Source organism: Scytonema hankhaensis NUACC26, from assembly GCF_045865695.1.
Taxonomy (GTDB): Bacteria; Cyanobacteriota; Cyanobacteriia; order Cyanobacteriales; family Nostocaceae; genus Scytonema.
Map to the genome: position 1 here is coordinate 1 of NZ_BAACAP010000169.1, position 45,854 is coordinate 45,854.

At 42.2% G+C, this 45,854-nt stretch carries 35 protein-coding genes and 2 pseudogenes; 21 read left to right on the forward strand and 16 right to left on the reverse strand.

Annotated elements, in window-relative coordinates:
• The 3 genes from ACKTT2_RS14335 to ACKTT2_RS14345 all read right to left on the reverse strand — a co-directional run.
• On the reverse strand, window positions 1-1,296 hold a 1,296-nt coding region (locus ACKTT2_RS14335), incomplete at its 3' end, for an ATP-binding protein (protein ID WP_407887918.1).
• A 70-nt stretch (window positions 1,297-1,366) separates the two neighbouring features.
• Window positions 1,367-2,356, reverse strand: coding sequence for a CHAT domain-containing protein (locus ACKTT2_RS14340; RefSeq protein ID WP_407887920.1), 990 nt, complete (start codon window positions 2,354-2,356; stop codon window positions 1,367-1,369).
• Between the two features lie 285 nt (window positions 2,357-2,641).
• On the reverse strand, window positions 2,642-3,559 hold the full coding sequence (locus ACKTT2_RS14345; RefSeq protein ID WP_407887922.1) for an AraC family transcriptional regulator: 918 nt from the start codon (window positions 3,557-3,559) through the stop codon (window positions 2,642-2,644).
• A gap of 285 nt (window positions 3,560-3,844) precedes the next feature.
• On the opposite strand from ACKTT2_RS14345, the pseudogene ACKTT2_RS14350 reads away from it, so the two are divergent.
• The 3 genes and pseudogenes from ACKTT2_RS14350 to ACKTT2_RS14360 all read left to right on the forward strand — a co-directional run.
• Window positions 3,845-5,317 (forward strand): annotated as a pseudogene (locus ACKTT2_RS14350) (efflux RND transporter permease subunit); the annotation flags it as partial.
• Window positions 5,297-7,255, forward strand: a complete 1,959-nt coding sequence (locus tag ACKTT2_RS14355) for an efflux RND transporter permease subunit (RefSeq protein WP_407887982.1) — start codon at window positions 5,297-5,299, stop codon at window positions 7,253-7,255. The pseudogene ACKTT2_RS14350 and the gene ACKTT2_RS14355, both read left to right, overlap by 21 nt.
• A 123-nt stretch (window positions 7,256-7,378) precedes the next feature.
• Window positions 7,379-8,734: an efflux RND transporter periplasmic adaptor subunit gene (locus ACKTT2_RS14360; protein ID WP_407887924.1), complete on the forward strand. Its 1,356-nt coding sequence runs from the start codon at window positions 7,379-7,381 to the stop codon at window positions 8,732-8,734.
• Window positions 8,735-8,909: 175 nt separating this feature from the next.
• Here ACKTT2_RS14360 and ACKTT2_RS14365 read toward each other — a convergent pair whose 3' ends face one another.
• The 3 genes from ACKTT2_RS14365 to petJ all read right to left on the reverse strand — a co-directional run bounded on the left by ACKTT2_RS14365 (window position 8,910) and on the right by petJ (window position 10,792).
• Window positions 8,910-9,332, reverse strand: coding sequence for a BlaI/MecI/CopY family transcriptional regulator (locus ACKTT2_RS14365; protein ID WP_407887926.1), 423 nt, complete (start codon window positions 9,330-9,332; stop codon window positions 8,910-8,912).
• Window positions 9,333-9,384: 52 nt separating this feature from the next.
• Entirely contained in the window at window positions 9,385-10,314 is a 930-nt protein-coding gene (locus ACKTT2_RS14370; protein ID WP_407887928.1) for a tetratricopeptide repeat protein, read from the reverse strand.
• A gap of 139 nt (window positions 10,315-10,453) precedes the next feature.
• Window positions 10,454-10,792 (reverse strand): cytochrome c6 PetJ, encoded by a 339-nt coding sequence (gene petJ / locus ACKTT2_RS14375; RefSeq protein WP_407887930.1) that lies wholly within the window; start codon window positions 10,790-10,792, stop codon window positions 10,454-10,456.
• Window positions 10,793-11,022: 230 nt separating this feature from the next.
• Between petJ and ACKTT2_RS14380 the strand changes: the two genes are divergently transcribed.
• Window positions 11,023-11,430 (forward strand): hypothetical protein, encoded by a 408-nt coding sequence (locus ACKTT2_RS14380; protein ID WP_407887932.1) that lies wholly within the window; start codon window positions 11,023-11,025, stop codon window positions 11,428-11,430.
• Between the two features lie 49 nt (window positions 11,431-11,479).
• On the opposite strand, the gene ACKTT2_RS14385 is transcribed toward ACKTT2_RS14380, so the two are convergent.
• Both ACKTT2_RS14385 and ACKTT2_RS14390 read right to left on the reverse strand, forming a co-directional pair.
• Complete coding sequence (locus tag ACKTT2_RS14385) at window positions 11,480-11,692, reverse strand: type II toxin-antitoxin system HicA family toxin (RefSeq protein ID WP_407887934.1); 213 nt, start codon at window positions 11,690-11,692, stop codon at window positions 11,480-11,482.
• On the reverse strand, window positions 11,685-11,891 hold the full coding sequence (locus tag ACKTT2_RS14390) for a type II toxin-antitoxin system HicB family antitoxin (protein ID WP_407887984.1): 207 nt from the start codon (window positions 11,889-11,891) through the stop codon (window positions 11,685-11,687). The genes ACKTT2_RS14385 and ACKTT2_RS14390 overlap by 8 nt, the downstream gene beginning before the upstream one ends.
• A gap of 525 nt (window positions 11,892-12,416) precedes the next feature.
• On the opposite strand from ACKTT2_RS14390, the gene ACKTT2_RS14395 reads away from it, so the two are divergent.
• Window positions 12,417-13,409 (forward strand): RNA ligase family protein, encoded by a 993-nt coding sequence (locus ACKTT2_RS14395; RefSeq protein WP_407887936.1) that lies wholly within the window; start codon window positions 12,417-12,419, stop codon window positions 13,407-13,409.
• A 377-nt stretch (window positions 13,410-13,786) separates the two neighbouring features.
• The gene (locus ACKTT2_RS14400) at window positions 13,787-14,989 is read left to right on the forward strand and encodes an AAA family ATPase (protein ID WP_407887938.1); all 1,203 of its coding nucleotides are present in this window, start codon (window positions 13,787-13,789) and stop codon (window positions 14,987-14,989) included.
• On the opposite strand, the gene ACKTT2_RS14405 is transcribed toward ACKTT2_RS14400, so the two are convergent.
• Both ACKTT2_RS14405 and ACKTT2_RS14410 read right to left on the reverse strand, forming a co-directional pair.
• Window positions 14,970-17,690: a CHASE2 domain-containing protein gene (locus ACKTT2_RS14405; protein WP_407887940.1), complete on the reverse strand. Its 2,721-nt coding sequence runs from the start codon at window positions 17,688-17,690 to the stop codon at window positions 14,970-14,972. The two genes, ACKTT2_RS14400 and ACKTT2_RS14405, sit on opposite strands and share 20 nt — an antisense overlap.
• Before the next feature lie 239 nt (window positions 17,691-17,929).
• Complete coding sequence (locus ACKTT2_RS14410; protein WP_407887942.1) at window positions 17,930-18,154, reverse strand: hypothetical protein; 225 nt, start codon at window positions 18,152-18,154, stop codon at window positions 17,930-17,932.
• Between ACKTT2_RS14410 and ACKTT2_RS14415 the strand changes: the two genes are divergently transcribed.
• From ACKTT2_RS14415 to ACKTT2_RS14425, 3 genes are all read left to right on the forward strand, one after another.
• Complete coding sequence (locus ACKTT2_RS14415) at window positions 18,139-19,032, forward strand: proline iminopeptidase-family hydrolase (protein ID WP_407887944.1); 894 nt, start codon at window positions 18,139-18,141, stop codon at window positions 19,030-19,032. The two genes, ACKTT2_RS14410 and ACKTT2_RS14415, sit on opposite strands and share 16 nt — an antisense overlap.
• Before the next feature lie 357 nt (window positions 19,033-19,389).
• Window positions 19,390-19,473 (forward strand): NAD(P)-binding protein, encoded by an 84-nt coding sequence (locus tag ACKTT2_RS14420; RefSeq protein ID WP_407887986.1) that lies wholly within the window; start codon window positions 19,390-19,392, stop codon window positions 19,471-19,473.
• A gap of 455 nt (window positions 19,474-19,928) precedes the next feature.
• Window positions 19,929-22,013 carry a transferrin receptor-like dimerization domain-containing protein gene (locus ACKTT2_RS14425; RefSeq protein ID WP_407887946.1) on the forward strand — a complete coding sequence of 695 codons (2,085 nt, stop codon included), beginning with the start codon at window positions 19,929-19,931 and terminating at the stop codon, window positions 22,011-22,013.
• A 162-nt stretch (window positions 22,014-22,175) separates the two neighbouring features.
• Here the strand turns inward: ACKTT2_RS14425 and ACKTT2_RS14430 are convergent, their stop codons facing one another.
• The 3 genes from ACKTT2_RS14430 to ACKTT2_RS14440 all read right to left on the reverse strand — a co-directional run bounded on the left by ACKTT2_RS14430 (window position 22,176) and on the right by ACKTT2_RS14440 (window position 26,403).
• Window positions 22,176-22,718, reverse strand: a complete 543-nt coding sequence (locus ACKTT2_RS14430; protein ID WP_407887948.1) for a GAF domain-containing protein — start codon at window positions 22,716-22,718, stop codon at window positions 22,176-22,178.
• Between the two features lie 95 nt (window positions 22,719-22,813).
• Window positions 22,814-24,325 carry a NarK family nitrate/nitrite MFS transporter gene (locus ACKTT2_RS14435; RefSeq protein WP_407887951.1) on the reverse strand — a complete coding sequence of 504 codons (1,512 nt, stop codon included), beginning with the start codon at window positions 24,323-24,325 and terminating at the stop codon, window positions 22,814-22,816.
• Window positions 24,326-24,414: 89 nt separating this feature from the next.
• On the reverse strand, window positions 24,415-26,403 hold the full coding sequence (locus ACKTT2_RS14440; protein WP_407887953.1) for a cytochrome-c peroxidase: 1,989 nt from the start codon (window positions 26,401-26,403) through the stop codon (window positions 24,415-24,417).
• Window positions 26,404-27,138: 735 nt separating this feature from the next.
• Here ACKTT2_RS14440 and ACKTT2_RS14445 point away from each other — a divergent pair.
• The 9 genes and pseudogenes from ACKTT2_RS14445 (at window position 27,139) to ACKTT2_RS14485 (ending at window position 38,315) form a co-directional block, all read left to right on the forward strand.
• Window positions 27,139-28,359 carry a glutathione S-transferase family protein gene (locus ACKTT2_RS14445; RefSeq protein ID WP_407887988.1) on the forward strand — a complete coding sequence of 407 codons (1,221 nt, stop codon included), beginning with the start codon at window positions 27,139-27,141 and terminating at the stop codon, window positions 28,357-28,359.
• Window positions 28,360-28,379: 20 nt separating this feature from the next.
• Window positions 28,380-29,231, forward strand: coding sequence for a TOMM precursor leader peptide-binding protein (locus ACKTT2_RS14450; protein WP_407887955.1), 852 nt, complete (start codon window positions 28,380-28,382; stop codon window positions 29,229-29,231).
• 171 nt (window positions 29,232-29,402) lie between these two features.
• On the forward strand, window positions 29,403-30,770 hold the full coding sequence (locus tag ACKTT2_RS14455; protein ID WP_407887957.1) for an AAA-like domain-containing protein: 1,368 nt from the start codon (window positions 29,403-29,405) through the stop codon (window positions 30,768-30,770).
• Window positions 30,771-30,785: 15 nt separating this feature from the next.
• Window positions 30,786-30,947, forward strand: coding sequence for an element excision factor XisI family protein (locus tag ACKTT2_RS14460; protein WP_407887959.1), 162 nt, complete (start codon window positions 30,786-30,788; stop codon window positions 30,945-30,947).
• A pseudogene (locus ACKTT2_RS14465) lies at window positions 30,905-31,036 on the forward strand (DUF4351 domain-containing protein); the annotation flags it as partial. The gene ACKTT2_RS14460 and the pseudogene ACKTT2_RS14465, both read left to right, overlap by 43 nt.
• 458 nt (window positions 31,037-31,494) lie before the next feature.
• Window positions 31,495-31,671 carry a hypothetical protein gene (locus ACKTT2_RS14470; RefSeq protein ID WP_407887961.1) on the forward strand — a complete coding sequence of 59 codons (177 nt, stop codon included), beginning with the start codon at window positions 31,495-31,497 and terminating at the stop codon, window positions 31,669-31,671.
• A gap of 852 nt (window positions 31,672-32,523) precedes the next feature.
• Window positions 32,524-35,934: a glycerophosphodiester phosphodiesterase family protein gene (locus ACKTT2_RS14475; RefSeq protein WP_407887963.1), complete on the forward strand. Its 3,411-nt coding sequence runs from the start codon at window positions 32,524-32,526 to the stop codon at window positions 35,932-35,934.
• A gap of 403 nt (window positions 35,935-36,337) precedes the next feature.
• Window positions 36,338-37,156 carry a foldase protein PrsA gene (locus ACKTT2_RS14480; protein WP_407887965.1) on the forward strand — a complete coding sequence of 273 codons (819 nt, stop codon included), beginning with the start codon at window positions 36,338-36,340 and terminating at the stop codon, window positions 37,154-37,156.
• A gap of 244 nt (window positions 37,157-37,400) precedes the next feature.
• A complete protein-coding gene (locus ACKTT2_RS14485) occupies window positions 37,401-38,315 on the forward strand; it encodes an SMP-30/gluconolactonase/LRE family protein (RefSeq protein ID WP_407887967.1) in 915 nt (304 codons plus the stop codon).
• Window positions 38,316-38,713: 398 nt separating this feature from the next.
• Here ACKTT2_RS14485 and ACKTT2_RS14490 read toward each other — a convergent pair whose 3' ends face one another.
• Window positions 38,714-39,310, reverse strand: coding sequence for a TetR/AcrR family transcriptional regulator (locus ACKTT2_RS14490; RefSeq protein ID WP_407887969.1), 597 nt, complete (start codon window positions 39,308-39,310; stop codon window positions 38,714-38,716).
• 119 nt (window positions 39,311-39,429) lie between these two features.
• Window positions 39,430-40,560 (reverse strand): GmrSD restriction endonuclease domain-containing protein, encoded by a 1,131-nt coding sequence (locus ACKTT2_RS14495; protein ID WP_407887971.1) that lies wholly within the window; start codon window positions 40,558-40,560, stop codon window positions 39,430-39,432.
• Window positions 40,561-40,967: 407 nt separating this feature from the next.
• Between ACKTT2_RS14495 and cysH the strand changes: the two genes are divergently transcribed.
• From cysH to bchD, 3 genes are all read left to right on the forward strand, one after another.
• Entirely contained in the window at window positions 40,968-41,687 is a 720-nt protein-coding gene (cysH, locus tag ACKTT2_RS14500) for a phosphoadenosine phosphosulfate reductase (protein ID WP_407887973.1), read from the forward strand.
• Between the two features lie 330 nt (window positions 41,688-42,017).
• A complete protein-coding gene (locus tag ACKTT2_RS14505) occupies window positions 42,018-42,833 on the forward strand; it encodes an EndoU domain-containing protein (protein WP_407887975.1) in 816 nt (271 codons plus the stop codon).
• A 204-nt stretch (window positions 42,834-43,037) separates the two neighbouring features.
• Window positions 43,038-45,104: a magnesium chelatase ATPase subunit D gene (gene bchD / locus ACKTT2_RS14510; RefSeq protein ID WP_407887977.1), complete on the forward strand. Its 2,067-nt coding sequence runs from the start codon at window positions 43,038-43,040 to the stop codon at window positions 45,102-45,104.
• A gap of 90 nt (window positions 45,105-45,194) precedes the next feature.
• On the opposite strand, the gene ACKTT2_RS14515 is transcribed toward bchD, so the two are convergent.
• Window positions 45,195-45,854: sigma-70 family RNA polymerase sigma factor (locus ACKTT2_RS14515; RefSeq protein WP_407887980.1), on the reverse strand; the 660-nt coding region annotated here is incomplete at its 5' end.

Below are 45,854 nucleotides of genomic sequence, written 5' to 3' on the forward strand. Positions count from 1 at the left end.
CCCCTTTTTTGAAGAATTCTCCGACAAATTAGCATTACTCACCAACAAATTCTCATTCACCAATTTTAACAACACAGCACGCTCATCTTCCCCAAACTCAGATAAAAGCGCCCTTCTGCGTACAGGTTTCCACTCTATACCAGATTCAGGATTGTCACCAATACCAACCAACTTGAGAAATATCCTCTGTACTGCTTGCTTTTCCGATTCTGACAACTCTTTATAAATATTATCTACGTATTTTTGCAGCGCACCCCTAACACCGCCGATATTTTCGTATGTACTAATATTCAAAGTTCGGTCATTGATACTACCAGCTTTAACTTCCTCTAACCATAACAAATTTAAAGTATACTGCAACAAAGGTAAATAACCCGCTTGTCCCTGAATCGAAGCAATAATTGTATCCACCAATCCTGCTTCAAAAACTACCCCATGATGCGCCGCTGGTTGTTCAATTGCTAAACGCAACTCAGAAGGCTGCATTTCTACAATCATCGGGCGATGCTTTTGTGTTACTTCCACAAGTTGAGGAAATTCCCTTAATCTTTCAAAAAAATCAGCACGCATCGTCGCTATAATTTTCACCTTCGGCAACTTAGCTTGACTCAATCTTATCAAACCATTGACAAATTCCCCACGCTTGTTCTCATCACTGATAGTAAACAATTCTTCAAACTGATCGATAAAAATAAACCAAAATTTATCAGATTTCTTGAGTTTTTCCGCTACCTGAATTAAAGTTTCTGGCTGCACCTTGCGAGCCATATTCGCTTCTTTTTGTGAATACTTATTCCCCAACAAACTAGCATAAAAAGAATCAAACGGATCGGCATCTGGGGTAAATGTAAAATTAATAAATGCGGTTCCATACTTTCTTTCTAACCAGGGAATCAAACCCGCCCTTACCACAGAAGATTTTCCGCTACCGCTTGCACCCAAAAGTAAAATTAAATTAGTATATTCTAATTCATCTATCAAAGTTTTAATAAAATTATCGCGTCCAAAAAATAACTCTTTATCTCTTGACTCAAATTGTTTTAAACCTTTATAAGGAGAAGTTGTAATTAATTCGCGAGCAGTAATCTCCTTCTCAGAAATTTGCAAAATCTCAGTTTGATTAAAAGTAAGTACATTCCCCTCACCATGCACACTGTATAATATGCCCTCTACATAATCACCGGAGTTATTATAATTTCCTGAAATATTCCCACCTATATATCCACCTTGAATGCGCTTGTTGTCATTACTGTTTCCCACAGAGCTTTGATTTTCTGGGTTTTTATTTTCTGTCATAGTCTTATTTAAGTGAAGTTATTTAACAGAAAAAAAGTAAATAATTGTATTCAACAAAATGTACTTTAGCTTAATCACCTTTAGTTTTTTGCCAATCATCCAGCGCACCCATAACAAAGCTAGCTGTAGGATGATTCAGAAATTGCTCAAAAGCTGCAACGCCACCCGTTTTTAAAGCGCTAAGTATCCTTGCTGCTAAAGTCGGATTATTTTCAACCGCGATTATAGTTTCGTTTGCGATTTGCACCTTTCCAGCAAACGTGTCTGTAGAATAACTCTTGGACAACTGTTCTAGTAATTTCTGAATTTCCGCAGCAGATTCTGCGAGTTTTTTTTCTTCTCTTGAAGGATTGTAATTCCCCTCAATATAATTACCAGAATTGTTATAACTCCCAGAAAAATTCCCTTGTATATAACCGCCTTGAATGCGTCTGTTATCGTTGTTACCACCTGTCATATTTGCTCTTGGCTCCCTTGATTTAAGTGGAAATAAAGTTTTCAACTCTTTTCTGATTTGAATTTTAGGTATAAAAAACTCTGATATACTATTGAGGTCAATATTATTACAACCAAACTCAAAAGCCTCTTTATATTTTCTCCCAGCGCCTAGAGCATCATAAAATGCTTTAGAAAAATGAATAGCAGCTTCATCTGTAATAGCACGCTCTATACCAATAACACAGTTGATATGCTGGTAAATCGCGTCTGCTTCAGTTTTTGAATAACAAGCATTGAGCAACACACACTCAACTGTTTCTTGGGATAACTTGAAAAAATTACTTAACGAATCCGTACTTACCAATTGCGTGTGTCCATTGTTATCCTCCAAAGCAATACCATTAGTTCCATCCCCATGACCAGAAAAATGTACAATTTGTGGAGAGTAATCCAACAGCGCACGGCGTAAATCGTCAATCCTCACAGCCAATCTGGGAATCAGTTCAAATTCTTCCCTATTTCTAGAGCGCTCCAACGCTGATTGGATTTCCCGAACCTCCACATCTAGACGAAGCTGAGTTGTATTAATAGGATTAGCGGATAAAATCAGAATTTTCTTCATACTTCTAACCCCAAAAGAACAAGCGTTTGTAGTGTCACAGAGAATGGTGACTGTGTACAAATAGTAGCTATACAAAACTACATATGCAGAAAATTAAATTCCAGAGAAGTTTTACTCCCTATGGCATTCGTTGTGATGCCACTACCACCGCTGTGCATTCGTCAAAAGTCAAAAGTCTTATATTTTTTAGCTTTTACGCCATTTTGAATGGTAGCTTTATTTCCACCGACCTGTACTAGTTACTGATAGCTTTCTAATTATGTCCAATTACTTAGAGTCGGGCTTTTAAGCTACCCGTAACCGTTCAATATCCCTGATGGGGGGTGCTCCAAACATACGAGCGTATTCGCGACTGAACTGCGAAGCGCTCTCATACCCAACCCGATAAGCAGCTTGAGCCGCATCAGCGTTTTCGGCAAGCATCATCTGACGCGCTGCTAACAATCTCAACTGTTTTTGATATTGCAGTGGACTTATAGAAGTGACTGCCTTAAAGTGGCGGTGAAACGATGAAGGAGACATATTCGTTTGCTCAGCCAAATCCTCAACCCGCAACGGCTTCGTAAAATCTGCCTTGATCCGTTCGATCGCTTCAGCAATCCGCTGCATTGTGCTGCCAGAGGTAGCAATCTGACGAACCGCTTCGCCTTGCTCACCCATGAGCAAACGGTAATAAATTTCGCGGACGATCGTCGGTGCCAGAAACGGGATATCCTGCGGGGTCTCTAAAAGCTTCGTCAGTCGGATGGCGCAATCAATCAAGGGTGGGTCGGCATCGCTGATGAACCAACCTCTTACTGATTCGTTCTTACCGATACCTCGGTTCGTTTGAGCAATGATCTCACAGAGTTGTGCTGGGTCTAACTTCAGCTTAAATCCTAGATAGGGCAGATCGGGTGTCGCCTCTACCACACATCCACTCAACGGTAAATCCACTGAAACAACTATATACTGAGCGACTCCATACCGATAGGTTTCTTCATTCAGCAACACTTCTTTTTTACCCTGCACCACAATGCCAAGAAGAGGTTCGCTGACCCCCTGTGTTGCTGTGGAAGTATTACACTCTCGCCTGAAGGTCAAGGGAGCGATCGCGGTTGCATGGGTGCCATTTCCCTTTCCGGCAGTGTGTCGAGCGACTAATGCTGCTAGTTCTTCACACTTGTTGGTTGCCACTTTGTCGTTCAGTGTTTCAATCGACATACTGAGTTCTTGCCTTAACCTTTCCCATACGCTCATTATAAGAAATATTTTTCCGTTGCCAACACCGTGCTTGAGAGGATTAGGCAATCATCTGGGAGGTTTGTGTATTTATATGAAAACAGATCGAGTCTATGATGGTAAATCCATACTGCTAGATCGTTTCTTACCACATATAACACGAATAGATTGAAAGTACAGTAATGATACCAGCCACTTTTAAGAAGGATTCTAAATTGTTTTCTTGCAATAGTGATGATACGCTAAACCCATTTAAAAGGAAATTGTATGTGGATCGTTAAAATTGCTTTACGTCTTCCGTATACATTCGCGATCGCTGCTTTGATGATTGTGATTTTGGGTATAGTCACAATATTTGGTACACCAGTTGACATTTTTCCATCAATCAACATTCCAGTTGTCAGCGTAGTTTGGACTTACACTGGTACCACACCTGAGGAAATGGAACAGCGCATCGTCACAATTAGCGAACGCGCTATGACAACAACCGTTGCTGACATCGAACACATTGAGTCCCAATCTTTGAGTGGTGTTAGTGTCATCAAGGTTTTCTTCCAACCCAACGCCAATATAGCCTCAGCAGTCGCTCAAATTACCTCTGTCAGCCAAACAATTCTGCGCCCTTTGCCACCTGGTATCACACCGCCATTCATCATTCAATACAACGCTTCTAGCGTGCCGATTATCCAGATGAGTGTCAGTAGCACAACCTTGCCGGAACAAGCGCTTAATGACTATGCTACCAACTTCGTCCGCACCCAATTAGCAACAGTACAAGGGGCGAGTGTACCTTTGCCTTATGGTGGTAAACCCCGGCAAATTATGGTTGATATCGATCCCCAAGCGATGTTGGCTAAAGGCGTTTCTGCCCAAGACGTAACTAATGCTGTCAGCGCCCAAAACTTGGTCTTGCCTGCAGGCAGTATGAAGATAGGCGCTCGCGACTTCGCCGTACAAATTAATAATAGTCCAGATGTGGTGGCAGCCCTCAACGACTTGCCAATTAAGCAAGTTAACGGTATTGTGACTTACATTCGTGATGTCGCGCAGGTAAGGGATGGCTTTGCCGTACAGACAAACGCTGTTCGTCAGAATGGAAGGCGATCGAGCTTACTCAGCATCCTTAAGAGTGGCAGTGCTTCGACTATTGATGTCATCGCTCGGGTAAAAAAAGCTTTGCCTCGCATCCAGTCTACCTTACCCCCAGGACTGAATTTATCGTTTTTGTTCGATCAATCTGTATTTGTGAAAGCTTCTATCGAAGGCGTTCTCAAAGAAGGATTGATTGCAGCTTGTCTCACCGCGCTGATGATTTTAATTTTCCTGGGAAGTTGGCGCAGTACCGTAATTGTAGCCGTATCGATTCCCCTCTCAATGCTGGTTTCGATTATTGTAATGAGTCGTTTGGGACAAACTTTCAACATCATGACTTTGGGTGGTTTGTCCTTAGCTGTCGGTATTCTCGTAGATGATGCCACAGTAGAAATTGAAAATATCCACCGAAATCTCGGACAAGGGAAACCAATTAAGCGAGCAATCTTAGATGGAGCGCAGCAAATAGCAACTCCAGCACTTGTGGCAACATTATGTATTTGTATTGTCTTTGTGCCAGTTGTATTTCTCAATGGAGTCGCAAAGTACCTGTTTGTGCCTTTAGCAATGGCGGTAGTATTTGCTATGCTTGCTTCCTATCTGCTGTCTAGGACAGTAGTCCCAACGATGGCAAATTATTTCTTACCACAGGAAGCGGACTGGCATAGAGAAAGCGAGGAGCTAAACGATCGTGGCGATCGCCGTAATATAGATTCACCAGTCCATAATAATCATCGTGATGACAACCACCATACCCGTTCGCTAGTAGAAATTCACGATAGTCGTGACAATAACTATACCCATTCGCCAATCGAAAACAATAACGGTCACGACAACCACCAAACCAAAGACACACAAAAACCGCAATCTGTCAAGAAAGATTGGATATGGCGATTACACGAAAAATTTAATCGACAATTTGAGAAATTTCGCAACTGGTACTATGGTGTTTTGACCTCTGCATTGAATCACCGACGCACGGTATTCGTACTGTTTGGCGCTTTTATAGTCAGTGCAGGAGTTTTGTTGCCGTTCGTCGGTCAAGACTTTTTCCCTGAAGTCGATGGCGGTCAGTTTAGCCTCCACGTTCGAGCTTTACCCGGTACCCGCTTGGAAGAGACAGAAAGAATTGTCAGTCAAGTCGAAGGCGTTATTCGCCAGACCGTACCGAAGGACAATCTCGCGATGATTCTGGATAACATCGGCTTACCCAACAGTGGTATTAACCTGACCTATGGCTACAACGGTGCGACAATTGGACCAGCAGATGCTGATATTCTTGTGTCGCTAAAAGAATCTGGTTCAACTTTTTCTTATATCAAGCAACTCCGCCAGAAATTGAAAGCGACATTTCCCAGCTATACCTTCTTTTTTGAGCCAGCTGATATTGTTACTCAAATTTTGAATTTCGGTTTGCCTGCTGCTGTTGACGTACAAATATCTGGACCTCTGAAAAACTCAAAAGCCAACTTTGAAATTGCCAAACAAATTGAAGCACGCATGATGCGCGTTCCTGGTGCGGTAGATGTACATATGCAGCAAATTGTCGATGCTCCAAAGTTACGTCTAAATGTAGACCGTACTGAGGCTCAACAACTGGGTATGACCCAGCGTGATGTTGCCAATAGCGTTCTTACTTCCTTAAGTTCAAGCGGTCAAGCCGCAATCAATCAATGGCTCGATCCTAAAAAAGGTGTAAGTTACACCCTTGCCGTACAAGTACCACAGTACAAAATTGACTCTATTGACAGTCTCAAGAATATGCCTGTTGGCAACGGTCAAACCACACCCCAACTTTTGGGTAATTTGGCTACTGTTAAACGCGATAAGGGGATGCAAGTTGTCAATCACTACAACATTCAACGAGTTTACGATATCTACGCCAACTCCTCCGGTCGCGACCTTGGGGGAGTTGCCCGTGATGTTAATCGCATCATAGCTGATTATCAGAAAAAATTGCCTCAAGGTAGTCTTATTAATGTACGCGGGCAAGTGCAAACGATGAACTCTTCCTTCCTGGGACTTGGTTTAGGACTTGTGTTTGCCATCGTGCTGGTTTACTGTTTAATGGTAGTGAACTTTCAATCTTGGCTCGATCCCCTAATTATTATGATGGCACTGCCAAGTGCTTTAGCTGGTATTGTCTGGATACTGTTTGTCACCAACACAACTCTCAGCGTTCCTTCATTAATGGGTGCAATTATGAGTATAGGTGTAGCGACATCAAACAGTATTCTGCTAATTACTTTTGCTAACGACCAGCGTCAAGAAGGGCAAAATGCTTATCAAGCAGCGCAAGCCGCAGGTCACACCCGATTGCGTCCCGTGTTGATGACTGCTTTAGCCATGCTCATCGGTATGATACCAATGTCTCTCGGTCTTGGTGAAGGTGGCGAGCAGAATGCTCCCTTGGGTCGCGCTGTCATTGGCGGCTTATCGGCTGCAACAATTGCTACTCTCATCTTTGTACCTGTTGTATACAGCATATTACGGCGCAAACCACCTCGTCCTATTGATGATGACGATTTAACTTTCTTGGATTTGCATACAGAATACTCTTTGTCATCATCCCAAAGAGAGTCATAAGCGTTTTCACTCAAGTGAAGAACAGATTTATCCGCGTTCGTCTGCTACAGGCTGCGGTTCCATAACTTTTTTATGTACAGTTGCCCAATTGATGTAAATTAGATATTGTGAAACAGTTTACCTATGGATTCTCAGCGTCCTCCGTCTCCTAACTCCGAACAACAAACGACTTCTAGAAAACAAAGACGCGGCATCGGTCAACTTGGTTGGGCTGTACTTGGTGCTGTTTTTTTTGGTAGCTTGCTGGCTATAGGAATTATACCCAGGTTAAGCCAAAAGTCAGAATTACAAGCAGCCGTAAAGGAAGCAAGCGCCCTTCCCTCAGTCAACGTTATTACTCCCCGTCGCGCTGCTGCTACTACCCATTTGGAGCTACCAGGTACTGTTGTACCCCTCAACCAAACAACCATTTACGCTCGCAGCACTGGGTATTTGCAGCGGTGGTACGTAGATATTGGCGATCGCGTCCGATCTGGTCAGTTATTAGCAGAGATTGATTCACCAGACATCGATCGACAAGTTTTGCAAGCGAAGGCAGAGTTAGCGCAAGCACAAGCAAACGTGCTTCAACGTCGTGCTAGTTTAGCTAAAAGTATTTCTGATTTAAAGCAAGCCCGCGCTAATCTATTAATAGCACGTCAAACTTGGCAGCGCTGGAGTACGCTTGTCAAACAAGGTGCAGTGGCTCAACAAGATGCAGATACGAAATATGCCACATATCAGGCTAATCTTGCCAACGTTGAGGCAGCACAAAATACTGTTACTTCTGACTCTGCCAACATCAAAGCAGCACAAGCTAGTGCCTACGCCAGTCAAGCCAACTTGGAGCGTAATACTGTATTACAATCCTATAAGAAAGTCACTGCTCCCTTTGCAGGAATCATCACAGCACGTAACGTCAATACAGGTGTTCTGATTACAGCAGGTAGTGGCAATAGCAATAATACCAATACTAGCAACAACAATACTAGTAATACCAGCCTTTATACCATTGCTGCTTACGATCCCCTCAATGTGAATGTGAATGTTCCACAAAGTTCATCAGGTTTAGTCCAGACTGGTCAAACAGCACAGATTACAGTCAGAGAGTTACCACAACGAGTGTTTAGGGGTAAAGTAGTGCGTACTAGCAACGCCATAGATCCAAATACTCGCACTTTGCTAACACAATTAGAAATACAGAATTTGGATGGTACGTTGCGACCTGGGATGTATGCCAGTGTCAAATTTACCATTAACCGTATTAATGCTCCCTTTGTTATACCTGATAGTGCCTTGGTCGTTAATGCTGGAGGCACTCAGGTAGCAACTGTAACTAAAGACCAAACCGTGCATTATCAAAAAGTTGCCGTTGGGAGAGATTATGGCACTGAAGTAGAAATCACATCAGGTCTGACAGGAAATGAATCGCTGATTGCCACTCCTACAGTTGATGAGACAGAGGGTTTGCGCATACAGCCAGTTGCACAAACAAAGTAGACTACCGCAGAAATTCACCGCGATTTCAGAGCGAGAATTTCTACAAGAATCTGCAACTGGTAGAACAGGTGAAAGCGATCGCTTCAGAAAAAGGCGTGACACCCAGTCAACTTGCCTTATGAAGAGTAAAACGAATCAAAAATTTCCTACATTTTCATTCATTTTACTCCGTTTTTCAGTTATCTGGTGTTACGTCTGTGCGAAGTCCTTGTATTTTTTGAGCGATTGCCTCAAATTGCTCTGCACTGGCTGGTTCTAAACTATCCGCAAAAGCTGCGACTGCATCTAGATGTCCCACTGCTAAAAATTGATGCAATTGCTCGTAAGCTTGGAGTATTTGCGCTTCCTCCTTGGATATTAAAGCTAGCCATCTGTAACTCCGACTCTCCTTGTAGCGGTCGATCCACCCTTTTTTAGCTAAACGTTTGAGAATAGTTGTTACCGAGGCGTAAGCTAGTTTTCGCTTTGAATCGACAGAGACAATGCGATCGCGTACATCTTTGACTGTTGGAGTACCAAGTTCCCAAATGACACATAAAACTTCATTTTCCAAAGGACTGAGTGAGAGTTGCTTGGGATGATAGTTAGGTAGAGACATAGCATTACTTCCAAATCGCATGGAGAGTGCGTAGCATCAAGATGCTTTTCCTTCACAAAAGAGCAATTTCTGATAAAAACGGAAGTTGTCGCTTTATATTCTCAAGAACATCAAGGGTTTTTTCGCGTGCTACAGTTTCTTTATTGAAAGCAAAGTTATCCGCCGCCTTTCGCAAGTCTGTAATTGCTGCTTGTTTGTAACCAAGTAGGTGATAAGCAACACCTCGGTTAAAATAAGCATGGGCATCGTTTGGGTGTAGCTTGATTGATGCAGTGAAGTTAGCGATCGCGCTCTTATTATCCCCACTTCGCCCACAAACACAACCTCGATTGTAGTAAGCTCTGTAGCTACTAGGATTTATACGGAGTGCTGTTGAAAAGTCGAGCAGAGCCGTTTGTAAGTTTAACAACTGAAAATGAGCTAGTCCGCGATCGTTATAGATTTCCGCTAAAAGTAAATTGGATGTCTGAGGAATTTGAGTTAACGCCAAATTGTAATCGGATATTGCCTGTTGGTAATTTCCTAACATGGCATTGGCTACCCCTCGATTGTAGTAGCCTTTAAAGTTATGGGGTTTAAGTGCGATCGCTCGATTGTCATCAGCAATTGCTGCTCGATCGTTTCCTTGTCTATGATGCGCTAATCCTCGATTGAGATAAACTTCAACATTGTCAGGTGCAAAGTTGATGGCTCGATTACAGTCAGCGATCGCATTCTGATAATCCTCTAACTGAAGATACGCAAGACAGCGATTGCTATAGGCAGCAGTAAAATTACTTTTCAGTTGAATAGCCTCTGTAAAATCCTTAACAGCTAGGAGGTAATTGCTGTTGAGCATCTTTTCTACACCTAACTTGAAGAAGTCTCCTGCTGTCATTTGGGTATTAGGAGCGGATGACGAGTGTGCAGGCAAAGTAAAACAAAGACAGGCGAGTGCAACAGCAATACTAAAATTGAACATGAACCGAAAGCAGCGATTCATAAGCAATATCTGGGGTTAGGGGTTAGAGGTTAGAGGTTAGGGGTTAGGGGTTAGAGGTTAGGGAGAAACCTAATGCCCATTGCCCCTCGCCCATTTTTATACGTTATAGTGCAAGCAGTTCATGATGTCTACTTAGACCTTATTTCCATTCCTTATTATTCGCTTCATCTAGTACATATGCTGCAACATCTTCAATTTGCTCTGGTTTTAGGCGACCTTTGAAGGCAGGCATTGCATTTTTTCCATTTGTGACTTGGGCAATGATGGCTTCAGGTGAGTTCATCGCGTATTTGTCTAGAGCTTCTTTCTTCAAGTTCTTCTGAGCTTGAACTAAGTTCTTTCCACCCGCATGACAAGAAGCACAATTGGCGTTAAAAATTTTGGCTCCCTTCACGGTATCAGATGCCAAAGCAGGACGGTTAAAAGCAAAAGTAAATATTGCTATACCTAGCAACAGCACTGAAACGATTCTTTTCATCCTTTGTCTCCTCTACAAAAAAGCGCATTCTAGAAAATCCTTCATAATTCTCTAGCTCCTGGTTTACGTCGTCAAAAGACAATCTGTCAAAGTTTGCTTGTTATTTCATAATTATTGCAATAAGTTATGGAAAAGTGACTTGCTCGCAATGCATTGAAAACATCTGTTTCGGTTTAAAATTTGTTATGAGAAAACTTGAGCTTCTATTCTTTAACAAGACTTAGCGATCGATGGGACAGTATGAACGCCTAATTCTCATGGCTGAGGATGAACTGACACAGTACAGTACTGATGCTCGTAAAATTGAAAAGCTTCGGCAGAAGATTGGTCTTTCTGTTTCTGCAAAAGAACAACAAGAGGTCAAAACAGCACTGCTTGCTGAAATGCCCTCCGATCCCATCTCTCAACTCGTGGAAACGCAGCGTCAAGCTGTGGCGCTACCTTTCTGGGGTATTGCTGGTCTAGGACTGCTGTTGGGAATTTCTTTTATGCAACCTTTAGACTTGATTGCTACTGTAATTGGTACGGCGATCGCTATCCGCGTGCAAAAGTGGGGCTGGAGGCTGCAAGCCAAACGGTTGGTGTTACAAACACTGGAAGATATTGAAGAGCGAATTCGGAAAGACCGCTCTGTATGATATGCGCTCCTTCAAGGAACCTCAACGCCTGTACCACCGGATAGTCAAGTTACAGTAACTGGACAAATTGTTCAATTGTCAGACCCGCATCTCGAATAATAATGCCCATTGTATAAGCATTAATGGGGTCATGTCCGGGAATAACAATTACCGTTTCACCATTATTCATGATTATATGCTTACTTTGTCTCACAATTTGGAAGCCAGCCTTCTCAAAAGCCTTAACTGCTCTTTGATGTGCAATCCCAGGTAGTTTAGGCAACGCCAACCTCCAGATCCACGTAATATGATTCCCCTTCCTGGTTCAGTTCCTCAACAACTTCCAAATACTCTTGAATTGCAGTCTTAATATTTTCTAAAGCCTCTGCCTCTGTTTCACCTTGAGAACAACATCCGCGCAAGGCAGGACACCAAACAGCGTATCCTTCTTCAGTTTTAAGCAATTTAACCAGATAGCGCATAGGGCGTTCGACTACTTTCATAACTAGAACTATTTTACTTATCTTACTAAGATGCGATCGCTCCACTCAATGAAGAAGATACTTTTGTCTTGTGAAAAAAGTACCGCTTGACATTTTGTAGTATATGTATTATAAAAGTATTGTACTGCATCATACAAACAAGCTAGGCGAACGAGGGCTTGTACTACTTTACGCTCGCTCAACTAAAGTATAGGATTCCTATTTGATTTTTGAAATATTACGTAGATAGGGCTATGCCGCACAAAAGCCTGATTTGGTGGGCTGTCTTCCCTACCTACAGTCATTAAAATTTTTCATGAATGATTTAGCATTGCTATATGAAGTATCAAGTATGAAGTAAACATATCAATAAATTGAGTGGCTTTTATCCATCTCTCAACGATTTTTTATCCTTAATCCTTTATCATTCATCCTTATTTAAAGCTGTGGATAATTCACAGCGATATTTCGTTTGCCCTATAAAAAACTATTTCAAAATATGATGCTTATGTAGAGAGGTAAGTTATGAGCATATTTAAAGTTGAAGTTGTTGAAATCAAGAGTGTGACTTCTCACCCCAATGCTGATAGACTTGAGATTGTAACTTTGGAAGGAATGGCGTATCAAGTTATCAGCGCCAAAGGAAATTTTCAACCTAGAGATTTAGCCTTTTACTTTCCTATTGATAGTGTTATTCCAGAAGACTATCTTGATAAATTTGGGATTCGTCCTTATTACTCCAAAAAACTTCGTGCTGCTAAACTACGGGGCATTTTTTCTGAAGGCTTGCTCATTCCTGTAGGGGAGAATTTTACAGGAAATCCTGGAGATGACTATACCGAACATTTCGGTGTGACTAAATATGAATATCCAATTCCTCAAGGAATGCGTGGGGAAATGGAAAGCCACGTTGGGCATTATAAATTTCCCAGTCCAGAACATCTCAAGCGTTACAAAGACGTATTGATAGAAGGCGAAGAAGTCGTAGTCACAGAAAAACTACACGGAACTAACTTCACGGTATTAGTAGATGCTGATGGCAATACTCGTATTGGTAGCCATAACTACTTTTGGAAAAATAATGAGGTCAATAAAAATCTAGTTTATGTTCGTGCTTACCACGAGAATCCCGTTTTACACAAACTTCCACCTCTAACTCAAGTTTTTGGAGAAATCTATGGTGTCCAAGATATTAAATATGGTTTACCAAATGGCACAATAGGGCTAGCTTTATTTGCTGTCCGTCAGGATAAGCAGTTTCTCAATTACAGCGATTTTGTTGCTTTTTGTGAAGAATTTTCTTTACCAAGAGTACCTGTACTTTACGCGGGCGCTTACAGTTGGGAGGCGGTGTCACAATTTAACAATGCCAATAGTACACTCGACCCAGAGTGTATAATGGAAGGTGTTGTTGTGCAACCTACTGTTGAAAGACAACATCCTGAAGTAGGTAGGGTTGTGCTGAAGTTAATTAGCGACAGATATTTACTTCGCCATGAAGGAACAGAATTACATTAATAAGGATGAAGCATGAAGAATGGTAGGTTGGGTTGAGCGACAGCGAAACCCAACAAATATTCCATGTTTGTTAGGTTTTTAAGTAAAAATTACGCATATCATTATTTCAACGCAACAGCAAAACCAATAAATATATTATTGTGTTGGGTTTCGTTCCTCAACCCAACCTACCTCATCTTATGAAGAAAATATACCTAAATCTTAAGTCTTGCTGGTGCAAGTAGTGTTATATATAGATACAATGTTACAAAATTCTGAGGTAAAAATAACGCCATGCAAGTTTGTATATACAAAGCCAAACATCTATAACAGTCACTCCTACCAAGCTCTCATATAAAAAAAGACATAATATTAACACTGCAGCATTATTGAAAATCATGGATTTTGATTACTACAGACACCGTGAAGGCGGTTCCATTAATAGCAATCGTCAAAGTTTACTGGAAAGTGGGTGGCGACCCTTTCACAGAGAGTTGGACTGGGAGTTTGTTGGGCATCTATTGTATAACGATACGAAAGAACTGACTCAAAAAAGTTTGAATCTGGCAAGTAGCGTTGCTGAGATTTTAGGAAGAAATAATTATACTTGGTGGGCTAATTTATTAAACGTTGTTTCTGATAATACACGTTACGAGGTAGAAAAATTTTGGAACTATATTACACCCGATCCCCTCACACCGGATCATCGTTATAAAGATGTCCTCAGTACGGAAACGCCTATTGTTCATTTTGTCAGTCGCAATAGCATACCTATTGATTACGTTTTGAACCGGCTTCAGGAAATTACTGTATTGCGGGTTTTAGATTTATTAAAATGTCCGGATATTATTACGCAGCATTATTTAGAACGAGACTTTTATTTTCCTACAGAAAAGTTTGTCAATTGGGAACGCTTGGACGTTGTTAACACGGTTTATGCCTACTGGAGCAAGCACGATGTTTGGTTGCAAATCGATGCTTACGATCGCGGGAGGCGACAATATACTCTCATGGCAAAAAATTTAGCACCACTGATTAATAAAGCAACTTACGATTTGGCAGTCATGCTCAGTGGGTATCAAAGCCGTGTCGGTAAAGTTCACAGCCAATTTCTCATTCGTAGCTTTCCCGACGGTATTCAAAGCTTTACCGATACAGTACAGCAAGCCGTTCTTAACCAAAATCAGCTAGCTGTTTTGGTACATGGAGAACCGGGAACGGGGAAAACAGCTTGGACGCAAGCAGTGGCAAAAGAAATTCTGATGCCTTTAGGGTATGTCATTTTTATATTGGATCGTGATGCGATCGCTAACTTTGTTCCTCCAACATACTTAGAAAAAATTTGTATTATCATTAATGAAGCTGATAATTTGGCACAAGATCGCGCAAGTGAAGTTGCCCAATACAGTAATAATACAGAACACATTTTGAGTTTATTAGATGGCACGTTATATCAAAGCGTGATTGAAGATTCAGGCATTCAAATACAGCAGCGGTTGGTGATTCTAATGACTTGCAATACAACAGAAAGACTCGATCCAGCCATGTTACGAAAGGGTAGAGTCGATTTGATGTATGAGTTTATTCAAAAATTTGTTTAGACAGGTGAGCGTCAATAAGATGACGCTCAATGAAAACTTGATTGTCCCAACTTTCTGATTGCTTAAGGTATTCAATAGCAATTAGCCCCTCAATGGGATGTTCTTGACAAACTTCCAAAAGCAGTGATAAAGTTCTACGGAATTGAAGTTTCTCAAGTTGCTTGATAGTAACAAGCAACAACGCAACTGCCGATCCTAAAAGCGCTAGCAGTGAGGAAACGATAGGTATCCACCAGCCTAATAAAAAGGCTAGGAAACAAATCCCCACTAGCCCAACACTGGTAAGGGCTATAACAATAGCGCTCGCGATGACAGAACCGATCCGCCAGCTAACCGTTGCTCCTAACACTGCGCAAGCTACGATCCACATCCATTCTATTGGCTCGTACCAAACGCGAAGCAAAGATCTGCCATCAAGAACAGAGCTAATGATTTGACTGACAATGTTGGCATGAAGGGTTACTCCTGTCATGAGTTGAGGGGAACCAAACAGAGCATTGCTGTAAGGCGTATAAAATAAATCTTTGATGCTTTCAGCAGTAGTGCCAATAAGAACCAAGCGATCGCGGAAACTATTAGGGGGGACTTGACTTTCCAATACACTTGTTAAAGATAATGTGACAAAACTTTCCCGATCGCCTCGAAAATTCAGTAATGTTTGATAACCTCCAGAATCAGCACGAACGTAACCGCCCTGATTTCCTTCAAAGCGCTCAAAAACTGCTTGACCCCACCGCATCTGTTGGCGTTGGGGATTGCTATCGATCGCTTTTGGAGTTATCCTTTGAACCTCCAGATAATGCCGTGCTAACTTGAATGCCAAGCTGTAACGCACGTCTTTATCGGAAAGGCTTATTGACAACAAAGCACGACGTACCTTACCATCTGCATCTAATACTTGATCGGCGAAACCTACTCTTTCTTGACTAAGACCGAGAGGAGGTGCAATGGTATTGACAGCATTTCCTACAACTTTCTCGATACCATATAAGTTAGGAGTTGATTTAAACAAGTTAACTAAATCCCTGTGTCCCGGTTCTACAGGTAAATCTCGATAAATGTCCAGACCAATTGTTCTAGGTTTTTGGGCAATGATATTGTTAATTGCTCGAGCTAAAACTCGATCGGATATAGGCCACTTTCCCACCTTAGTAATATCCGCTTCATCAATAGTAACAATAGCAACACGTTTCTCTATCGATTCTAAAGGACGCCAGCGAAAAAACCGATCGAGCATATCCCACTCGGATCTTTGTAAAAGCCCACAAAAATGCAGTAGCATAACAAGTAAGCTAGCACACACAGCAATTAATGATACCCAACGCCGTTTAATTCGTAGTTTGAGAACTTCTCGCTTAGCTTTTTGCCTTGCCACTGCTAGTATTTGACCAGCTTGTGCTAACGTTGCTAACGCCATTTGAGCTTGACGTTTGGCTAAATCTTGGCTAGCGACTAAAAATTGATAATCCAAATCCTTGAGGCTTTTGCCTAATGCCCAAGTTAAAGCATCTTGTAAGTTTTGCCCTTGCAACAAATATGACTCATCCTGGTAATTTGAAGCTAACCAGTCTGCAAGCGCTTGTGCATAAGGTCGTAACTCGGTTAATTTACGCTCGACCCAACTTTTGTTAAATACAGTTTCATAAATGCGGTTATAGACCTTGAGTTTACCCTGGCGCTCGACTACTAACCCTGACAGTCGCAATTCAATTTGTTCTGGGCTGCCATCAGCGATCGCTTCTCCCTGCTGTAAAATTTGCTGGTATAGTCCTAGTAACCGACCTGTGTGTTGCTCATTCCTGTAACAGATGCGATCGCGAATAGTCCGTAAATGCTCCGGCTCATCCTGGGATTCCCAATTCTCAATAAGCCGCGTTCTGACCACTTGCTCAACCGATGGGGAATTCTTAATTGCTGATTCAAAGACCATTAACTGACACAGCTTTTGTGTGAGAAAGGGTTGACCACCTGTCCAATCCAGTATCTCCTCGATCACTGCTTTGGGGTTACTAATTTTTCCTTTCAATCCCTCGACTAACGGCTGAACTTCATGAGGCTGAAAACCATGTAGTTCGATCGCCCTCCCAATGTTGAAAGGTGTTTGAGTTTTATCTCGAATGAGATCGCCAGGAGTTGCTACCCCTAATAGCGCAAACGTTAAGCGCCTGTATTCAGGATGTACCTGTCGCTGTTGAAAGAAAAATCGAATTAAAGCAAAAAAATCATCCAGTGAAAAATTTTGACTTAAAACCCGGTCGATTTCATCAACAAAAATAACAATATTTTGCTTCACTTCTACTAAAAGTACTTCATCAATGAATTGGCTTAAGCACTGCACTGGAGAAAGTAAATCTAGTCGCTCTCGCCACCAAGTCCGCCATTGAATTTTTGAGTGTAGTTGGCAGCTACTTACCAAAGATTGAACAAAACCTGCATACCACTTGGATGGAGTCACATCCTGCTTTCCTATACCCGTTAAGTCAATAAAAACACAAATCGTTCCTTCTGCTTGCAGCCTTTGCATTGTCCGCACTCGCAAGCTAGACTTACCCATTTGTCGCGAATTCAAGACATAACACAACTGACCTGTTTTTAAGGCTTCATAAAATTCTGAATCGGCTTGTCGTGTCACATAGCTAGGAGCACCGCTTTCAAGACTCCCTCCCACTTGATACTCAAAGTTTAAGTTGACTTTTGTCATAAGCGCTGTCTTCAAAAGATTTAGCAAAAAGATATTTGTTCCAAAAAATATAAGTTTGATTCGATCCTAGAACTTACGCATTGACATTTAGCGGACTTTTAATAATTACCCTACCACCTTTTTCAACTTCCTGAAATATAGCGGTTTTTAATTGGGTGCAATACATTAAAAAAGTTATGGAACCGCAGCCTGTAGCAGACGAACGCAGATAAATCTGTACTTCATTCAAGTGAAAACCGCTATAGAAAAGGTTGCGTTGTAAAATGTGTATCAATTTGACTCGTTAACAAAGACTGCAACCCTAGAGGGTGAGCACTTATTTGTAGGTTCCGTTCGAGTGCATTGGGATTTACCAACTCTTTTTGTGCCATTTTTTGCAGTACAAGTGCCTGAATTCCATCTAAGTTTAAGTTATTGTAAATACTATTGCTAATAAGCTGGTCAGTGTATGAATCAACAGTCATCAACTTCTGCCGTTGAAGGTTTTATCTCGTTTCGCGATTATCGAGTGTGGTATCGTATTGTTAAACCGAACCAAGAAGAATTAGGCAAACTACCTCTGCTGTGTCTTCATGGAGGACCGGGAGTACCTCACGATTACCTAGAACCATTAGAAGCACTCGCTCACACCGGAAGGCAAGTTATTTTCTACGATCAACTCGGATGTGGAAATAGCGATCGCCCAAAGAACGAAAATTTCTATTCCATTAATTTATTTAAAGATGAACTGTTAGCCATTCGCAGTGCTTTAAACTTAAAGCAAATCCATCTTTTTGGACAATCATGGGGTGGTTGTTTGGTACTAGAACATACCCTTTCTCAAGCAACTGGTCTAGCCAGTTTAATTTTGGCTAATACGCCAGCCAATATTCAGCAATTTGTGACTGAAGCTTATAACTTGATGAACGATTTACCAGCAGATATCCAAGAGACTATTCGCAAACATGAAACCGCAGGGACAACCCAAGATACAGAATACAAACAGGCAATAGAAGTTTTTAACCATTGTTTTCTCTGTCGCTTAGACCCTTGGCCTAGTTGTTTGACTACAGCTTACAGCAAAGTAGGTACAGAGTTTCGAGGTACTGGCAAAATCATCGACTGGAATGTTGAAAATCGTTTGAGTGAAATTTCCGTACCGACACTGTTACTTTCTGGTAAGTATGATGAAGTAACCCCAGCTTGTGTAGAAAAATTAAATCTTGGTATTTCTGGTTCGGAGTGGGTACTCTTTGAAAACAGTTCGCATATGCCTCATTTGGAAGAAACAGAAACATTTCTGCAAGTATTGGATGAATTTTTAAGTCGAGTAGAACACAATAGCGGCTATTCACAACTTTAGTACTAGTAATTCTCCATGAATATAGTTATTTTGAGACTTATGCGACAAGCTATTTCAGCTTGTTGCGTCTTTCTTTTAGTCACTATATTCCTCATGAATTAGCAAGAGTTCAATGGGTAAAAATAGGATATCTTCACCTCAACAAATTGCTAAAATAATTAGGAAGTAGGAAAAAATCAGCAGGGGAGTAGCTTTTTGGTTCCTATTTTTTCCTATAGACAGTCGAAATTCTATTCAATATTGTAGAGACATGAAGAGTTGAGGTTGAGCCACCGATCTGACTTCAATTTGCCCACTTAAATTTACAATCTACTTAGCCCTTCTTGTGCTGGCTAATTAGAGGGTAAGCACGTTATTATTCTTGGTGCAGACTTAGCGGGAATGGCTTGTGCTTATAAGTTGGGTAAAGCTGGTTATGAATGCATCATTCTTGAGCCATAGAAATTTTAACGTATTGTTAGCAAAATTGGTTTCAGATATACATCAGCGATCGATACTGCTTGGTTAAGTAGGGTGGGCAGTGCCCACCAACAGCTAATGGTGGGCACTGCCCACCCTACTACGTATCTAGCAAGGTTTGCAGGGCTTATTGCTTTTTGAACTGTAGCTTGTATCTTGTTTTCTGCCCACCCTACTACTTATCTAGCAAGGTTTGCAGGGGAGGAAAAAAGGCAAAACCCGACAAGTATTGCATCAGTGATAGTCATAAAAGAGAAAAGCGATAAGTACTGTAGGTAGGGCTAAAGCCAGCCTATGTGTAGTTTAAAAATCAAATAGGAGTCATACATATTACTCTTATGTGGAAACAATTAAGTTCTAAAATAAAACATACTTTTCGTTTTGGTAGTATCCTTTTGCTTTCCTGCCTAGTAATCGTTATAACAGCAATCCAACAGGTGCAAGGAAAAAACGTTCCTGGTTTAACTACCGCCTCTGTACAGAAGCAGACACTCGAACAACTTATTGGTAAGCCAGTAGCCCAACGGATAGAAACACACGTTCGCGCTTTGACATCCAGATCTCATGAAGCTGGAACTGATACCAATATAAAGGCAGCCCAATACTACGCTCAGCGATTGCGAGAGTATGGTTTCGATGAAGTCGTATTCAACCGCTACGAGGTGTTGCTACCACGTCCGATCGAGCGCTCTGTAACGCTGCTTCAACCAGAGTCATATAAGTTGAAGTTAATTGAACCGTCAATCCCAACCGATCCGGACTCATACGATCGAGCTTTATTACCACCGTTCAATGCTTATGCAGCTGATGGCGATGTCACAGCACCAGTGGTTTATGTGAATTACGGACTATCTGAGGATTATGCGGTACTCGATTTCATGGGGATTTCAGTGAAGGGTAAGATAGTTATTGCTCGTTATGGTCGTAGTTGGCGTGGCGTCAAATCAAGATTGGCGGCTGAACGTGGCGCTGTTGGATGTTTGTTATATTCAGACCCCGCAGACGATGGTTATGTCAAAGGTGAAGTGTTTCCTAAAGGAAAATGGCGCTCGGAATTTGGGGTACAGATAGGTTCTGTCTTAGATATACCTAATTATCCAGGCGATCCACTTACACCGATGCAACCTTCTAAGCCGGGAGTCGAGCGCCTTCCCTTATCAAAAGCAGTGACGCTTGAGAAAATTCCCGTTTTGCCAATTTCTTACAGTGATGCTCTACCAATCCTGAAAAATTTGGGTGGTGAAGTCGTGCCAAAAAAATGGCAGGGAGGTTTGCCAATTACTTACTCTATTGGTTCCGGACAAGCTCGCGTCAGAATGCAGTTGCAGTCAGATTGGTCTGTACGCTCGATAGTGAATGTTATTGGAATTCTCCGAGGAAGGACAGAACCAAAAAAGATTGTCATGGCCGGTAGTCATCGAGACGCTTGGGGCTTTGGCGCAAATGACCCAATTGCTGGTGCTTCTTCATTACTAGAAAGCGCTCGGACAATTGGCGAACTTGCCAAGCAGGGACATCGACCGCAACGGTCAATAGCGATCGCTTCTTGGGACGCAGAAGAGTATGGTATGATTGGCTCTACTGAGTACGGTGAAGAATTTCAAGAGGCGCTTAAGGGAAATGTTGTCGTCTACTTGAACCGAGAGTTTTATGTTGCTGGCGACTTTAATGCTAGTGGTGTTGCTTCACTCCAGCCTTTACTCAATCAAATTACAAAAGAAGTGCAAATACCAAATAGTGACAAGAGTATTTTCGAGGCGTGGCGGGAATCCCAGAAGAAAAATCTTGTTACTGTTAACGGTATGCCTCAAGTGCCTCTAGATGGACTGGGTGCAGGTAGTGACTTCATGGTGTTTTTACATCACTTGGGCGTTCCCTCCCTTGATTTTGGATTTGGAGGAGCTAGTGATTATGGCAGCTATCATTCCCGCTACGACAGTTACTGGTTTTTTAAGAATTATGGCGATCCTGGCGCTGCTTATGGTCAAAAACTAACGGAACTCGTATCGTTATTTCTACTACGGATGGCAAATGCACGGTTATTGCCATTTGACTACGCTAGTTATTCAGAGGCAATTGACAGCTACATTGACGGGCTTTCCTCCGTGGCTCAACAGCAGGGTGTTGCAGTAGACATAGATAGAATTCGCGCCGCTAATAGTCAACTAAAAACGACCGCTCGTCAACTGAATGCAGAAACCGCCCAATTTGCACAAATGACAGAGCGCTCTTTAGAACGTAACCGAAAAGCTATATCCCGATTGAACGATTTACTAATAGCAGCAGAATCAGCATTCCTAGACGAAAAGGGATTGCCCCGTCGCCCCTGGTATCGTCATCAAATTTATGCACCTGGTTATGACACTGGTTATAGTGCCAAATTCCTTCCCGGTGTGCGAGAGGCAATTGAAAGAAAAGACACCTCAGAGGTCGAACAAATGACCGCCGTGTTGGAAAGCGCTATAAATCGAGTACGCGATACTTTGCAGCAGGCAAGGAATGTCATCCGCTCTGCTCGATAAACTTCATCCTTCATCTTTCATTCAATAACAATATTCAGCACTTGAGTTATGGTTTCTACCACCCGTTTGGCTTTTTCAATAGGGTTTCCCTTTGTGTGTCTCTAGCAACAAAGTTGGTAGGGATTTTGAGTGAGTGAGTTCGTGCATAGTGGATACTCCTCTTTAGAAACAGTTTTTTAAGGCAACCTGTGCTGCTGCTATAGCTAGTTTAATGAGTCGTGGATTTTGTTCGCAGATGTCCAACCGAAAAAAGACAAGCACTGATATTACCTGCGCGTTCGCGAGGAGCGGCACTCCCAATCCAGTTTTGATACCAAACGCCTTCGCAATGTAATGTCGCAAAAAGTAAGTTTCTGAGTGAGCCGAGGCATCTAGAATCCATTCGGGCTGCTGTGATGACCAAACTCGCCCTGGTAAACCAACACCAGGAGACAAGATAAAAGCTTCGCTACAGAACCGGAATTGCTGTAAATTAGACACTTGCTCAATGCTTCTTGCAGGGTTGACGTACCAAGCTGAACTCAGCTCTAAAATCGTGCCATCCTGTTTGGGAATCCAAGCTTCTCCATAATCCCAGTTTATGCTTTCACAGACAGTACGAAGTGTAGCGTTAAGCACAGCATTAAGCTCTGTTGTTTCACCGTCTGATTGAGTTAGTGTTTGCAACGGTTGAGTTTCTGCCTTAGATGGTTTTGAGTTGAGCATAATCTTTACAATCCTCATCAATGAAGAACTTTATTACTGAATCGATGTCAGATGGATTGATGGTTAAAGGCAAAAGTCAGTCGGCACGATTAAAGTCAAAAGCCCTGCTCCACTTTCGCCGTGGCATTGTTCTCTGCACAAGAATCATTGGGTTCTTGGAGGAAGAATCCGCAGAGGCTAGCGCAGAGCAGCGCAATTATACCCATTGTTGAGAATAGTGTCTGAGTATTTGTGAAGTTATAAACTGTTAAATAAACTACACCTCCTACATTGCCGTAAGCCCCAACAGTACCTGCAATCTGACCCGTAATTTCTCGCTTAATTAATGGCACTAGGCTGAAGGTGGCACCTGCACCCGCTTGTACAAAGTAAGCACACAATAGCGTCACCCCGATCGCAATTGGTAAAGACCAATGACTGTTGATTCTGCTCATGAGTAAAAAGCCGACTCCAATACCAACAGAAAACAGCGTCATCGTCCATTTACGATGGCTGCACTTATCGGAGATGAGTCCCCCACTCGGTCGCGATATCAGGTTCAAAAAGGGATAGCTAATAGCGGCAACCATGCCTGCTGCAACTCGATTTAGGGCAAAAGTTTGTTCAAAGAACATTGGTAGAATCGAGAAGACGGCTAACTGAGCGCCAAAATTGGTTAGATAGGTAAAGCTCAATAAAGCAACTTGACGAAACTGATAGCGTTGTGCGGGCGGATAGGTTTTACTACTTTTGAGAAAATCAGAGTTGAACGGGTTTAAGGAACCCACGACTTCTCGATTCACGTGCCAGGACTTATATGTTTGCAAGATGAATAATTTTGCCAGAAATACCCAGCACAATAGCTCTTGCCAACCCTGTAAAAAATGAATATGCAGCTGTGTGAGGGGAAAGGTGAGCAAGCCCAATGACAGCAACATCCCCAAGTCCAGCGCAATCATTGCCCAAAAGCTGCTAGCAGACGTGACGAGCATCGCGCCATGTCGCGGAGGTCGCTGATAGACTTTACCGGGTGGAGTATCTTCAACGCTAAAGAAGTAGATTATACCATAGAGTGCGGTAACGATTCCAGTCAACAGAATTGCCAATCTCCAGTTAACAGCACCATTTGATAAAAAAGTTGTGGCAACTGCGATCGCAGGTAATGTAAATTGGGCAGCAGCGGCTCCAAAGTTGCCCCAGCCTCCATAAATCCCTTGAGCAAAACCAATCTCTTGGGAGGGGAACCATTCTGCGACCATGCGAACTCCCACTACAAATCCAGCCCCCATAATCCCAGTGGCTAAACTGCTCCAGACTAGTTGGTTGAAGTTGGTTGCGGTTGCAGCAATCGAGCAGGGTATGAGCGCCAACACGAGCAAGGCTGAGAAAACAAGACGAGGACCAAAGCGATCGAGAATCATGCCAACCACAATTCGCGCTGGAATCGTCAAGGCTAGATTGCAAATTGCCAAAACTTTGAGTTGCTCAGTCGTTAACTTTAAATCCTGTTGAATGGTTGTGGCAAGAGGAGCAATGTTAAACCAAACGACAAATGAGAGAAAGAAGGCAAACCAGGTTAAGTGAAGAATGCGATAGCGCTCGCGAAATGACCATAGTCTTCGGATCATGTCTTGTATCCTTAACTTATGAGAAATACTATCGGGCGGGCAAAATGCCCGCGATCGCTGAAGTTTTCATCCCCATAAGGGGATAAATACTACCGAAGTTCTAAGAAATTTGGAGTCCCGTTGCCACCGTTACGACCAACAGGGGGGATTTCCTGGAAATCATCTGTGGCTTTTCCTGTGCCGTCATTAGTAACGGAGGTAGTGTCGCCCGGATGACCATTAGGAATAAACAGTTGCGGGTGGTCGAAAGGGGCTTTCTCCAGGCGGACTCGCTCATCGGTTAGCGCTTTCAGAAAAGCTACTAAGTCATCTTGTTCGGCTTCCGTTAACCCTAGTGGAGCTAGAGCGCTTTGTTGACGGAAATCACCACCACGATTGTAAAATTCTACTACTTGCTTCAGAGTCAATTGCCCGCCGTTGTGGAAGTAAGGGGCGGTGAGTTCTACGTTACGCAGTCCCGGCGTCTTGAAAGCTCCGTCATTCAATATTCTACTGTCTGAGGGGACAGTAACGTTTGGCGCTTCGCCGAGAAGTTGCTCGAATTTACCTTGCTGAGCCAGTCGCGACTCTGAAAGTGGGTTGCCGAATGGATCGTTACTTCCAACACCGGGGTCTTCCAAACTGGGTCTGACACCAATATTGAAGAAGCCATTATCAAAGAAGACTTGGTTGAGACTTTGGATTCGTTGTTTACTAACGAAGTTAACCGAAGCACTAGTGAGTTCTGCTCCGTGATGACAGGTGAGGCAAGCAGCTTTGCCCTCGAACAGCTGTTTCCCTCGCTGTTGTTGGTCGGTTAAGGCTGTGGTATCTCCGTCCAAGAAGCGATCGAGTGGTGTGTCATCAGAGACTAGTGTAGACTCGTACATCTGAATTGCTAGCCCGAACAGTAGCGAGAAGTTGTACTCCATTAGCGTGTATTCTTTCGTTTCGTCAGATCGGTCTCGTCGAGCGATAAAAGTTCGTTGACCGTTAGCGTCAACTTGGATCGAACGATCGGACTGCCACCACTCTGGCTTGAAGGCATTTGCAATTAATTGTTCGTAGGAAGCTGTTTGTAGACCGGGTTGGGGCCATCTACTCTCGGCACCTAAAACGCTGTCTTCTGGATGCACGATTTGTTTGCCTAATGGACGAAGGGGAAGTAACTTTTTACCCAGTTTTCTCGGAAGCTTTTTCCCTTTAGCAGCGCTGTGGGATTTTCTATCAATTGCGCCGAACTTATCGCCGATTTCCTCGAAAGTACGACCGTTAGCAGATATCTCAAAGGAATTGAGCGGCGGAGCGACAGCCTGGGAAGCTAAAGACGAATTTTTGAGCCTAATTTTGACGAATTCTAGTTGACTTGGGGTGTTTGCCTTTACGACCTCGGCATTGGGGTCTCTTAAACCGAAGGCATTCACGCCATTGAAAATATTTTGTGCGCTTCCATCCCAAAAGTTACGGAAGTTAAACACTGCATCGATCGTGGTTGCAGTGTTGCGCGGTTCGACTCGACGTACATTTGTGCCAACAACATTAAACACCGTATCTGGTAAAGGTTTGACTCGATCCACTGCCTTTCCTGGTGTGACGGCAACAAATTCAGTATTGAAGACTCCTTGAGAGGAGGTGACATCGTTACTGTCAGCCACAACAGTCGTCGGATCGTTCGGGTTCGACAGCTTGTGGAATGGATAATCTTCTGGCTTTAGCTGGTAGTTCGGTGCCCCACCAACATCGAAAGTTGTATCTGGGTTTGGACTACCGTCCGTATTTACACGCAAAAAACCGGGATTTATCTGATTTTTGCTTCTGTTATCGGTTCCTGCATGGAAGTGGCAACTCGCACAGGACTGCAAACCGTCGCTACCTAGTTGCATATCCCAGAAAAGAGCTTTTCCTAGAGCGATCGCTGCAACTTTATCCTTAATGAAATCACTAAGATTGTCAGGTTCTGGAACTGACACGCTTTTAAGCGAAGCTAGAGGTAGAGGTGTCGCGACCTGTGCTGACACAATATGTCCACTTGTAACTGCGATCGCAACAGTGACAGTAATTACTATAAACCGGGAAAATCTCTGAAACAGTCTCCTCATGAGGGCAATGCCTTAAACATAAACACATTAAGTAACTGGACTAAAATAGATATACTCATCAAGGTTGGGCAACGGGCAAGGGGCATAGGGCAAATCAAAAACATTATTGGAATTAATGATGTCCAATTACTTACAAAAATGACTTTAAGCTCATTCTTTTTTATATATAGGGGAAACTTTTAAACAATTATGCAATCATCAGAACGATTTGCTTTTTTCCTGGCAAGAGTATATTCTTCATTAGTTTTCAAGAGTACAATGGGTAAAAATAGGATATTTTTATCCAAACAAATTGGCGACCAGAATTAGAAAGTAGGAAAAAATCAGTAGAACTTACAAACTGCAAAAACCTTGCTCCCGCCTTGCTTCTCCTTTTTTCATTTTGATAGATTACTCCCTTCGATGCCATTTGATTGCCTAAACACGTAGGAAGAGCTATACTACACCATAGTAAATGGTGGACACTGCCCATCCTACAAAGACCAACCCACCAATAGTAAATGGTGGGCAGTGCCCATCCTAGAAAGACTGGTAATTTTAGAGCGAAAAAGGAGTAGTTTTTTTGCTCCTATTTTTTCCCATAGACAATTGAAACTTTATTCAATACACTACACTAATATTCAAGCTGAGCTATACAACAAAAGTTACTGCACGATCGCTTACCAAAAGCTTCACTCAACGGCTTAAGCCGTTGAGCGAAGCTGATCGCGAACACTGTTACAAACGGAGGTAATGATGACAGTTGAGAACACTACATTGAGTTGGGATGGACTGTTAGAACTGGCTCAAAATAAGACTCCTGTTCGACGAGCGCGTAGACCCGGACAATCCCCTTCTACCGCACCCATTCCAAGCAGTCTGCATAAACTGTCTCCAGAAACTCCACCACCTGTTTTGCTCTATCGCGACACGCATTCTTGGTGTCCTTTCTGCGAGCGAGTTTGGTTCGCGCTAGAAGAAAAGGAAATTCCGTTTGCAACTGAGTTCATTGATTTGAATAATAAGCCGAAATGGTACACCGATCTCGTTCCGACAGCGCAAGTTCCGGCTGCTAAAATCGAAGGTGAGTTGGTTTATGAGTCAAAGAACATTCTGCTGGCTTTAGAAGCACGATTTGGCGATTCGCCTCTGCTTCCAAGCGATCCTCAAGAAAATGCGATCGCAAGACAGTTCGTTGAAGATGCCGAAACAAACGGATTTATGGGAATTGGCTTCAAGTTCTTGATGGGAACTTCTGCGGATGAGCAGGAGTTAACAACTATACAAGCATCCTTTGAAGCAAAGCTAGATGAACTCGAGCAAACCTTAGCAAAATACCCAGGTTCCTACTTTCTCAGTATGTTTAGCTTAGCAGACATTATATATGCTCCGCTTCTCGATCGATTAGCAGCAAGTCTACCTGTGTATCGGAACTATCACATCAAAGGCAATCCACGATTTCCAAATCTCAATGCTTGGTTTACAGCCCTAAACGATCGCCCTGCTTTTGCTCGCGTTAAAACAGATGCTGCAACATTCAATCTCATTCTACGTCGGAAATGGGGCTTGGAACCGATTGCAAATTCTTTGCCGTTAGATCCAATTGTGAGTGAAACAATTCAATATCGAGCAGAAGCAGCAGAACGACTCAGTGACAATCGAGAAGCTGCAATCGGTGATATTATCAAAAACTCCGGAGTGCAAGCTCTAGCAGTGAATGACGAGCTCTCAGCCGTCAAAGATGCGATCGAGTTTCACCTCAAGCTACTCGCTGAGTACTTACTGAACGGCGATCGAACCCTGTTACCTTGGGGTCGAGTGGGTGGCAAAGAGAATCTCGACCCGTTTTCTTCTGCGGTAGGAGCAATTACCCTTGCCTATGTGAGAAATCGAATCTGTGCGCCGCGTGATATGAGTGCAGGTGCAGCAACCGCCTTTCGAGCCGCCACTGACAAAGTGTTGGCATCGATTTATTGAAATTGAGGGGCGATCGCGCTATGTTTTATAAGCCAATGTTTAAACCTCATTATCAAGTTAGAGTGATAGAACCCGATCTTGTGTACCTTCTTAGCGAGAAAGGACAATGCGCTCTTGGTGGTCGTTTATACGCTTTGTTAGCTCCGTTTTTAAATGGTCGTTATACTGTCCCCGAAATTGTTGAGCACTTAAACGAAAAAGTTTCCTTATTTGAAGTTCAAAATGCCTTAGTCCGTTTGAACAGCGAAGGATATTTGACTGAAGCTTTAGAAACTCTCCCTCCACAAGTTGCTGCATTCTGGAAAGCATTGGGTGTAGAACCTGAAAATGCCATTCGCAAACTACACAATAGTAGAGTTTCTGCGATTAGCTTCGGGAAAGTGGGGGTTGAGACATTTATTCTGGCTTTGGAATCGCTTTCAATTCAGGTAGGAGAGGGAGGAGAGTTTACAGTTGTTCTAACCGATAATTACTTGCAACTGGGTTTAGACGAGTTTAATCGAGAAGCAGAAAAAACAAAAAAACCTTGGCTGCTTGCTAAGCCCGTTGGTACGGAAATTTGGTTAGGACCGTTGTTTGTTCCGGGTCAAACTGGTTGTTGGGAATGTCTTGCTCAAAATTTGCGAAACCAGCGTGAAGCAGAAACTAGAACTGGGCAAAGAATATCGCCATCATTACCTTCTTCTTTTGCAGTTATTTCAGCTAGCATTCAGCTAGGATTGAATTTGATAGCGTTGGAAACAGCAAAATGGATTCTTTGGGGAGAGCATCAACAGTTAACAGGCAAACTCATTACTCTGAATTTGGCATCTCTCTCCATGCAACATCAAGTTTTAGATAAGCTTTTAGAGTGTCCCGTTTGTGGAGGGTGAGGATAAAAAGATTTCCTAACGCAATAAAAATATAGCGACTTTCAATTGGGTACAATAGTCAAGTTATGAAACCGCAGCCTATAGCAGACGAACGCGGATGAATCTATACTTTATAAAAGAGAAAACTGTGATGGGATTTTTTTGAAAAGTGTTTTTGATTGCTGAGCGTCCATGAACTTAAAATCAACCTTTACCTGGAAACAAGCCAAACAGGTTGTCGAGCAAGTTACTGTCAACAACTCTGGAGAACACTTGAAAGATATTGAAATGAAGGTGCTTCAAGCCTCTTGGGAGGGTCTGACCTATGAAAAGATGGCAGAGCAGTACAACCTTTCAGTCAACTATCTTAGGGGAGATATTGGTCCTCAGTTATGGCAGAAGCTTTCAAAGGCGCTAGCAGAAGAAGTAACAAAAAGTAACTTTAGAGGTGCTCTAGAGAGAGCATGGAAAAACCAGTTTTCAACACTCGATCCACTACCCGACATCAATACAAAACTGTCAGTATCGATGTTAACAGGGTCGCTACCATTTCCAGAGGGATCGGTTTGTTTAGAATCTCCCTATTATGTAGAGCGAGATAGTATTGAATCTACCTGTTATGAGACGCTCATGAAAGCCGGTTCCCTCATTCGGATTAAAGCGCCGAAGCTTATGGGTAAAACCTCACTGCTAATTAGAATTCTGGCTTATGCAGAATCTCAGAATTATAAAACAGTATATTTGGATTTTAGTAGTGTAGAACGAGCCATTTTATTGAATTTAGATAAGTTTACACGTTGGCTTTGTTTGATGGTTGGTCGGAAGTTAAAGTTAGAAAATCGGTTACAAGATTATTGGGACACAGAAATTTTAGGTAGCAATGATAACTGCACAGTGTACTTTGAGGAGTATTTACTGCCAGAAATAAACTGTCCCTTGGTTTTAGGGTTTGATGAAGTGGATCGAATTTTCCCCTGTCATGAAGTTGTTGAAGACTTTTTCGGAATGTTACGAAGTTGGCACGAGAAAGGGAAAATTTCCGAGCAATGGAAAAAACTACGATTGGTCATGGCACACTCTACTGAAGTGTATATTCCCCTAGACATGAACCAATCTCCCTTTAATGCAGGGGTACCAGTGGCGTTGCAGGAATTTGACCGCAAGCAGGTCAAAGAGTTAGCGCATCTTCATCAATTAGATTGGAACGATGACCAGGTAGAGGAATTAATGAAGATAGTGGGAGGACATCCCCATTTGGTGAGATTAGCAATGTATGAAATCTGTTCCAAAAAAGCGACGCTAAAGCAGTTATTACAAGATGCTTCGACAGAAGCTGGAATTTATAGTAACCATTTGCGAAGATACTTAAAGACGCTACACTCGGAAGAGGCTCAAGGTTTAAAAGAGGCGCTAAAAAAGGTAGTGACTTCAAATGAACCAGTGGAATTAGATTCAATGCAAATTTATAAGTTGCACAGTATGGGATTAGTGCAGCGACAGGAAAATCAGGTGTTTCCTCGATGCCATTTGTACCGCGAGTATTTCTGCCGAGTGTTGTAAAGAGGAGGTCATTGAATGGAGAGAATAGAATACTACCGCCAATGTATCCGTAACTTGCTAAGCGAACAAGCATCTACGGAAAATAGTAACCCAGATGTTGGGTGTCAGTTGGTGTTTGATACAGAACATGACCGTTACCAGAAGAAGTCAGAGAAAGAATTCAAACCCTCTCGGTAACACAATTAGAAGCACTTGGTGAGGCTTTGTTAGATTTTACGGTGATTGAGGACTTATTGAATTGGTTAGAAGCAAATCACTCGCAATAGTCAGAAATAAGTTTTGAATCTGCCTGTAGAGTGATGGAAACGTCAAGGACAAAACAACATACTACAATATACTACAACAAGGTGAGCCTATGAAGCGAATGGCGCGAAGAAAAGGCAGCCTTGCTGATGGCAGAGGGCAGAAGGGAAAAATTGTGAACTTCAATCTAAATAGTATGATGAACTCTATGCAACGACTTATGCGGTCATTAACTTTTGACGTAATAAGGGTCGCGGCATCCTCATATAAGGATAAGCTTTGGGACGACGCTTAAGAACTCTGGGTTCAACTCGTTGAGGGCGATGTGGGACAGCCTTGTGAACAATAACTTTTAACAGAGTACAAGATCCAACGCAATAGTCTTGCTCACAATCTCTACGGGAACAACGCCGCCGTCGAGGAATATTTTTGCCACTTTGGAATCAATCCGCTTTATCGCGATGCTTTCATTGAGGCAGGGATGCAAATCTCTGGCACAGACCAAGATGGTGAACCTCGTATCTTTGAGTTACCATCTCATCCGTTCTTTTTAGCAAGTTTGTTCGTGCCACAAACTTCGTCAACTCCTGCTAAACCTCATCCACTTATTAGTGGTTTTCTTGCAGTGTGCGCTAAGTTGCCAGTAAAAATGGGCTAACAATTCAAATGTTTATTAGCCAAGGATTCGATCTAGATGAATTCCTGTAAAACCACCCAAAATACCGTAGAAGTTGCGTAATGATTTGGTAGGTTGGGCAGCCACAAAAAGTGCGGGGGTTTCCCCCGTTGAGTGAAGTGGCGTTTGAGGAACTCTACCCAACATTTTCAAAAAAAGAATGCAACACCCGAAAGAATTAGAAATGATTGACGTAGGTTGGGTTGAGGAACGAAACCCAACATTTAATCGAATTGTTGGGTATCATAGAATCAAATTATTGGTGTCAATAGCGATAAGCCTCTGGCTTAACGGCTTAAGCCTTATCGCGCAAGGATTTTAGATTTGCCAGAATAGTCTTGAATTGACCCAATCGAGTCGTCAAGCTTCTAAATTACCAAATGCGATCGCTATTGCGTCGAACTGTTGTATATCGTACCGCACAACTTGATTATGTTGGGTTTCGTTCCTCAACCCAACCTACTTTAATAATCTTATTAGGTATTTCAACGGAGAAAATGATTTTCCTAAATGCATACCGATTGAGAAAAAATACTGAATCTTAATCTAAAGATTTACTGTCCTTAACCTACAAGCTGTTGGATGGAAATGTACGGAAAGCTTAACTCAAACTTCCGCGCATTTTATGAGGTTAAATGTGCGTAATGTATTATTTAAGACTTTCTATACAAAAATCTGGCTCGATCTTCTCCATCCAATTTTAATTTGGATAAAGAAATTACAGAGATCGTAAAGAGCCTAAAAAATGAAGGAACCAAAATCCTTCATCAGCTGTGAATATTCTATTTATTCATGGTTCAGGACCTAGTGTGTCTCACAAAATAGGAACAAATTATGGCAGACGTAACACTCAAGGGATTTGCAGTTCTAAGCGCAGATACATTTGCCGAGGGACCTCCATCTGGTAGTCTTCTAACAAGCACCAATGGAAGAACTATTCCATTCCCAAGTCAACCAGTTCAGGGCTTTAGTGGTGTACAGTTTGCCGACCAAAATACCTTCTGGTTCTTAGCAGATAATGGTTTTGGTGCAAGAACTAATAGTGCTGATTACCTGTTACGAATTTATCGCCTCGACCCTAGCTTCCAAGGTATAGACGGAGGTAATGCTAGCGTTCAGGTGCTGAACTACATCCAACTCTCCGATCCAGATAACCTCGTCCCCTTTAAAATTGTTAATCAAGGCACGAGCGATCGCTTGTTAACGGGTGCAGATTTTGATGTAGAATCATTTGTCCTAGCAAAAGACGGCACACTTTGGCTCGGTGACGAATTGGGTCCTTACTTGCTGCATTTTGACAGCACGGGAAAACTGCTTGAAGCTCCTATCGCCACACCGAACAGCAGCGTCAAACTCAACACTCTGAACGGTCAAACCCCTCTCGTTATCGGACACCGAGGTGCAAGCGGTGAATTGCCAGAACACACACTCGAAGCTTACAAACTTGCCATTGAACGAGGTGCAGACTTCATCGAACCAGACTTGGTTTCCACCAAAGATGGAGTCCCGATTGCTCGCCACGAACCCAATTTGATAGCCACAACCGATGTCTCAACTCGTGCTGAGTTTGCCGATCGCAAAAAAACCAAAGCGATTGATGGAGTCACAGAGGAAGGTTTCTGGGCTGAAGACTTTACCCTAGCAGAAATCAAAACTCTACGGGCAATTATGCCTCAAAGCTTCCGCCCTCAAGTCTTCAATGGAGTGTTTGAAATTCCTACCTTAGAAGAAGTCATCAATTTAGTAAAAGAGGTAGAAGCACAAACAGGGAAGAAAATTGGTATTTATCCCGAAACCAAACACCCCACTTACCATGACTCCATTGGTTTATCTCTAGAAGAACCTTTGTTGGCAACTCTAGAAAAAACTGGATTCACCGACCCCAGCCGAGTTTTCATCCAATCCTTTGAAACCAGCAACCTCAAAGAACTGAATCAGAAAACAGATATTCCCTTGATTCAGTTGTTAGATGCAACTGATGTGAGAGATGATGGTTCTTTGATTGAAACCAAACCTTATGATTTTGTTGTCAGTGGCGATTCCCGGACTTATGCAGACCTACGAACTCCAGAAGGCTTGAAAGAAATTGCCACTTATGCTGATGGTATTGGTCCTTGGAAGCGGATGATTGTCTCAGTGAAGACAGTAGATAAGGATAGAGATGGTAAACCAGACGACCTCAACAGTGATGGCGTTATCAATGATGCTGATAAAGTCACCACTCCACCAACAACCCTAGTACAAGATGCCCATGCAGCAGGGTTACAGGTACATCCTTATACCTTCCGTAACGAAGGACGTTATTTAGCATCTGATTACAACGGCAATCCAGAATTAGAGTACAGGCAGTTCTATCAGCTTGGCGTTGATGCTCTCTTCAGTGATTTTCCGGGTACTGCTGACTTAGTTCGCGACCAAATTACCGCAGTTTTTGTCCGTTCTCCCGATAATCCTGATGTTCTCAGAAAGGCAGAGTTTGATACACTCACAGGGAGCGCTCCTATTGTCATCGGTCATAGAGGAGCAAGCGGATCGCGCCCAGAGCATACTTTGGAATCGTATAAATTAGCGATCGCACTCGGTGCTGATTTTATCGAACCCGATCTAGTCGCCACCAAAGATGGAGTTTTAATAGCCCGACACGAAAACGCTCTTGCCATCCTCAACGCTGATGGTACCCTTAACACTTCTGACACCAGCACCGACGTTTACCAACATCCTGAGTTTGCCGATCGCCTGACCACCAAAGTTATTGACGGTCGTACTATCAGAGGTTGGTTCTCAGAAGATTTTACCCTGGCAGAAATTAAAACTCTCAATGCTATCGAACGCTTACCCGATTTGCGAGGAACCAAATATAACAATGATGGGTTAAAGATTCCTACCTTCACAGAAGTCATCGACTTGGTACAGCAAGTTGAAAAAGAAACCGGACGCAAGATAGGCATTTATCCCGAAACCAAACACCCCACCTATTTTGCCACAGAAGGCAAACGGATCGATGGCACTCCCATCAATACCAATTTAGGTAAAGAATTAGTCGATATCTTAGTTGCCAAAAACTTTACCGACCCCAAGCGAATATTCATCCAATCCTTTGAAGTCAGCAATTTACAAGAACTGAATAATGTCCTGTTACCCAAAGCAGGAATTGACGTACCACTCGTTCAGTTGTATGGTAACGCTACAGAAAAGCCCTATGACTTTACAGTCAGTGGCGACGCCCGTACCTATGGTGACCTCACAACCCCAACAGGGCTAGATTTTGTCAATGACTATGCGGCTGGTATCGGTCCTAACAAACGTTTAATTGTTCCGGCGCAAACAGTCGATCGCAATGGAGACGGTCAGCCAGATGACCTTGACGGTGATAGTACAATTACTGATGCAGATAGAGTTTTGGGTAATCCCACAACCTTAGTTCAAGACGCTCATACCGCCGGGTTGTTGGTGCATCCTTACACCTTCCGCAACGAAAGCGTTTTCTTAGCATCCGATTATAACGGCGATCCAGTAAAAGAGTTCAAGCAGTTTATCGAACTAGGAGTTGATGGTTACTTCACCGACTTCCCCGGAACAGGCGATACAGTACGCGACCTCTACGTAGGCGAAACAGTTGTTTCTAATCTTGGTGGTTCCAAAGGATTTGAAGGTTTAGCCATTAACCCCAGTAAAACCACTTTATACCCATTACTTGAAGGAACTGTGGTAGGCGATCCCGTAGGTTCTTTGAGAATTTACAAATACGATCTACAGTCGAATAAGTATGATGGTATTGCTGGTTACTACCAATTGGAGAACCCAAACAACGCCATCGGCGATTTCACTGTCGTCAACGACAACGAGTATCTTGTCATCGAACGGGATAACGGTCAAGGTGCTACCGCACAATTCAAGAAGATTTTCAAAGTTGACCTTTCTCAGAAAGATGCCAATGGCTTTATCGCCAAAGAGGAAATTGCTAATTTGCTCAACGTTCAAGATCCGCAGGACTTGAATAAAGATGGCAGCAACGTGTTTACCTTCCCCTTCGTAACCATTGAAGATGTATTGGTACTCGATAATAAAACTATCCTCGTTGCCAATGATAACAACTACCCTGGTGGCGGCGGGCGATCTTCTGCTCCCGATAACAACGAAATTCTCGTGCTTGAGTTAGGCACAACACTCAATCTCGACCCCCGTGTCGGACTTGCTGGGCTGCAGTACGGTTTAGCTAATGATAACATAGCGATTCAGCTTTAGCCTTTACCGAAGGCATCGCTCCTACCGATGGTTTGACTGCTTACAGCAGTTTTCAAGTAAATAAACCATACTATGCTCTTGTGGAACGGGCGTCCCCGCCCGTACATTCGAGGGCGGGGGTCCTCGCCCGCCCCACAAATTGTGGTCTATTAACCTGAAAATTGCTGTAATAGAATTTTACCTTTCTACTGAGCCTTCAAATTCCCGATTTCTTGAAGAAGTCAGGAATCTGACCTGTTTTGTATGTAAACTATGAGAAATACAATTAAAATACTTTAGAAGAGCTAAGTTTCTTGTTATACCATCATTAAGTATATATTTTATACTTTTTATCTACGTGTAATTACTAAACAGGGTACTTGCCGATCTAGAACTTTTTTGATATTGTTGAACTTTAACGTTTATGACCCCAATTTTACAAATAGGTTCGCAAATAATTACAAAAGCAAACATTGTTCCTATACTCAAGCAGTATGGAATTTTACCACAGTTAGTCCAAGAAATGGTCGTAGAATCGGCAATTTCCAACATCTCCTTATCACAAGAAGAAATAACTCAGATTTATAAGCAGTTTTACCAACAGCAACAGCTGAATTCGGATGCCGATCTTGAAGCTTGGTTGCAAGCCCGTGGATTAGACCGCAAACAACTCGATTATCAAGTAACCCGTAACGTTAAACTCGAAACCTTCAAAAAAACAACTTGGGGAGATAAATTGCAATCTTACTTTGTCCAACGCAAAGTCAAGTTAGATAGAGTCGTTTATTCCCTCATACGGGTGAAAGACATTTGTATCGCTCAAGAATTATACTTCCGAATTCAAGAAGGAGAACAATCGTTTAGCGAACTAGCTCGCGAATATTCAGAAGGTCCCGAAGCACAAACAGGAGGTATACTCGGTCCAGTGGAGTTAGGAGTTCCCCATCCAGCTTTAGCAAAAATGCTATCATCCATTCAGCCCGGTCAACTTTTACCACCCACACCTCTAGGCGATTGGATTGCGATCGTGCGGCTAGAAAAGTTTTTACCAGCACAATTAGATGAACCAACAAAACAACGTCTGCTGAATGAATTATATGAGAACTGGCTGCAAACTCAGTTAAAAGAGTTTATGCAGAATCTTAAAGAAGATTTTCCAGAAATTCAAAATGGCGGCACGGGAATTGACAGTCTCGATAGTGCTTCCCGTGTGATTAATTCTGATGCCAATAATTTAAGATAGAGCGATAAAATCTTATTTTAGCAATGTTGTCGCTACCACAATAGAAATTAAATATATGTGGAGGTGATACTTGTCAGCACCCCGCACGCTTCGTGACGGAGCTTCGTGCTTGGTGCATTTTAGTTAGCTGACTAGCCTAAGTTCTTAATCGAACTACGTTATTGAATTTGATTAATTTGTAACATATAAGTAAAGTAAAACTAAAAGTTGTGAAAACTTAATGCAATAACAATGGTAAATCTATATGGAAAATTCAGTATTGTTACCCTTTATTTACGCACAGACGCCGATTGAATTGGCTCCTGCCAAAATCATTACCTCGTTTCCAGTCAATACTTTCTTAGAAAATCTAGCGATCGCCCCAGATGGCACAATATTTGTCACAAATCATGAGGTTGGCAAAATTGTTCGCATTAGTGCAAATGGGAATCAGCAGATCCATGCCAGTGTTGAAGGTAAAGTCAGTGGTTTAGCCTTCACTAGTAACGGGAGTTTAGTGGTGACTGGATGGAATGCTAATTCTATACCAGTGGTTTCGCTAGTTACCGCAGATGGCACGACAGAAACGTTGTTGACACTGCCAGAAGCGATATTTCTCAATGGTATTACTCCAATGGGTGACACTCAGTATTTAGTGGCAGATTCTTATCGGGGTGCAATTTGGTTAATTGATGTTACCCAACGCCGTAGCGCCATCTGGCTAGAACATTCTTTACTAGCTCGTAGCAATTCGGAAAATGTCATTCCTGCTGCTAATGGTTTGAAGCGTTTTGGTAACTTCCTCTACGTTTCAAATACGGAAAAAATGTTGCTGTTACGGATTCCTATTGGCATGACAAATGAACCCGGTGAGCCGGAAATCTTTGTGGAGCAGACCAATATTGATGACTTTGCATTTGACGTGGAAGGCAATCTTTACGGAGCAACGCACATTTATAACAGCGTGGTGAAGATTACACAATATGGTAGTACAACTATCATTGCTCAAGCCGAACAGGGTGTAATTGGTAGTACAGCAGTTGCTTTTGGTCGAACACAAAGCGATCGCACCGCCATCTATGTTGTGATGAATGGGGGAATGTTTTTACCACCTCCTACAGGTGTCGTTCCTGCCAACATTGTCCGACTTGAAGTCGGAAAAGCTGGGTATGTCTTTTAGTGGGACTTAAACAAACTCCCTTTTCCCCCAATCCCTTGTCCCTTAACATATTTTTACAAAATGCCAAAACCCCTCTCATTATTGGAGGGGTTTTTGTAAAGTTTTTTATTAAATTTAAAATTTTTTGCTCTAGAAGAGGCTCATGATGGTAATGATGCCAGCACTTGTAATTACAACCAAAGCTCCCATTGCAACTGATACACCGAGTGGATTTGGAGTATTTGAACCGTTCATTTTTTTAAACCTTTGCTTCTTAGATATTTTTTTAACGATATCAGTATAGCTACAAAGTTCAATCGAATCATGGTAAAACTTAAAAAAGCTTTACGTAGCTTAATAAATAATGCAGTGTTTGCTAATTTGAACAAAAATACTCTCCCGCAGTCCTCACTAAAAAATTAAGAGGCACTTACTTGGCAAAACTCTGCAATCATTTGAGCTTTAACTCGATCTAAAGGAAAAGTCTGTGGATAGGTAGAAAACATCAACATAATGCCTTGTAGGGTAGAGGAAAAGTAGAGCGATCGCTCTCTAGGATTTTCTACCCCAAGCTTGGTAAACATCTCTGTCTGCACCTCAAACTGTCTGGCTTGTTCATCCATCAATTTTTGGCTATATTTTGCTACAATTGGATCGAATTTTGGTTGGGTAAATAGATTGAGGTAAAACCGAAACACTTCCGGTTTGCGACGCACATCCTCTAATGCCCCTTCCGCAATATGCCGAATTTGTTCTGTAGGTGTTGGCTTTGCTGCTGCTGCATTCATGACTTCTAACACATCATTGATACGCATATCAACGATCGCCGATAGCAAATCTTCTTTACCCTTAAAGTAGTGATACAGCAATCCTTTGGAGATTTGCGCTTGCTTGGCAACATCCTCAATCGACGTTGAGTAATAGCCCTTCTCGCAGAACAAACTCATTGCCGCCTTAAGAATTTGTTCGGTAGTGGCGCGGCGGATGCGATCGTTTTCGGCTGGGGTGCGCGGCATTCTTGTGACTCGGTAATTAACATAAAAATCTCTTCTAAATTATCCATAAAGCTGGTTGCTGGCTCAAGCACGTTGGTCACTAGATAACTTATCACTTAATTGTTCAGCAGTTCGGATACTCATAAAGGTGAAAATACCTTTCTACCAAGTGGAATAAGATAGGGTAAACGTCTTGCCGCGTTCACTCCTGCTCCTGACCATTTTTGATATGTTGGATCTGACCAAAGGTTTTTTATCCGCTCAGATATTTGGTTTGTTGGAGGTAGATTTTGATAGTTGTATCCAATTCCCAGTGCTATTACCTCATATGCAGATAATAAAAATCCTCCAAGGAATCTGTCTTTCTCAGATTTATATCGTCTGAAGCTATTGTCCCATATCACTTCATTAAGAGTATTAAATGTCACATCAAATGCTCTCTCTATATGACTTCCATCCCAATCTTTTTTAACAGCCATGTCACGCATTCTATCTGTTAAAAAAACGCTTACATCTCCGCCCAAACTTTGAATACTTTTATCATCTTCATTAAATAAAAGAATAAAACGTAATACTAATTCCATATCATATTGTTCTTCATAAAGTCGATCGCTCAAACCAATGCAGCTTTTAAACACCTCACGATCTGCAAGTGAACGCATTAATTTGTATAAATCTTTATCCAACATCAACAGAATGCAATTTCTTACTTCTTGTGGCGTTGCAATTGAGCCTCCTGTATTTAGTCGTTGAAACAGCTCGTATTTAATCATTGGATCGCTTTCTTTTTCAACAATATTGACTGCGATTTTTGCTCGCTTTATCAATAAACGTTGTGCCTGAGTTAAAGAGTTTTCTTTATCGTCTGGATCGTCCCACTTTTTCCCTGCTAAGGAAGGTAAATAGGTAGTTTTTTGTAAAATAAACAAAGGTTTATCTCGTTTTTGAAATGATGTCTCTTGTTCTTGAGTATCGGATTTAAAGATACCCACAAATTCATATATAGTTGATAGTCTCTGTAAACCATCGATAACATCCCAAATACCATCATCTCTTTGACTTACAAAAATTGGCGGAATTGGTATGCCTAAAAGAATTGATTCTATAAAAGTGGATTTTTGATGATCTGACCAACGAAAAAATCTTTGAAAATCTGGATGAATATCGATTTCATCGTTCTCATAAAGACTAATCCACTCACCAATAGACATTGAGTAGCCATCTGTCCGAATTTCTTGCCTTGTTTTGTCAATCTCTTCTTGTAGAGACATGGGTTAAAATGTTCTAGGTATTGTTAAGTTAACTAGTCTTGCATAACTGCAATATTTTGGATATTTATATCTCGAATTGAGTGCTAGGAATTATATAGCAATCCTAAATCATTTGTAAAATTCTCTCTTCTCTCTTTCCTTCGTGCTCTTTGCGACGCCCTAAGTTGCAACGGGGGAACGCTCCGCAATCACCTCAACCTTTGCCGTTAATAATTTTTACTGAGGCTCTCTTCAGCCACCGCTCTAGAGATGGAAGACTTATTTGCCAAGTCGTTGCTGGTGTTACAAGATACTGCTTTATATCCAATGTACCGAATTTAGCTTTTCCAGAATTCCGACCAAGTTATGTGCCATTATGGTGTAAAATTAGGTTACATTTAAGCTAGGAACAATTGGACTGGAAAATTATGACCACTGCGTTTAGACCTCAAGCTATCACTTTCGACTTGGACAAGTTAAATGAAAGATTCGAGACTGCCCATCCAAGAGAAATACTGGCATGGTCTGTGCAAAATAACCCAACTGGACTGGTACAAACCAGTGCTTTTAACGTCGATGACCTAATCATTACCGATATTCTGTATCGAGACCTCAAGCATCCAGTCCCTGTTATCTTCCTTAATACCCTGTACCACTTCCCACAAACACTGGAACTTGTTGCCAAAGCAAAAGACATTTACAACCTGGATTTGAAAGTTTACAAAACTCCCGATGTAGATAGTCGCGAAGCTTTTGTCGCCAAATTTGGGGAAGCACTTTGGGATAAAGACATTCTTAAATTCCATGAAGTTACCAAGATAGAACCTTTGCAAAGAGGTCTATCTGAACTTAACACCATTGCTTGGATTACTGGACGCCGCCGAGATCAAGCTGTTACCCGTGGCAATATGCCTATCTTTGAATTAGATGGTAACCAGCGCCTTAAGATCAATCCTCTGGCAAATTGGACGCGCCAACTATCTTGGGAATACGTTGCCGAACATGGTGTTATTTATAACCCCTTACACGACCAAGGGTATCCAAGCATTGGCGATCAACCTATTACAACCCCAGTAGCTGATGGTGAAGATGAGCGTGCTGGACGCTGGCGGGGAACTGGTAAAACAGAGTGTGGAATTCATATTTAATAATATCCAAGAGAATCCCAGCCCTTTCAAAGGGATGTAGGAATTCTGTAAGTCCTCGGTGAGGTGGAACTCCCATCACTTGAGGACTCATTTTTTGTTAGGTACAAGCACTGTTATATATAGGAGTCATAAATGATTTGTGAAGAATTTTAAGTACTGTAGTACTGTAGGGTGGGCATTGCCCACCAATAGGATCGTGTGGTGGGCAATGCCCACCCTACTACGTATATTTCAAAAATTAAATACGATTGCTATATGTCTGTCCATAACTCCAGTATATTTGATAATAAATGATGATACTGATATTGATTTTGCCATATTCTTTGTTATATGAATCTCAAGCAATTGACTCCGATTTTTGTTATCTATTTACTGACTTGCCCAATTTGGTTACAAAACTCTGCAAAGGCTCAGCAGCAAGATATCAAGCTCATCCCCTTTTTTGACAATGAAAATAATCCTATACCTGTGGACTATCCTGAAGGACAACAGGTAGATATTTCCCCACCACCACCTCAATTGAATTCCTTTGACAAAGCTGTATTGAACGTCTGCGGCTCTATAGGTACTAGAGTTAACTCTAATAAATTTAGGAAGTTGCTGTCATATTATCCAGATGTCGTGCAAAAACTTCAGCAAGTTACTAATGGAGAATTGCTTCCGGGACGCAAGAAAAAAGAGCAATTTTTAGAAGATTTAACAGAAATTTGGTTTAAGCGTCGCGGATTTGAACACATTTTTTGTGGAGAAATATATAACGCTAATGATATCGGGGGCTTACATTTTTATGGCAGATATTTAGAATTACAAAATCTGGGAATTGGAGGACGCTTTGTTAGCGATAAAACCCGCGAAGAAGTTGTTCCTGGTGTTATATATACATTAGGAGTTGTTATCAAGCAAGGTAACCAAATAGTGACAGACGTTATTAAAGGATACGGTTATCTGAGTAATGCTCAAGAAATGCTTTTAGATGTCACTAAAGTCTTTAAACTGCAAGGAGAAACTGACGGAGCTTGCATATATAATGCACGAGACCAAGAAACTGGAAAAATTTTCCCTACAGTCTTTGTCAGGAAGGAAAAGGCAATAATTACGTACTACACTGATGCGACTCCTAGTGGTGAAAAATGTAAAGATTCTTAATTGTTCAATTTTTTAACTAAAAGTTAAATCACAGGCAATCAGTAGTTAACAATGAGCGGGCGTAGGGTGGGCATTGCCCTACAACGTGATAATGGTGGGCTTTAGCCCTACCTACAAAATTCGGTAATATTAGAACCCAAAGGGAGCAAGAACAATCATGTTTGGTATGCTGAAAGTCTAGACTAACTTTTATGCTAACTGTCTATGCCCGCGCCTACCATCAACCCTCTCAGTACAGCCTTTCCCTTGACAGCCGTTGTCGGTCAAGAAGCAATCAAGATAGCCCTGCTGTTAGCTGCAGTCGATCCGGGTTTGGGAGGTGTAGCGATCGCAGGTCGTCGCGGTACGGCAAAATCAGTTATGGCGCGTGCCATCCATGCCTTACTCCCACCAATTGAAGTTGTTAAGGGTTCTATCAGCAATTGCGACCCCAATCATCCAGAAGAATGGGATGATAAAATTCTAGAAAATCTTGTAGGACAGGCATCTTGTCAGTCAGTAGAAACAGAAATCATACCCGCACCTTTTGTCCAAATTCCATTGGGCGTGACAGAGGACAGACTTTTAGGTTCTGTAGATGTGGAAGAATCCGTTAAACAAGGGGATACTGTTTTTCAACCTGGTTTGCTTGCTCAAGCAAATCGAGGCGTTCTTTATGTGGATGAAATTAATTTATTAGATGACCAAATATCAAATCAACTTCTCACGGTTTTATCTGAGGGACGCAACCAGATAGAACGAGAGGGCATTAGTTTTCAGCATCCCTGTAAGCCCTTATTTATCGCCACCTATAATCCAGAAGAAGGGACTCTGCGGGAACACTTACTCGATAGAATTGCGATCGCACTTTCTGCTGATGGTGTCCTTGGTTTAGACGATCGAGTCCAAGCAGTAGAAAAAGCAATTTCCTACTCCCAATCGCCGCTAGAATTTCTCAAACAGTATAGCGAAGATCTAGACGCCCTGAAAACTCAAATTATCTTGGCACGGGAATGGTTAAAAGAAGTTACCATCACCCACGAACAAATCGCTTACTTAGTAGAAGAAGCAGTGCGTGGAGGAGTTCAAGGACACCGTGCTGAAATATTTGCCGTGCGAGTTGCCAAAGCATCTGCAGCTTTAGATGGGCGCACGCAAGTGACTGCTGAAGATTTGCGGCGTGCTGTAGAACTCGTTATAGTTCCACGGACAACTATTGTACAAACACCTCCGCCTGAAGAACCACCACCACCTCCTCCCCCACCTCAGGATCGGGAAGAACCTCAAGATGATTCCGAACAAGAACAAGAGGAACAGGAACAAGAGGAAGAAAACCAAGAACAGCAAGAACAAGAACCACCTAGCGTTCCTGAAGAATTTATCTTCGACCCAGAGGGAGTGATTCTCGACTCTAGCGTACTTTATTTTGCTCAGATGGCACAACGACAAGGAAAATCTGGCAGCCGTAGCTTACTTTTTTCAGAAGATCGGGGACGATACATCAAACCGATGTTACCCAAAGGAAAAGTACGGCGTATTGCAGTAGATGCCACTCTCCGAACTGCAGCCCCTTATCAGAAAGCAAGACGACAGAGGTATGAGAATAAGGGACAAGGAGAACCTTCCCCCAAAAAACGAGTATTTGTAGAGCAAGGTGATATCCGTTCAAAGCGTTTGGTGAGAAAAGCGGGCGCTCTTGTTATTTTTATTGTGGATGCTTCGGGTTCTATGGCATTGAACAGAATGCAATCAGCCAAAGGTGCAGTGATGCAACTCCTGACAGAAGCATATCAAAACCGCGACCAAGTGGCTTTAATTCCTTTTAGAGGAGAACAAGCAGAAGTTTTATTACCGCCAACTCGTTCTATTGCACTAGCGCGTAATCGTCTTGAAAGATTACCATGCGGTGGTGGTTCGCCACTCGCTCATGGTTTAACGCAAGCTGTACGTGTTGGTTTAAATGCTCAAATGAGTGGTGATATCGGTCAAGTCGTAATTGTAGCGATTACCGATGGACGAGGAAATGTTTCTTTGTCGCGTTCTTTGGGCGAACCTCAAGAACCAGGGGAAAAACCAGATATAAAAGCAGAGTTGTTAGACATTGCAGCCAGAATACGAGCGTTGGGAATGCAGTTGTTAGTAATAGATACTGAAAGTAAATTTGTTTCTACTGGATTTGCTAAAGAGTTAGCCAAAAATGCTGGAGGTAAATATTATCATCTGCCTAAAGCTACCGACAAAGCTATTGCTGCTATGACAAAAGGGGCAATTGCTGATTTGAAAAATAATTAAATTTGTCCTTTGTCCTTTGTCATTTGTTATTTGATGAATCCTAATGACCAATGACTAATGACTAATGACCTTTTGACCAATGACTAATAACTAAGCACTCGTTGCAACTGCTTGTGGTTGTAACATGGTAACTAGGTCTTGAATTCCTTTTTGGAGATATCTCGTGACTGTCATTGGACTGGTACCAATTTTCTTGGCTGCATCTTTACGAGACAGTTCTTTCAAGTACACCATTTCCACTGCCATACGAGGTTTTTCTTCTAGCTTATTAATTGCTCCTTGAAGTTGTTGCTGTTCTTCTTCTAATTGTTGAAGAACGGCAGTACGAGGACAAGGGAGTGCTTCTCCTAGGGTGATTTGGCAGTCAACATTTTGAACGATAGTAGCATCTAAGCTCAAAGGCAAGCGGTTTTGAGTAGCTAACTTGGTTTCTTGCCATTCTTGTACGGAGACCTTAAGTTCTCTGGCAATTTCTGAATCTTTGGGAGGACGACCTAAAGTCAGTGCTAATTCTTTACGAACTTTTTGTCCTTCATTATACAACTCTTGCCAGCGACGAGGAATTTTTAATAAAGTGCTGCGATCGCGTAAAAAGTGCAGCATCTCTCCACGAATATAAGGAACTGCAAAGGAACTAAAAGCGTATCCTTGAGTTGGATCGAAGCGCTCAATAGCTCTGATGAGACCAAAATAACCAATTTGTTCTAAATCTTCATATGGTTCGTTACATTGATGGCTGAATTTATGAGC

Excerpts from the sequence above, each read along its gene's own strand:
- ACKTT2_RS14445 (WP_407887988.1), top strand. The coding sequence starts at position 27,139 with ATGACAGTTGAGAACACTACATTGAGTTGGGATGGACTGTTAGAACTG.
- ACKTT2_RS14340 (WP_407887920.1), bottom strand. The coding sequence starts at position 2,356 with ATGAAGAAAATTCTGATTTTATCCGCTAATCCTATTAATACAACTCAG.
- ACKTT2_RS14455 (WP_407887957.1), top strand. The coding sequence starts at position 29,403 with ATGAACTTAAAATCAACCTTTACCTGGAAACAAGCCAAACAGGTTGTC.
- ACKTT2_RS14490 (WP_407887969.1), bottom strand. The coding sequence starts at position 39,310 with ATGCCGCGCACCCCAGCCGAAAACGATCGCATCCGCCGCGCCACTACC.
- ACKTT2_RS14380 (WP_407887932.1), top strand. The coding sequence starts at position 11,023 with ATGGGACAGTATGAACGCCTAATTCTCATGGCTGAGGATGAACTGACA.
- ACKTT2_RS14355 (WP_407887982.1), top strand. The coding sequence starts at position 5,297 with ATGGCAAATTATTTCTTACCACAGGAAGCGGACTGGCATAGAGAAAGC.
- petJ (WP_407887930.1), bottom strand. The coding sequence starts at position 10,792 with ATGAAAAGAATCGTTTCAGTGCTGTTGCTAGGTATAGCAATATTTACT.
- ACKTT2_RS14450 (WP_407887955.1), top strand. The coding sequence starts at position 28,380 with ATGTTTTATAAGCCAATGTTTAAACCTCATTATCAAGTTAGAGTGATA.
- ACKTT2_RS14360 (WP_407887924.1), top strand. The coding sequence starts at position 7,379 with ATGGATTCTCAGCGTCCTCCGTCTCCTAACTCCGAACAACAAACGACT.
- ACKTT2_RS14480 (WP_407887965.1), top strand. The coding sequence starts at position 36,338 with ATGACCCCAATTTTACAAATAGGTTCGCAAATAATTACAAAAGCAAAC.
- bchD (WP_407887977.1), top strand. The coding sequence starts at position 43,038 with ATGCCCGCGCCTACCATCAACCCTCTCAGTACAGCCTTTCCCTTGACA.
- cysH (WP_407887973.1), top strand. The coding sequence starts at position 40,968 with ATGACCACTGCGTTTAGACCTCAAGCTATCACTTTCGACTTGGACAAG.
- ACKTT2_RS14365 (WP_407887926.1), bottom strand. The coding sequence starts at position 9,332 with ATGTCTCTACCTAACTATCATCCCAAGCAACTCTCACTCAGTCCTTTG.
- ACKTT2_RS14475 (WP_407887963.1), top strand. The coding sequence starts at position 32,524 with ATGGCAGACGTAACACTCAAGGGATTTGCAGTTCTAAGCGCAGATACA.
- ACKTT2_RS14345 (WP_407887922.1), bottom strand. The coding sequence starts at position 3,559 with ATGTCGATTGAAACACTGAACGACAAAGTGGCAACCAACAAGTGTGAA.
- ACKTT2_RS14495 (WP_407887971.1), bottom strand. The coding sequence starts at position 40,560 with ATGTCTCTACAAGAAGAGATTGACAAAACAAGGCAAGAAATTCGGACA.
- ACKTT2_RS14370 (WP_407887928.1), bottom strand. The coding sequence starts at position 10,314 with ATGAATCGCTGCTTTCGGTTCATGTTCAATTTTAGTATTGCTGTTGCA.
- ACKTT2_RS14415 (WP_407887944.1), top strand. The coding sequence starts at position 18,139 with ATGAATCAACAGTCATCAACTTCTGCCGTTGAAGGTTTTATCTCGTTT.
- ACKTT2_RS14485 (WP_407887967.1), top strand. The coding sequence starts at position 37,401 with ATGGAAAATTCAGTATTGTTACCCTTTATTTACGCACAGACGCCGATT.
- ACKTT2_RS14405 (WP_407887940.1), bottom strand. The coding sequence starts at position 17,690 with ATGACAAAAGTCAACTTAAACTTTGAGTATCAAGTGGGAGGGAGTCTT.
- ACKTT2_RS14430 (WP_407887948.1), bottom strand. The coding sequence starts at position 22,718 with ATGCTCAACTCAAAACCATCTAAGGCAGAAACTCAACCGTTGCAAACA.
- ACKTT2_RS14460 (WP_407887959.1), top strand. The coding sequence starts at position 30,786 with ATGGAGAGAATAGAATACTACCGCCAATGTATCCGTAACTTGCTAAGC.
- ACKTT2_RS14505 (WP_407887975.1), top strand. The coding sequence starts at position 42,018 with ATGAATCTCAAGCAATTGACTCCGATTTTTGTTATCTATTTACTGACT.
- ACKTT2_RS14470 (WP_407887961.1), top strand. The coding sequence starts at position 31,495 with ATGCAAATCTCTGGCACAGACCAAGATGGTGAACCTCGTATCTTTGAG.
- ACKTT2_RS14435 (WP_407887951.1), bottom strand. The coding sequence starts at position 24,325 with ATGATCCGAAGACTATGGTCATTTCGCGAGCGCTATCGCATTCTTCAC.
- ACKTT2_RS14410 (WP_407887942.1), bottom strand. The coding sequence starts at position 18,154 with ATGACTGTTGATTCATACACTGACCAGCTTATTAGCAATAGTATTTAC.
- ACKTT2_RS14390 (WP_407887984.1), bottom strand. The coding sequence starts at position 11,891 with ATGCGCTATCTGGTTAAATTGCTTAAAACTGAAGAAGGATACGCTGTT.
- ACKTT2_RS14395 (WP_407887936.1), top strand. The coding sequence starts at position 12,417 with ATGAGCATATTTAAAGTTGAAGTTGTTGAAATCAAGAGTGTGACTTCT.
- ACKTT2_RS14440 (WP_407887953.1), bottom strand. The coding sequence starts at position 26,403 with ATGAGGAGACTGTTTCAGAGATTTTCCCGGTTTATAGTAATTACTGTC.
- ACKTT2_RS14400 (WP_407887938.1), top strand. The coding sequence starts at position 13,787 with ATGGATTTTGATTACTACAGACACCGTGAAGGCGGTTCCATTAATAGC.